This is a genomic window from Actinoplanes missouriensis 431, assembly GCF_000284295.1.
GTDB classification, from domain to species: domain Bacteria; phylum Actinomycetota; class Actinomycetes; order Mycobacteriales; family Micromonosporaceae; genus Actinoplanes; species Actinoplanes missouriensis.
Window position 1 is genome coordinate 4,527,749 of the sequence record NC_017093.1, and the last position, 56,658, is coordinate 4,584,406.

At 70.7% G+C, this 56,658-nt stretch carries 53 protein-coding genes and 3 rRNA genes (1 of these 56 running past the window's edge); 24 read left to right on the plus strand and 32 right to left on the minus strand.

What is annotated here, in order from left to right; translation table 11 throughout:
* Together AMIS_RS21240 and AMIS_RS21245 are read left to right on the plus strand one after the other, a co-directional pair.
* Positions 1-327: the 3' portion of an NAD(P)H-dependent flavin oxidoreductase gene (locus AMIS_RS21240; protein ID WP_014444432.1), read on the plus strand. It extends 663 nt beyond the left edge of the window; 327 of the gene's 990 nt are visible here — the last part of the coding sequence; the start codon falls outside the window, past its left edge; it ends in the stop codon at positions 325-327.
* The gene (locus AMIS_RS21245; protein WP_014444433.1) at positions 324-1,103 is read left to right on the plus strand and encodes an enoyl-CoA hydratase-related protein; all 780 of its coding nucleotides are present in this window, start codon (positions 324-326) and stop codon (positions 1,101-1,103) included. Before AMIS_RS21240 ends, AMIS_RS21245 begins: the two co-directional genes overlap by 4 nt.
* Positions 1,104-1,113: 10 nt before the next feature.
* Here AMIS_RS21245 and AMIS_RS21250 read toward each other — a convergent pair whose 3' ends face one another.
* Complete coding sequence (locus AMIS_RS21250) at positions 1,114-3,069, minus strand: elongation factor G (RefSeq protein ID WP_014444434.1); 1,956 nt, start codon at positions 3,067-3,069, stop codon at positions 1,114-1,116.
* A gap of 199 nt (positions 3,070-3,268) precedes the next feature.
* Between AMIS_RS21250 and AMIS_RS21255 the strand changes: the two genes are divergently transcribed.
* Genes AMIS_RS21255 through AMIS_RS21275 form a run of 5 tightly spaced genes read left to right on the plus strand, consistent with a single transcriptional unit; the run spans position 3,269 to position 7,332 of the window.
* A complete protein-coding gene (locus tag AMIS_RS21255) occupies positions 3,269-3,820 on the plus strand; it encodes an RNA polymerase sigma factor (protein WP_014444435.1) in 552 nt (183 codons plus the stop codon).
* Complete coding sequence (locus AMIS_RS21260) at positions 3,817-4,608, plus strand: cupin domain-containing protein (RefSeq protein WP_014444436.1); 792 nt, start codon at positions 3,817-3,819, stop codon at positions 4,606-4,608. The genes AMIS_RS21255 and AMIS_RS21260 overlap by 4 nt, the downstream gene beginning before the upstream one ends.
* A gap of 14 nt (positions 4,609-4,622) precedes the next feature.
* Positions 4,623-5,423, plus strand: coding sequence for an ABC transporter ATP-binding protein (locus AMIS_RS21265; RefSeq protein WP_014444437.1), 801 nt, complete (start codon positions 4,623-4,625; stop codon positions 5,421-5,423).
* Entirely contained in the window at positions 5,420-6,730 is a 1,311-nt protein-coding gene (locus AMIS_RS21270; RefSeq protein WP_014444438.1) for a hypothetical protein, read from the plus strand. Before AMIS_RS21265 ends, AMIS_RS21270 begins: the two co-directional genes overlap by 4 nt.
* Positions 6,727-7,332 (plus strand): hypothetical protein, encoded by a 606-nt coding sequence (locus AMIS_RS21275; protein WP_014444439.1) that lies wholly within the window; start codon positions 6,727-6,729, stop codon positions 7,330-7,332. Before AMIS_RS21270 ends, AMIS_RS21275 begins: the two co-directional genes overlap by 4 nt.
* Here AMIS_RS21275 and AMIS_RS21280 read toward each other — a convergent pair.
* Positions 7,319-7,906, minus strand: a complete 588-nt coding sequence (locus AMIS_RS21280; RefSeq protein ID WP_041829948.1) for a hypothetical protein — start codon at positions 7,904-7,906, stop codon at positions 7,319-7,321. The genes AMIS_RS21275 and AMIS_RS21280 overlap by 14 nt on opposite strands.
* Positions 7,907-8,124: 218 nt before the next feature.
* On the opposite strand from AMIS_RS21280, the gene AMIS_RS21285 reads away from it, so the two are divergent.
* Complete coding sequence (locus AMIS_RS21285; protein ID WP_041831111.1) at positions 8,125-8,547, plus strand: CAP domain-containing protein; 423 nt, start codon at positions 8,125-8,127, stop codon at positions 8,545-8,547.
* Between the two features lie 104 nt (positions 8,548-8,651).
* Here AMIS_RS21285 and AMIS_RS21290 read toward each other — a convergent pair whose 3' ends face one another.
* From AMIS_RS21290 to AMIS_RS21320, 7 genes are all read right to left on the minus strand, one after another.
* Complete coding sequence (locus AMIS_RS21290) at positions 8,652-9,425, minus strand: ABC transporter ATP-binding protein (RefSeq protein WP_014444442.1); 774 nt, start codon at positions 9,423-9,425, stop codon at positions 8,652-8,654.
* Complete coding sequence (locus AMIS_RS21295) at positions 9,422-10,453, minus strand: FecCD family ABC transporter permease (RefSeq protein ID WP_014444443.1); 1,032 nt, start codon at positions 10,451-10,453, stop codon at positions 9,422-9,424. Before AMIS_RS21295 ends, AMIS_RS21290 begins: the two co-directional genes overlap by 4 nt.
* A gap of 2 nt (positions 10,454-10,455) precedes the next feature.
* Entirely contained in the window at positions 10,456-11,472 is a 1,017-nt protein-coding gene (locus tag AMIS_RS21300) for a FecCD family ABC transporter permease (RefSeq protein ID WP_014444444.1), read from the minus strand.
* Complete coding sequence (locus AMIS_RS21305) at positions 11,453-12,457, minus strand: ABC transporter substrate-binding protein (RefSeq protein WP_014444445.1); 1,005 nt, start codon at positions 12,455-12,457, stop codon at positions 11,453-11,455. The genes AMIS_RS21300 and AMIS_RS21305 overlap by 20 nt, the downstream gene beginning before the upstream one ends.
* A 123-nt stretch (positions 12,458-12,580) precedes the next feature.
* Positions 12,581-12,697 (minus strand): 5S ribosomal RNA (rrf, locus tag AMIS_RS21310).
* 100 nt (positions 12,698-12,797) lie between these two features.
* Positions 12,798-15,913: ribosomal RNA gene (locus AMIS_RS21315) — 23S ribosomal RNA — on the minus strand.
* Between the two features lie 358 nt (positions 15,914-16,271).
* A 16S ribosomal RNA gene (locus AMIS_RS21320) occupies positions 16,272-17,787 on the minus strand.
* Together the 16S, 23S and 5S rRNA genes form the textbook arrangement of a ribosomal RNA operon.
* Positions 17,788-18,202: 415 nt before the next feature.
* Between AMIS_RS21320 and AMIS_RS21325 the strand changes: the two genes are divergently transcribed.
* From AMIS_RS21325 to AMIS_RS21335, 3 genes are all read left to right on the plus strand, one after another.
* Positions 18,203-19,810: a methyl-accepting chemotaxis protein gene (locus AMIS_RS21325; RefSeq protein WP_014444446.1), complete on the plus strand. Its 1,608-nt coding sequence runs from the start codon at positions 18,203-18,205 to the stop codon at positions 19,808-19,810.
* 128 nt (positions 19,811-19,938) lie between these two features.
* Positions 19,939-20,133, plus strand: coding sequence for a hypothetical protein (locus AMIS_RS21330; protein WP_014444447.1), 195 nt, complete (start codon positions 19,939-19,941; stop codon positions 20,131-20,133).
* On the plus strand, positions 20,100-22,838 hold the full coding sequence (locus AMIS_RS21335) for a helix-turn-helix transcriptional regulator (RefSeq protein ID WP_231859047.1): 2,739 nt from the start codon (positions 20,100-20,102) through the stop codon (positions 22,836-22,838). The genes AMIS_RS21330 and AMIS_RS21335 overlap by 34 nt, the downstream gene beginning before the upstream one ends.
* Before the next feature lie 83 nt (positions 22,839-22,921).
* On the opposite strand, the gene AMIS_RS21340 is transcribed toward AMIS_RS21335, so the two are convergent.
* Together AMIS_RS21340 and AMIS_RS21345 are read right to left on the minus strand one after the other, a co-directional pair.
* The gene (locus AMIS_RS21340; protein ID WP_014444449.1) at positions 22,922-23,602 is read right to left on the minus strand and encodes an ANTAR domain-containing protein; all 681 of its coding nucleotides are present in this window, start codon (positions 23,600-23,602) and stop codon (positions 22,922-22,924) included.
* Between the two features lie 107 nt (positions 23,603-23,709).
* Complete coding sequence (locus AMIS_RS21345) at positions 23,710-24,774, minus strand: hypothetical protein (protein WP_014444450.1); 1,065 nt, start codon at positions 24,772-24,774, stop codon at positions 23,710-23,712.
* 92 nt (positions 24,775-24,866) lie between these two features.
* On the opposite strand from AMIS_RS21345, the gene AMIS_RS21350 reads away from it, so the two are divergent.
* Positions 24,867-25,478, plus strand: coding sequence for a TetR/AcrR family transcriptional regulator (locus AMIS_RS21350; protein WP_041831113.1), 612 nt, complete (start codon positions 24,867-24,869; stop codon positions 25,476-25,478).
* A 34-nt stretch (positions 25,479-25,512) separates the two neighbouring features.
* Positions 25,513-26,559: a lysylphosphatidylglycerol synthase transmembrane domain-containing protein gene (locus AMIS_RS21355; protein WP_041829950.1), complete on the plus strand. Its 1,047-nt coding sequence runs from the start codon at positions 25,513-25,515 to the stop codon at positions 26,557-26,559.
* A 63-nt stretch (positions 26,560-26,622) separates the two neighbouring features.
* Here AMIS_RS21355 and AMIS_RS21360 read toward each other — a convergent pair whose 3' ends face one another.
* Together AMIS_RS21360 and AMIS_RS21365 are read right to left on the minus strand one after the other, a co-directional pair.
* On the minus strand, positions 26,623-27,462 hold the full coding sequence (locus tag AMIS_RS21360; RefSeq protein ID WP_014444453.1) for a patatin-like phospholipase family protein: 840 nt from the start codon (positions 27,460-27,462) through the stop codon (positions 26,623-26,625).
* A 34-nt stretch (positions 27,463-27,496) separates the two neighbouring features.
* A complete protein-coding gene (locus tag AMIS_RS21365) occupies positions 27,497-28,567 on the minus strand; it encodes a DUF2855 family protein (protein ID WP_014444454.1) in 1,071 nt (356 codons plus the stop codon).
* Positions 28,568-28,643: 76 nt separating this feature from the next.
* Between AMIS_RS21365 and AMIS_RS21370 the strand changes: the two genes are divergently transcribed.
* Both AMIS_RS21370 and AMIS_RS21375 read left to right on the plus strand, forming a co-directional pair.
* Positions 28,644-29,120, plus strand: coding sequence for a winged helix-turn-helix domain-containing protein (locus AMIS_RS21370; protein WP_014444455.1), 477 nt, complete (start codon positions 28,644-28,646; stop codon positions 29,118-29,120).
* Positions 29,117-29,953, plus strand: a complete 837-nt coding sequence (locus AMIS_RS21375) for a M23 family metallopeptidase (protein ID WP_014444456.1) — start codon at positions 29,117-29,119, stop codon at positions 29,951-29,953. Before AMIS_RS21370 ends, AMIS_RS21375 begins: the two co-directional genes overlap by 4 nt.
* A 64-nt stretch (positions 29,954-30,017) precedes the next feature.
* Here the strand turns inward: AMIS_RS21375 and AMIS_RS21380 are convergent, their stop codons facing one another.
* Positions 30,018-30,545: a hypothetical protein gene (locus tag AMIS_RS21380; RefSeq protein ID WP_014444457.1), complete on the minus strand. Its 528-nt coding sequence runs from the start codon at positions 30,543-30,545 to the stop codon at positions 30,018-30,020.
* A gap of 365 nt (positions 30,546-30,910) precedes the next feature.
* Between AMIS_RS21380 and AMIS_RS21385 the strand changes: the two genes are divergently transcribed.
* Positions 30,911-31,534: a TetR/AcrR family transcriptional regulator gene (locus AMIS_RS21385; protein WP_014444458.1), complete on the plus strand. Its 624-nt coding sequence runs from the start codon at positions 30,911-30,913 to the stop codon at positions 31,532-31,534.
* Between the two features lie 150 nt (positions 31,535-31,684).
* On the opposite strand, the gene AMIS_RS44655 is transcribed toward AMIS_RS21385, so the two are convergent.
* From AMIS_RS44655 to paaA, 6 genes are all read right to left on the minus strand, one after another.
* A complete protein-coding gene (locus tag AMIS_RS44655; protein WP_014444459.1) occupies positions 31,685-31,807 on the minus strand; it encodes a hypothetical protein in 123 nt (40 codons plus the stop codon).
* A gap of 57 nt (positions 31,808-31,864) precedes the next feature.
* Positions 31,865-32,917 (minus strand): 1,2-phenylacetyl-CoA epoxidase subunit PaaE, encoded by a 1,053-nt coding sequence (gene paaE / locus AMIS_RS21390; protein ID WP_014444460.1) that lies wholly within the window; start codon positions 32,915-32,917, stop codon positions 31,865-31,867.
* On the minus strand, positions 32,917-33,423 hold the full coding sequence (gene paaD / locus AMIS_RS21395) for a 1,2-phenylacetyl-CoA epoxidase subunit PaaD (RefSeq protein WP_014444461.1): 507 nt from the start codon (positions 33,421-33,423) through the stop codon (positions 32,917-32,919). The genes paaE and paaD overlap by 1 nt, the downstream gene beginning before the upstream one ends.
* Positions 33,417-34,172 (minus strand): 1,2-phenylacetyl-CoA epoxidase subunit PaaC, encoded by a 756-nt coding sequence (gene paaC / locus AMIS_RS21400; protein WP_231859402.1) that lies wholly within the window; start codon positions 34,170-34,172, stop codon positions 33,417-33,419. The genes paaD and paaC overlap by 7 nt, the downstream gene beginning before the upstream one ends.
* 155 nt (positions 34,173-34,327) lie before the next feature.
* Positions 34,328-34,621 (minus strand): 1,2-phenylacetyl-CoA epoxidase subunit PaaB, encoded by a 294-nt coding sequence (gene paaB, locus AMIS_RS21405; protein ID WP_014444463.1) that lies wholly within the window; start codon positions 34,619-34,621, stop codon positions 34,328-34,330.
* Complete coding sequence (gene paaA, locus AMIS_RS21410) at positions 34,618-35,568, minus strand: 1,2-phenylacetyl-CoA epoxidase subunit PaaA (protein ID WP_041829953.1); 951 nt, start codon at positions 35,566-35,568, stop codon at positions 34,618-34,620. Before paaA ends, paaB begins: the two co-directional genes overlap by 4 nt.
* A gap of 87 nt (positions 35,569-35,655) precedes the next feature.
* Between paaA and paaZ the strand changes: the two genes are divergently transcribed.
* The 5 genes from paaZ to AMIS_RS21435 all read left to right on the plus strand — a co-directional run bounded on the left by paaZ (position 35,656) and on the right by AMIS_RS21435 (position 41,430).
* The gene (gene paaZ, locus AMIS_RS21415; RefSeq protein ID WP_014444465.1) at positions 35,656-37,656 is read left to right on the plus strand and encodes a phenylacetic acid degradation bifunctional protein PaaZ; all 2,001 of its coding nucleotides are present in this window, start codon (positions 35,656-35,658) and stop codon (positions 37,654-37,656) included.
* Positions 37,657-37,685: 29 nt separating this feature from the next.
* The gene (locus AMIS_RS21420; RefSeq protein WP_014444466.1) at positions 37,686-38,609 is read left to right on the plus strand and encodes a phosphotransferase family protein; all 924 of its coding nucleotides are present in this window, start codon (positions 37,686-37,688) and stop codon (positions 38,607-38,609) included.
* 61 nt (positions 38,610-38,670) lie between these two features.
* Positions 38,671-40,761, plus strand: a complete 2,091-nt coding sequence (locus tag AMIS_RS21425; RefSeq protein ID WP_014444467.1) for a HelD family protein — start codon at positions 38,671-38,673, stop codon at positions 40,759-40,761.
* Positions 40,762-40,872: 111 nt separating this feature from the next.
* Entirely contained in the window at positions 40,873-41,178 is a 306-nt protein-coding gene (locus AMIS_RS21430; protein ID WP_014444468.1) for an STAS domain-containing protein, read from the plus strand.
* Between the two features lie 15 nt (positions 41,179-41,193).
* Complete coding sequence (locus AMIS_RS21435) at positions 41,194-41,430, plus strand: hypothetical protein (protein ID WP_157434963.1); 237 nt, start codon at positions 41,194-41,196, stop codon at positions 41,428-41,430.
* 13 nt (positions 41,431-41,443) lie between these two features.
* Here AMIS_RS21435 and AMIS_RS21440 read toward each other — a convergent pair whose 3' ends face one another.
* The 3 genes from AMIS_RS21440 to AMIS_RS21450 all read right to left on the minus strand — a co-directional run bounded on the left by AMIS_RS21440 (position 41,444) and on the right by AMIS_RS21450 (position 44,726).
* On the minus strand, positions 41,444-42,139 hold the full coding sequence (locus tag AMIS_RS21440; protein WP_014444470.1) for a SprT-like domain-containing protein: 696 nt from the start codon (positions 42,137-42,139) through the stop codon (positions 41,444-41,446).
* A gap of 27 nt (positions 42,140-42,166) precedes the next feature.
* Positions 42,167-43,576 (minus strand): GGDEF domain-containing protein, encoded by a 1,410-nt coding sequence (locus AMIS_RS21445; RefSeq protein ID WP_014444471.1) that lies wholly within the window; start codon positions 43,574-43,576, stop codon positions 42,167-42,169.
* 73 nt (positions 43,577-43,649) lie between these two features.
* A complete protein-coding gene (locus AMIS_RS21450) occupies positions 43,650-44,726 on the minus strand; it encodes an alkene reductase (protein WP_014444472.1) in 1,077 nt (358 codons plus the stop codon).
* Between the two features lie 94 nt (positions 44,727-44,820).
* Here AMIS_RS21450 and AMIS_RS21455 point away from each other — a divergent pair, with 94 nt between their 5' ends.
* Positions 44,821-45,420: a TetR family transcriptional regulator gene (locus AMIS_RS21455; RefSeq protein WP_014444473.1), complete on the plus strand. Its 600-nt coding sequence runs from the start codon at positions 44,821-44,823 to the stop codon at positions 45,418-45,420.
* A gap of 8 nt (positions 45,421-45,428) precedes the next feature.
* On the opposite strand, the gene AMIS_RS21460 is transcribed toward AMIS_RS21455, so the two are convergent.
* Positions 45,429-45,992 carry a TetR/AcrR family transcriptional regulator gene (locus AMIS_RS21460; RefSeq protein ID WP_172666609.1) on the minus strand — a complete coding sequence of 188 codons (564 nt, stop codon included), beginning with the start codon at positions 45,990-45,992 and terminating at the stop codon, positions 45,429-45,431.
* A gap of 87 nt (positions 45,993-46,079) precedes the next feature.
* On the opposite strand from AMIS_RS21460, the gene AMIS_RS21465 reads away from it, so the two are divergent.
* Positions 46,080-47,045 (plus strand): oxidoreductase, encoded by a 966-nt coding sequence (locus AMIS_RS21465; RefSeq protein WP_014444475.1) that lies wholly within the window; start codon positions 46,080-46,082, stop codon positions 47,043-47,045.
* An 11-nt stretch (positions 47,046-47,056) separates the two neighbouring features.
* On the opposite strand, the gene AMIS_RS21470 is transcribed toward AMIS_RS21465, so the two are convergent.
* From AMIS_RS21470 to AMIS_RS21485, 4 genes are all read right to left on the minus strand, one after another.
* The gene (locus tag AMIS_RS21470; protein WP_041829955.1) at positions 47,057-48,757 is read right to left on the minus strand and encodes an endo-1,4-beta-xylanase; all 1,701 of its coding nucleotides are present in this window, start codon (positions 48,755-48,757) and stop codon (positions 47,057-47,059) included.
* Between the two features lie 178 nt (positions 48,758-48,935).
* Positions 48,936-50,843: a hypothetical protein gene (locus AMIS_RS21475; RefSeq protein WP_014444477.1), complete on the minus strand. Its 1,908-nt coding sequence runs from the start codon at positions 50,841-50,843 to the stop codon at positions 48,936-48,938.
* Between the two features lie 9 nt (positions 50,844-50,852).
* Positions 50,853-51,485, minus strand: a complete 633-nt coding sequence (locus AMIS_RS21480) for a TetR/AcrR family transcriptional regulator (RefSeq protein ID WP_041831117.1) — start codon at positions 51,483-51,485, stop codon at positions 50,853-50,855.
* A gap of 188 nt (positions 51,486-51,673) precedes the next feature.
* Entirely contained in the window at positions 51,674-52,036 is a 363-nt protein-coding gene (locus AMIS_RS21485) for a hypothetical protein (RefSeq protein WP_041829956.1), read from the minus strand.
* 226 nt (positions 52,037-52,262) lie between these two features.
* Between AMIS_RS21485 and AMIS_RS42805 the strand changes: the two genes are divergently transcribed.
* Positions 52,263-52,409, plus strand: a complete 147-nt coding sequence (locus AMIS_RS42805) for a hypothetical protein (protein WP_014444479.1) — start codon at positions 52,263-52,265, stop codon at positions 52,407-52,409.
* On the opposite strand, the gene AMIS_RS21490 is transcribed toward AMIS_RS42805, so the two are convergent.
* The 4 genes from AMIS_RS21490 to AMIS_RS21505 all read right to left on the minus strand — a co-directional run bounded on the left by AMIS_RS21490 (position 52,396) and on the right by AMIS_RS21505 (position 56,042).
* Positions 52,396-53,445 carry a M15 family metallopeptidase gene (locus AMIS_RS21490; protein ID WP_014444480.1) on the minus strand — a complete coding sequence of 350 codons (1,050 nt, stop codon included), beginning with the start codon at positions 53,443-53,445 and terminating at the stop codon, positions 52,396-52,398. The two genes, AMIS_RS42805 and AMIS_RS21490, sit on opposite strands and share 14 nt — an antisense overlap.
* 355 nt (positions 53,446-53,800) lie before the next feature.
* Positions 53,801-54,472, minus strand: coding sequence for a class I SAM-dependent methyltransferase (locus AMIS_RS40710; protein ID WP_014444481.1), 672 nt, complete (start codon positions 54,470-54,472; stop codon positions 53,801-53,803).
* Positions 54,469-55,287 (minus strand): hypothetical protein, encoded by an 819-nt coding sequence (locus AMIS_RS21500; RefSeq protein ID WP_014444482.1) that lies wholly within the window; start codon positions 55,285-55,287, stop codon positions 54,469-54,471. Before AMIS_RS21500 ends, AMIS_RS40710 begins: the two co-directional genes overlap by 4 nt.
* A 71-nt stretch (positions 55,288-55,358) precedes the next feature.
* The gene (locus tag AMIS_RS21505; protein ID WP_014444483.1) at positions 55,359-56,042 is read right to left on the minus strand and encodes a maleylpyruvate isomerase N-terminal domain-containing protein; all 684 of its coding nucleotides are present in this window, start codon (positions 56,040-56,042) and stop codon (positions 55,359-55,361) included.
* Positions 56,043-56,658: the final 616 nt, after the last annotated feature.

Here is a 56,658-nt window from a genome sequence, read left to right on the forward strand (position 1 = left end):
GTCGACGGCGACGAGCGCGGCACCCAGCTGATCTTCCGGCAGCTGCGCAACACCGCGCGGGTGGCCGGCAACGCGGTGAGCCGCGAGGTCGTGGAGATCCTCCAGGGCGGCGGCACGTTCCCGGACATCAAGTCCCTGGTGGCCGGCGCCCGGGGCCGCAAGGTCTTCGAGGAGGGCGACCTGGACGCCGGCATCTGGACCGTCGGCATGGTGCAGGGCCTGATCCACGACGTGCCCACCTGCGGCGAGCTGATCGACCGCATCGTCACCGAGGCCGCCGAGCTCATCGACAACCGCCTGCGCCGGGTGACGGCGGTGACGGCATGACCGCGGCGGCGCCGGAGATCGGCTGTCGCCGGGACGGGCCGGTCCTGCGGATCACGCTGAACCGGCCGCACGTGCTCAACGCGGTCACCGAGACCGTCCTGCGCGACCTGGCCGACCTGATCACCGAGGCCGGCGAGGACCCGGAGGTGCGGGTCCTCGTCCTGGCCGGGGCGGGCCGGGCGTTCAGTTCCGGCGCCGACCTCACCACGGTCACCGAGATCTCGTCCCCGGCCGGGACCATCCACGCCGCGAACCAGGTGATCCGCAGCATCGGCGCGGTCCCGCAGCCGGTGGTCGCCGCCGTGCAGGGCGCGGCTGCCGGGGTGGGCTGCTCGATCGCGCTCGCCTGCGACCTGGTGCTGGCCTCGTCGGACGCGTACTTCCAGCTGGCGTTCGTCAGGGTCGGCCTGATGCCGGACGGCGGCGCGACCCTGCTGGTCCCGGCCGGCGTCGGCCGGGCCCGGGCCATGTCCCTCGCCCTGCTCGGCGACCGGCTCCCGGCGGCCACGGCGGCCGAGTGGGGGCTGATCCACCGGGTGGTCGACCCGGCCTCGCTCGCCGCCGGCGTCGACGACCTCGCCGGCCGCCTGTCCCGCAGCGCCCCGCTCGCCCTGGCCGCGACGAAGCGGGCCGTCAACGCCGCCACGCTCGGCGGCCTCGAGGACAGCATGGGACGCGAGCTGGAGGGCCAGTCGGCGCTGCTGACCAGCGCCGACTTCCAGACGGCGGTGTCCGCGTTCCGCGAGAAGAAGACACCCGACTTCGCCGGCCGATAACCGCACCCGGTCACCGGGGGACGGCGCGGAACCAGGCCTCCCGGTCGCCGGGGTCGGGGCCGCGCCGGGGCAGCACCGGCGGCTCCTCGCCGGTGACCGGGGCGTAGTGGTCGAACGTCGCGGTCAGCACCGCCTCGCCGCCGGTGAGGTCGGGCAGCACCGCGACGACCTGCGGCACCCGCGACGACGGCAGGACACCGCTCACCTCCAGGTGCCCGCCCGCCTCCACGGTGTCGGAGATGACCGCGCCGAACCGGCCGAGCAGCGCCGTCACGGCGTCGAACACGTGGTGCGGCACGTTCACGTCGAACCGCTCGACCGGCTGGCACACCCGGCTGCCGGCCCGGCGCAGCGCGGCGGTCACCACGACCGGAGCCAGGTGGCGGAAATCCGCGGCCACGCTGGAGATCGACTTGTCGAACTTCTGGTGCGGTCTGCTCTGCCGGGGGTAGTACTGCGACGACGTCATGGTGACCGTGCAGTCGGTGACCGGCCAGCCGGACAAGCCCTGGCGCAGCCCGGCGCGCACACCCTCCTCGGTGGCCGCCACGAACGCCGGTGGCAGCCGGCCGGGTTCGACGCCGGGGCGGAACTCGATGCCGTGCCCGACCGGCGCCGCCTCGATCCGCAGACCCACCCCGGCCAGGTACGGGTTGCCCCGCTCCTTGATCCGATCCTCGGCCGCCCCGGTGCCGGTGACCCGCTCGATGCAGGCGGTCAGCGTGCCGGAGAAGCGCACCCGCACCCCGTACCGGTCCTCCAGCAGCGCGGCGATCACCTCTTTCTGGACCTCGCCGTGCAGCCGGATCACCGCCTCCGCCTGGTGTTCGTCGAGGCGCAGGTCGACCAGCGGGTCCTCGTCGGCGAGTTCGGCCAGACCGGCGAAGAGCGCCAGCCGCTGGCCGGGCTCGACCGGCTCGACCAGGGCCTGCCGGGTCGGTGGCGGGAAGCGGTAGAGGTTGCGCCGGGGCGGGTCGCCGACGTGCTGGCCGATCCGGGCGGACAGGCCGCGGATCGCGGCGATCTGCCCGGCCGACGCGGACGGGCGCACCTGGACGCCGTCGGGCTCGCTGACCGCGATCTGGGTGACCGTCTGCGGGCGGTCGCCGGCGAGCGCCACCCGGTCACGGACGCGCAGGCTGCCCGACCAGAGGCGCACCCAGGCGCGCCGGCCGTGGCGGTCCCGGTCGACGGCGAAGACCGTGCCGGCGAGCGGCCCGTCCCGCTCGTCGCAGCGCGGCAGCAGCTCGGCCAGGATCCGGCGCAGCTGCGGCACCCCGGCGCCGGTGATCGCCGAGCCGCACGTGACCGGGCTCAGCTCGGCGCGGCGGACCGACCGCCGGATCACCCGCCGGACGTCACGCGCGGGCACCGGCTCGCCGGACAGCCACCGGCCGGCGACCGTGTCGTCGGCCTCCGCGACGGCTTCCACGACCGGCTCGCTGTCGAGTGCGATCGGCCGTACCCGGGCATGGGTCTGCCCTTGATCGGTGACCGTGGTGAGCAGGACCGGGCGGGTGGCCAGGCGCTGCCGGAGCTGGGTGACCACGCGGCCGACGTCGGCGCCCCGGCGGTCCACCTTGTTGAGGAAGAAGAGCGTCGGCACGCCGATGCGGCGCAGCGCCCGCCAGATCGCGACGGTCTGCGGCTGGACGCCCTCGACGCTGGAGACCACCAGGACGGCGGCGTCCAGCACGGCGAGGGACCGCTCGACCTCGGCGATGAAATCCGGGTGGCCCGGGGTGTCGAGGAGGTTGACGGTGAGACCGCCGAGGTCGATCGAGGTGACGGCGGCGCGGATGGTGATGCCGCGCCGGCGCTCGAGGTCCATCGAGTCGGTGCGGGTGGTGCCGTCGTCGACGCTCCCCGGACTCCGGACCGCGCCCGCTTCGAAGAGCAGGCGCTCGGTCAGGCTGGTCTTGCCGGCGTCAACATGGGCGACGATTCCGAGATTCAACAATGCCAAGGCAGAACTCCACGGTAGGACGGTCAGGGGTCCGAAGCGTGGAAGCTGCTCGCATGGCACTCTCCTCGTCGTCAGTGACTGGGCGTTGTTCACCCTGGCACCGGCGCGATGCCCCCGCCACCGATTTACCGGAGGCAGAAGTGACCCAGGTCACACGATCTGGTGAACCCATGATGATCGGCGCGTCGTCTTGCCGGATGTGAAACGAAACCTGAGTGCGGCCGACGAGGACGAGCTGGTCCGCCGCACCGCCGCCGGGGACCGGCGCGCGTTCGACGAGCTGTACCGGCGCACCTCGCCGTGGCTGCTCACCCGGCTGCGGCGGCGCTGCGCCGACGACGACGTGGTCGCCGACGTGATGCAGGAGACCTACCTCGCCGTCTGGCGGGCCGCCGGCAGCTTCGCCGGGGCGGCCACGTCGGGCAGCGCCGCCGGCTGGCTCTGGACGATCGCCGCGCACCGCCTGGTCGACGCGTTCCGGCGGCGGGCCCGGCACAACCAGGTGCCCGCGGTGCAGATGTCCGACGCGATCGCCCCGGCCGCCGAGGACGAGGTGATGGCCGGCCGGGTCGCACACGAGCTGGAGCAGGCGCTGCTGGAGCTCCCGTCCGAGGCACGGGAGGTGCTCCGGGCGATGGTCCTCGACGGCTTCTCCGTCCGGGAGACGTCACTGCTGCTGGGCGTACCCGAAAGCACTGTCAAATCGCGGGCCCGCAGGGCTCGCATCGCTCTGCGGGAGGCACTGTCGTGACCACGCATCCGAGCCGGGCGGTGATCGCCCGCTACGCCGACCGCGACACGGACCTCGACGAGGTCACCATGTGGTCCCTGGAGGTGCATCTGGAGGAGTGCGCGGACTGCCGAGCGGTGCTCGCCGGCAGCACCCCCGACGACTCCCGGGCCCTGCTCGACCGGATCGCCGCCGGCCTCGACGCCGGCATCGCCGCCGGTCCGGCGCCCACCCCGGTACGGACGATCCGCCGCCGCTGGATGGTGTGGAGCCTGGCGCCCTGGCTGATCATGACCGTCGCCGTGCTGGCCTGTGCGGTGACCCTGCAGGTGCTGCAGCCGAGTCTGCCGTCGCTGGTCACACTCCTGGCCCCGGTGGCGCCGCTGCCCGGCGTCGCGATCGCCTGGAGCCGCCGCGCCGACCCGGCCTGGGAGCTGATCGCCGGCACCCCGGCGGCCGGGCTGACGATGCTGCTGCGGCGCACCGCCGGGGTGCTCGCCGTGGTGATTCCGGCGCTCGCGCTGGGCAGCAGCCGTACCGGAGGCTCGCTGGCCGTCGCGCTCCTGCCGTGCCTGGCCTTCACCGCCGCGACCATCGCCCTGGGTGGCTTCGTCGGTGTCCGCCGTGCCGCCATCGCGCTCGGCGCCCTCTGGGTGCTCGCCGTGGTGGTGCCGACCGTCGCCACCGCGCGGCTGCCCGTGCTGTTGCAACCGGCCAGCGCCACCGCCTGGGCACTGACCGCCCTCCTCCTCGCCGGCCTGGCGTTCCTGCGGGCCGACAACTTCCGCCGCCTGACCAGTCACCACTGAAAGAAGATCCCCTCATGCGTACGGTGAACGCGGCCGAGACGGCCCCCACCACACATCCCTGGGCAGTGCACGCCGAGAAACTCCAGGTGCGCGCCGGCCGCCATCTGGCCGTCGACGGGCTCGACCTGGCCCTGGGCCGCGGCGTGCACGGGCTGCTCGGCCCGAACGGCGCCGGCAAGACCACCCTGATGCGCGCCCTCGCCACGGTCCTCAAGCCGGCCGGCGGGCGGCTCACCCTGCTCGGCGAGCAGGTGGACGGCCGCGCCGACCTGCGGCTGGTCCGCCGCGGGCTGGGCTATCTGCCGCAGCAGTTCGGGTTCTACCCGCGCTTCACGGTCCGCGAGTTCGTCGAGTACATGGCGTGGCTCAAGGAGATGCCGAAGACCGCGGTGCCGGGCGCCACCCAGCGGGCGATCGAGCGCGTGGGGCTGGCCGGCAAGGCCGACGCGCGGATGAAGACGCTCTCCGGCGGCATGCTGCGCCGTGCCGGGATCGCGCAGGCCATCGTCAACGACCCGGCCGTGCTGCTGCTCGACGAGCCCACGGTCGGCCTCGACCCGGAACAGCGGCTCGACTTCCGGGAGCTGCTGCGCGACATCGGCGTGGACAGCTGCGTGCTGGTCTCCACCCACCTGGTCGAGGATGTGGTGGCGGCCTGCACCGACGTGGTGATGATGAGCGAGGGGCGGCTGGTCTATCAGGGCACCCCGGACGACCTGACCCGGCAGGGCGGGCCGGCCGACGCCGGCGACAGCCCGGCCGAGCGCGGGTACTCGGCGCTGCTGCGCCGGCACCGGGCGGAGGGCAACCGATGACCCGCATTCTCGGCATCGAGCTGCGCCGGTCCGCGGCGCTCGGATCCGCCCTGACCGTGTTCGTGGTCGGCACGCTGCTGCTGTACTTCGCCGAGGGCATCGCGTTCGCCACCGGCTGGATGCAGCTCGCCATGACGCAGCGGCTCTTCCTGGCCCTGCTCTGGCCGATCGCCCTGGCAGCCGGCGCCTGGCAGGCCTCCCGCGAGCACCGGTCGAAGGTGGGCGAGCTGTTCGCCAGCACGCCCCGGCCGATCCACCTGCGGGTGATCCCGATCCTCGCCGCGATGACGCTCGCGGTCACCGCCGGATACCTGGCGATGGGTGTCGCCGGCGGGCTGTGGATCGTCCGCACCGCCGCGTACGTCCCGGCACAGGCGTTCGTCGTCACGGCGGTCGGCGTGCTGTCGCTCGTCGCCGCGGTCTGGCTGGGCCTGGCGGTCGGCCGGCTGCTGCCGTGGCGGGCCACCGCACCGGTCCTCGCCGTGGCCGGTCTGGGGCTGCTGCTGGGCATCCCGGCCGCGACCAGGCCGCGCGGCTGGCTGGCGCTGGTCTTCTCGCCGATCACCGAGATGAACATGCCGGACGCCTACACCACCGTCCCCGCCCGGGCCAGCGCCGCGCAGGCGCTCTGGATGGCCGCCCTCGCGGTCACCGCCCTGCTGCTGTTCGCGTCCCGGAGCTGGCGCGGCCGGGTGGCGGCGCTGCTGCCCGTGGTGGTCGGCGCCGCGCTGGCGATCACGGTGATGCCGCACCAGAACCGGTACGTCATCGACGCGATCGACCCCGTCGCGCGGGAGCTGGTCTGCGAGGACCGGGTCTGTGTCAGCCGGGTCCACTCCGGGCTGCTGCCGGAGATCGCCGGACCGGCCCGGGAGGCTCTGACGATCATGGCGAAGCTGCCGGGCGCGCCGACCCGGGTGCACGAGGACACCACCACGTACCGGCCGGACGTGCACCCGGAGCCGGACCCGGCCGTGGCGCTGCTGCGCGTCGAGGTCGGCACGGACGGGCACGTGAAGGACCGGGACGGCCTGCTGGCCGAGGTGGTCGCCGGGGCCTTCCGCAACCCGCCGAGCTGTGACGACCCCGGTTTGCAGACGGACCAACTGGCCGCCGCGTACTGGCTGATCGGCCGGGAGCCGGTGATCTCGGCGGAGTACCCCGCCGACGTCGGCGCCGAGATCGTGGCCCTGTGGAGCCGCCTGCGGGAGCTGCCGCAGGACGAGGCGCAGTCCCGGGTGGTGGCCCTGCGCGCCGCCGGGCAGCGCTGCGCGGGCGTCAGTCTCTTCGGAGAGAGCACGTCGTGAGGCTGCTGACGCTCTACCTGCGCTCGCGGCGGGTGCCGGCCGCACTGCTCGGCGCCGCCGGTGTCATGGCGCTGATGTGGGTGCTCGCCCGGACGCTCTCCAAGAGCCCCGCCGCCGACGTGCAGCTGGTCATGCTGACGGTCCTGCTGCTGGTCGTCGCCCTGACCGCCACGCTCGGCGGCCCGGACGACGCGCTGGAGTCGACGGCGGCGTTCTCCTGGGTGCCACGCCGGGCGGTCCACCTGCTGGCGGCGCTCCTGGTCGTGGTGGCGCTGATGCTCGCCACCCAGCTGACCGGCGCCCGGTTCGGCCCGGCCGGGCTGGTGATCCGGGACGCGGCCGGCCTGCTGGGGCTGACCGCCCTGGGAGCGGCCACGGCCGGGGTGTCCCGGTCGTGGTTCCTGCCGCTCGGCTGGACCCTGGGGGCGACGCTGTTCCCGCAGGGCGAGTCACTGGTCGGGCGGGTGCTGACCTGGCAGGCGCAGGAGCCGTCCAGCACCGCCGCGGCGGTGACGGCCGGGGTGTTCGCGGTGAGTGGGCTCATCGCGTACGCGATGAGCGGCCCGGCCCACGGCGCCCCCGCCGAGGCTACGCAGCGGTGACCGGTGGTTTCCCGTTCGCGGCCAGGAAGCCGCCGAATCCTCCGACCAGCGCGACCAGGCCGACCACCAGCACGACAAGACCGGCGGACCGGCTGTCGTCGCCGAGCATCAGCAGGCCGCCGAGCACGGTGACCGGGAACCCGAAGGTGAGGGCGAGGACCGCCAGCTCGCCCGCCCGGTGGATGCGTTTGCCCTCCTCGCGGGCCCGGCGGCGGTTGGCGGTGGCCTGCGCGACGCGCAGGGCGACCAGCCCGAGGTAGACGACGGCGACCGCGAGGGCCGCCCAGATCACCAGCGGGAAACCACCGTCGTCGACGGCGACATGACCGATGTCGCCGACCGGGTACACCTCGACCGACTGACCGACCGCAAGGCCGTCAGCGCCGTCCACCATGGCGCTGACGGCCTTGCCGTTGTCGGCCCAGGTCACGAAGCACTCGTCCCGGCAGCTCTCCACCACGGCCTGCGCGCGGGGTGAGAAGAGGTAGCGGTATCCGTTCTGCATCCAGAGGAAGAGGATCCCGAGCGCCAGGATCGACATCATCGGCCATTTGGGCCATTTGTTGAAAACCACGGCGACAGCCAATCAGGGAAGTCGATCTGCCGCAATCCTGACCCGGCAACCGAGTGGTGACCGTTGCGCACCGCTTCCCTAATCCGGCCCGCCGGGACTGGGCCGAACAGAACAGCGCAACCGCGAAACACCTACGAAAGGGACCGCTCTTGCGCACCGTTCTTCGCCGCTTCGCCCTGGCCGTCGTCCTCACCCCGGCCGCCATCGGCGCCGCCACGATGATCGCCGGACCCGCCGAAGCCGCACCGGCGAAGACGTCCGAGACCGCCCTGCAAACCGAAATCAACCGCCTCATCAACATCGAGCGCACCGACCACGGCTGCGACGCCCTCACCGTCGACGCCAAACTCACCACCGCCGCCCGCGCCCACAGCGCCTGGATGGCCCGCACCGGCAGCTTCTCGCACACCGGCCGCAGCGGCTCCAACTTCGTCGCCCGCACCAAGGCCGCCGGCTACACCAAACCCTCCGCCGAGAACATCGCCTACGGCTACCGCACCGCCGCCCAGGTCGTCAACGGCTGGATGAACTCCCCCGGCCACCGCACCAACATCCTCAACTGCACGTCCAAGACCGTCGGCGTCGGCGCCGTCTACAGCGACAACGGCACCCCCTACTACACCCAGGACTTCGGTTACTGAGGACCAACTGAAACGAACAGACCAGCGATGTCCCAGCCGCTCCCCCTGCGGCTGGGGCATCGCCGTTTTCCGGCCGTTGAAACCTGCCCCGGTGGCGACGGCCCTCAGGCGGGCACCACGATCGGCGTCCCGGCGACCGGATCGGTCACGATGACGCAGCTCAGCCCGAACACCTTCGCCACCAGCTCCGCGGTGATCACCTCGGCCGGCGGCCCCTCGGCGACGATGGCGCCGCCGGCCATCGCGATGACGTGGTCGCAGAAACGGCTGGCCAGGTTGAGATCGTGCAGCACCGCGACGATCGTCTTGCCGGCGTCCTCGTTCAGCGTGCGCAGCAGCCGGAGCAGCTCCACCTGATGGTTGATGTCGAGGAACGTGGTCGGCTCGTCGAGCAGCAGCAGGTCGGTGTCCTGCGCGAGCGCCATCGCCACCCACACCCGCTGCCGCTGCCCGCCGGAGAGCTGCTGCAACGGCCGGTCGGCGAGATCAGCGGTGCCGGTCGCCTCGAGCGCCCGGGCCACCGCCTCGTGATCGCCGTCGGTCCACCGGCGGAACCAGCCCTGATGCGGGTAGCGTCCCCGCGCGACCAGGTCGGCGACGGTCACCCCGGCCGGCGCGACCGGTGACTGCGGCAGCAGGCCGAGCACCTTCGCCACCTCGACCGTGCTCATCCCGCTCATCACCGCGCCGTCCAGCCGTACCTCGCCGGCCCGGGGTTTGAGCAGCCGGGCCAGGCCGCGCAGCAGCGTCGACTTGCCGCAGGCGTTGGCGCCGACGATCGCCGTCACCTTCCCGTCGAGGATGTCGGCGTCCAGATCGGTCACGACCGCCCGGTCGTCGTATCCGAGGGTCAGTCCTCGGGCGTTGAGCCGTGTCACCCGCCCACTCCTTTCCGGTTCGTCGTGGCCAGCAGCCACAACAGGTACGGGGCGCCGACCGCCCCGGTGACCACACCCGTCGGCAGCGGTGCCGGCAGCAGGTGCACGGCGACGAGGTCGGCGGTGAGCATCAGCGCGGCGCCGGTGAGCGCGGCCGCGGCGATGCCACCGGTCGCCGGGCCGAGCAGCCGGTTCGCGACCGGGCCGGCCACCAGCGCCACGAAGATGATCGGCCCGGCCACCGCCACCGCGAGCGCGACCAGCAGGACCGCGACCGCGAGCAGGGCGGCACGGCTCGATTCGGTACGGGTGCCCAGCGCCCGTGCCGTGTCGTCACCCAGTTCCAGCGCCCGCAGGTGCCGTTGCAGTCCGATCGCGATCAGCAGCAGCGGGGGTAGCGCGTACAGCAGAACCCGCAGCTCACTGTCGCTGGCCTGCCCGACCGAGCCGGTGAGCCAGTGCATCGCCTGGCGCGCCTCGGTCAGTTTGGCGCGGCTCAGCACGTACCCGACGAGGCCGTCGAAGAACGCCGCGATGCCGATGCCGATCAGGATGAAGCGATATCCGCTGACCCCGTCGCGCCAGGCCAGCACATACATGAGCAGGGCCGCCAGCAGCGCGCCGCCGAGCGCGTACGCGCACACCACCAGCCCCGCGGCCTGCAGGAACACGATGCTCCCGGCGGCGGCGAGGCTCGCGCCCGAGGTGATGCCGACGAAGTCCGGTGACGCGAGCGGGTTCCGCAGCAACTGCTGGAAGATCGTCCCGGAGGCGCCGAGAGCGAGGCCCACGGCCAGCGCCGTGGTGGCGGTCGGCAGGCGCAGGCCACGCACCACGAAGTCGACGCCGGCGTTGGACTCCAGATGCAGCACCGACGTGATGACCTGCCACGCGGTCAGCCGGAAACTGCCGACCATCATGGTCAGCACGAACAGCGCGACGACGAAGCAGGCGAGCCCGGTGGTGACGACCAGGGACCGGGTGGCCCGGCGGCGATGGGTCGCCTTGATCACGGTGAGAGTGGTCATTCTCAGACCTCCGCCAGCCGCGCGTACCGCACGATGCCGATGAACACCGGCGCGCAGAGCACCGCGAGCACCACACCGACCTGCAGCTCACCGGGCGCCCCGGCGATCCGTCCGAGCACGTCGGCGAGGAGCAGCAGGACCGGGGCGAGCAGCATCGAGTACGGCAGGATCCACCTGTAGTCCGGCCCACAGAGGAACCGCGCCAGGTGCGGCACCACCAGGCCGATGAACACGATCGGTCCACACGCGGCGGTGGCCGCCCCGGCCAGGATCGCCACCACACCGAACGCGGCGGTCCGGGTCAGCCCGACACGCTGGCCGAGGCCGCGCGCCACGTCCTCGCCGAGCGCCAGCCCGTTCAGCATCCGCCCCAGCGCGAGGCTGGCCAGCAGCCCGAGGATCAGAAACGGCGCCACCCCGGTCAGGATCGGCAGGTACCGCCCGGCGAGCGACCCGACCTGCCAGAACCGCAGCTCGTTGAGCGCGTCGATGTTCGTCATCACGATCGCCGAGGTGAGCGAGCCGAGCCCGGCCGTGACGGCGGCGCCGGCCAGCGCGAGTTTCACCGGCGTGGCGCCCTCCCGGCCCATCGACGCGATCGCGTAGACCAGCACCGTCGCGAGGATCGCGCCGGCGAACGCGAACCAGACGTAGACTCCCGCGCCGCGCACCCCGAGCACCGTGATCGCGAAGACCACGAACGCGGCGGCGCCGGAGTTGATGCCCATGATCCCGGCGTCGGCGAGCGGGTTCCGGGTCACCCCTTGCAGGATGGCGCCGGCGACGCCGAGGGCCGCGCCCACCAGAACCCCCAACAGGGTACGGGGGACGCGCAGCTCCAGCGTGACCGTGCTGGTGACCGTCCCGTCGTCGCCCGCGCCCAGGTTCCCCAGCGCCCGCAGGACGTCGGCCAGATCGATCGACCGGGAGCCCTGCGTGACGCTGAGGAACGCGACGACCGCGAGCAGGGCGCCCAGGACGACGAGCCCGGCGACCCGATTAGTTGCCGACGTTCTCATCAGCGCCGTTGATCACGGTGGTCAGCTTCTCCAGCTCGGTCGCGAAGTCCTCGTAGGTGTGCAGCCAGTAGGCCGGCCACGCGGTCACGGCGCCCGCCTTGGCCGCCTTGATCTCGAACCAGGTGGGCTGCTTCTTGCCGAACTCGGCGTTCAGCGTGTCCTTGTAGGCGCGGCCGTCCCAGAGGATCAGGTCGGGCTGGTACTTGTCGGCGTTCTCCCAGCTCAGCGTCTCCCAGTACGGGAAGTCCTTGTCCGGGGCGGCCGGGTCCAGCACCTTGAGGCCCCAGCGCTGGAAGTCGAGCAGCTCCGGCGCGTACTTCGGGTTGGCGACGTAGACCTTCTCGTCGGTCGGCGACATCCCGGCGGCGGTGAGGTTCGGCTTCGCCGCGGTCGCCGCCTTGAACGCCTCGACCGCCTTCTCGTACCGCTGCTTGTGCGCGGCGATCTGCGGGTCGTCCACCTTCGCGCCGAGGCTCTTCGCCAGCTGCTCGTAGCCTTCCGCGAGGTCGGCGATCGACTCACCCTGGGCGACACCGGCGATGGGCGCGAGCTCGGCGAGTTTCTTGCTCTTCTCGTCAACACCCTCTTCCAGGCCGGAGTACGCCTTTTCGGCCGGCCACCAATCGCCGACGATCAGGTCCGGGGCCAGGGAGGCCGCCTTCTCGACGTCGATCTTGCCCCACTCCTCGCCGAGGATGGTGATCCCGGTCAGGTCGAGGTCCTTGAGGTTCAGGTCGGTCTTCACCGGCTCGTCGGCGTAGATGCCGACCGGCTTGATCCCGAACGACATCAGCGCCGCTGCCTCGCCGGCGTGCGCGATGATCCGGGACGGAACCTTCTCCGCCGTGACCACCTGACCGTTGCCGCTGGTGAACGACCAGGGGCCGGCGGCCGCGGCGGGTTCCTCGGTGGACGCGTTACCGCCGCAGCCGGCGAGCAGAGCGCCCAGAGTCGCGACTGTCAGAACTGAACGCCAGGTATGCATTTATGGCCTGCCCTATCAACTGTCTCGTCGGTTAGGGGAGGCTAACCTAATCTCACAGGTTTTGCATAGCCTGAAATGCAGAAAGGCCCACCCGTTATCCGGGTGGGCCTTTCTATAAGTTGAGTCCGGCGGCGTCCTACTCTCCCACACCCTCCCGAGTGCAGTACCATCGGCGCTGGAGGGCTTAGCTACCGGGTTCGGAATGTAACCGGGCGTTTCCCCACCGCTATGACCACCGAAACAACTGCCAACAAACCGCAACCAGCAACCCGATGAAATCAACCGGGGTGGTTGTTCGTTTGCTGTGAATCACACAGTGGACGCAAGCGCAATGTTTAGAGTGGTTAAGCCCTCGGCCTATTAGTACCGGTCAACTCAACACGTTACCGTGCTTACATCTCCGGCCTATCAACCCAGTAGTCTCCTGGGAGCCTTACCCACTCAAGGTGGTGGGATACCTCATCTCGAAGCAGGCTTCCCGCTTAGATGCTTTCAGCGGTTATCCCTTCCGAACGTAGCCAACCAGCCGTGCCCTTGGCAGAACAACTGGCACACCAGAGGTTCGTCCGTCCCGGTCCTCTCGTACTAGGGACAGCCCTTCTCAAGTATCCAACGCGCACGGCGGATAGGGACCGAACTGTCTCACGACGTTCTAAACCCAGCTCGCGTACCGCTTTAATGGGCGAACAGCCCAACCCTTGGGACCTGCTACAGCCCCAGGATGCGACGAGCCGACATCGAGGTGCCAAACCATCCCGTCGATATGGACTCTTGGGGAAGATCAGCCTGTTATCCCCGGGGTACCTTTTATCCGTTGAGCGACACCGCTTCCACACGCAAGTGCCGGATCACTAGTCCCGACTTTCGTCCCTGCTCGACCCGTCAGTCTCACAGTCAAGCTCCCTTATGCACTTACACTCAACACCTGATTGCCAACCAGGCTGAGGGAACCTTTGGGCGCCTCCGTTACCCTTTAGGAGGCAACCGCCCCAGTTAAACTACCCACCAGACACTGTCCCTCGACCCGATCAGGGCCGCAAGTTAGATACCCAAACCCAACAGAGTGGTATTTCAACAATGCCTCCACCCGAACTGGCGTCCGAGCTTCACCGGCTCCCACCTATCCTACACAATTAAATTCGGATACCAATGTCAAGCTATAGTAAAGGTCCCGGGGTCTTTCCGTCCTGCCGCGCGTAACGAGCATCTTTACTCGTACTGCAATTTCGCCGGGCCTGTGGTTGAGACAGTGGGGAAGTCGTTACGCCATTCGTGCAGGTCGGAACTTACCCGACAAGGAATTTCGCTACCTTAGGATGGTTATAGTTACCACCGCCGTTTACTGGCGCTTAAGTTCTCCGCTTCGCCCTCACGGGCTAACAGGTCCCCTTAACGTTCCAGCACCGGGCAGGCGTCAGTCCATATACATCGTCTTACGACTTCGCATGGACCTGTGTTTTTAGTAAACAGTCGCTTCCCCCTGCTCTCTGCGGCCATACCACGCTCCACCCGCAAGGGGCTTCACGCGTCCGGCCCCCCTTCTCCCTAAGTTACGGGGGCAATTTGCCGAGTTCCTTAACCACAGTTCACCCGTCGCCTCGGTATTCTCTACCTGACCACCTGTGTCGGTTTAGGGTACGGGCCGCTCGAAGCTCGCTAGAGGCTTTTCTCGGCAGCATAGGATCAATGACTTCACCAGAACGGCTCGGCATCACGTCTCAGCCTGTATGGTGTGCGGATTTGCCTACACACCGGCCTACACGCTTACCCCGGCACAACCACCGGCCGGGCTCATCTACCTTCCTGCGTCACCCCATCGCTAAACTACTACCCACAGAGGTCCTAGTCTCCCGCATCGCCGGCCGAAGCCATTGAATTGATCAAGTAGTTAGTACTATGAGGTTCGTCTTGGGCGCTTCTACGCGGGTACGGGAATATCAACCCGTTATCCATCGACTACGCCTCTCGGCCTCGCCTTAGGCCCCGACTCACCCAGGGCGGATTAGCCTGCCCCTGGAACCCTTGGTCATCCGGCGGAAGGGGTTCTCACCCTTCATTCGCTACTCATGCCTGCATTCTCACTCGTGTAGCGTCCACGGCTGGATCACTCCGCCGCTTCACCCGCAACACGACGCTCCCCTACCCATCCACACACCTGCACACCAAGACGAATCTTGGAGCGAAGTTAATGTGTGAATGCCACAGCTTCGGCGGTGTGCTTGAGCCCCGCTACATTGTCGGCGCGGAACCACTTGACCAGTGAGCTATTACGCACTCTTTAAAGGGTGGCTGCTTCTAAGCCAACCTCCTGGTTGTCCATGCGATCCCACATCCTTTTCCACTTAGCACACGCTTAGGGGCCTTAGCTGGCGATCTGGGCTGTTTCCCTCTCGACTACGAAGCTTATCCCCCGCAGTCTCACTGCCGCGCTCTCACTTACCGGCATTCGGAGTTTGGCTGATTTCAGTAAGCTTGTGGGCCCCCTAGACCATCCAGTGCTCTACCTCCGGCAAGAAACACGCGACGCTGCACCTAAATGCATTTCGGGGAGAACCAGCTATCACGGAGTTTGATTGGCCTTTCACCCCTAACCACAGGTCATCCCCCAACTTTTCAACGTTGGTGGGTTCGGTCCTCCACGTAGTCTTACCCACGCTTCAACCTGCCCATGGCTAGATCACCCCGCTTCGGGTCTAGAACATGCGACTAAAAACGCCCTATTCAGACTCGCTTTCGCTACGGCTACCCCACACGGGTTAACCTCGCCACATGCCACTAACTCGCAGGCTCATTCTTCAAAAGGCACGCCGTCACCCCGCTATAAAGCTAAGGCTCCGACGGATTGTAGGCGAACGGTTTCAGGTACTATTTCACTCCCCTCCCGGGGTACTTTTCACCATTCCCTCACGGTACTTGTCCGCTATCGGTCACCAGGAAGTATTCAGCCTTACCAGGTGGTCCTGGCAGATTCACAGCAGATTCTAGGAGTCCGCTGCTACTCGGGAACACTGCAAAGAGGTCATAGATTTTCGCTTACGGGGCTCTCACCCTCTACGGCCGGCTTTCCCACACCGTTCAACTAACCTATAACTTTGTAACTCTTCATCAGAATGTCAGTCCTGATAAGCAGGTCCCACAACCCCGGAAATGCAACGCCTGACAGCTATGACACATATCCGGTTTAGGCTACGTCCGCTTTCGCTCGCCACTACTCACGGAATCACGGTTGTTTTCTCTTCCTACGGGTACTGAGATGTTTCACTTCCCCGCGTTCCCCTCACACACCCTATGAATTCAGGTGCGGATGACACGACATGACTCGTGCCAGGTTTCCCCATTCGGACACCCTGGGATCACAGCTAGGTTGGCAGCTCCCCCAGGCCTATCGCGGCCTCCCACGTCCTTCATCGGCTCCTGGTGCCAAGGCATCCACCGTTCGCCCTTGACAACTTAACCACAGAAAACAAGATGCTCGCGTCCACTGTGCAATTCTCAACCAACGACCAACCCACAACCATCAAGGCGTCCCATCAGCACCGCAATCCGCGGCCGTTTTGAGGCGCCAGGTCATGCCTGGCATTGAAAAACAACCACCGGCCTCGCCGGCAAGGTTGTTCTTTCAGATACCCAACAGGGTGCTCATCGTTCTTACCAGCCGCATCAGAGCTCGTTCCTTCGCCACGAGGGCGTGTACTAGAGGATTCCGACCGTTGCCGGCTTGAACTAGCCAGTGTCTCCGCCTATGAGCTCCTCGATTCGTCATTCGCGAACCGCAGGATTTCTGTCCACCTTTCGGCAGAAGAATGCTCCTTAGAAAGGAGGTGATCCAGCCGCACCTTCCGGTACGGCTACCTTGTTACGACTTCGTCCCAATCGCCAGCCCCACCTTCGACGGCTCCCTCCCACAAGGGGTTAGGCCACCGGCTTCGGGTGTTGCCGACTTTCGTGACGTGACGGGCGGTGTGTACAAGGCCCGGGAACGTATTCACCGCAGCGTTGCTGATCTGCGATTACTAGCGACTCCGACTTCACGGGGTCGAGTTGCAGACCCCGATCCGAACTGAGACCGGCTTTTTGGGATTCGCTCCACCTCACGGTATCGCAGCCCTTTGTACCGGCCATTGTAGCATGCGTGAAGCCCTGGACATAAGGGGCATGATGACTTGACGTCATCCCCACCTTCCTCCGAGTTGACCCCGGCAGTCTCCCATGAGTCCCCAACTGAATGCTGGCAACATGGGACGAGGGTTGCGCTCGTTGCGGGACTTAACCCAACATCTCACGACACGAGCTGACGACAGCCATGCACCACCTGTCACCGGCCCCGAAGGACCCCACATCTCTGCGAGTTTTCCGGCGATGTCAAACCCAGGTAAGGTTCTTCGCGTTGCATCGAATTAATCCGCATGCTCCGCCGCTTGTGCGGGCCCCCGTCAATTCCTTTGAGTTTTAGCCTTGCGGCCGTACTCCCCAGGCGGGGCGCTTAATGCGTTAGCTGCGGCGCAGAAACCCGGAGAGGGTCCCCACACCTAGCGCCCAACGTTTACAGCGTGGACTACCAGGGTATCTAATCCTGTTCGCTCCCCACGCTTTCGCTCCTCAGCGTCAGTATCGGCCCAGAGACCCGCCTTCGCCACCGGTGTTCCTCCTGATATCTGCGCATTTCACCGCTACACCAGGAATTCCAGTCTCCCCTACCGAACTCTAGCCTGCCCGTATCGAATGCAAGCTCGGAGTTGAGCCCCGAGATTTCACATTCGACGCGACAAGCCGCCTACGAGCTCTTTACGCCCAATAAATCCGGACAACGCTCGCGCCCTACGTCTTACCGCGGCTGCTGGCACGTAGTTGGCCGGCGCTTCTTCTGCAGGTACCGTCACTTGCGCTTCGTCCCTGCTGAAAGAGGTTTACAACCCGAAGGCCGTCATCCCTCACGCGGCGTCGCTGCATCAGGCTTCCGCCCATTGTGCAATATTCCCCACTGCTGCCTCCCGTAGGAGTCTGGGCCGTGTCTCAGTCCCAGTGTGGCCGGTCGCCCTCTCAGGCCGGCTACCCGTCGTCGCCTTGGTAGGCCATTACCCCACCAACAAGCTGATAGGCCGCGAGTCCATCCCGAACCGAAAAACTTTCCACACGCACCCCATGCGAAGGCGTGTCGTATTCGGTATTAGCCCCCGTTTCCGAGGGTTATCCCAAAGTTCGGGGCAGGTTACTCACGTGTTACTCACCCGTTCGCCGCTCGAGTACCCCGAAGGGCCTTTCCGCTCGACTTGCATGTGTTAAGCACGCCGCCAGCGTTCGTCCTGAGCCAGGATCAAACTCTCCAACAAAATCTGTGGAAAATCTGATTCCCAGCAACATGATATGTTGCCAAAGGAATCTCCAACCCATCCGAAGACAGGCCGGGGTATTGCCATAATTGGCACTGGCTTATCAAGCACCCTGTTGAGTTCTCAAAGAACAACCGCACACCATCATCGTGACTGGGGCTTTTGTTCGACCCGCAGAACATTACACGATCCGAGAACCGTGATCATTTCCGGGATTCCTCCAGGACGGCCGCTCCGGGCCTCTTTCGAGTCCCGCTCGCTCGCCCGTCTCCCTGGCGGCTCGGAAAACATTACAGGCCACTCGGCCCGCTGGCAAACCGGGGTCCCGGCGACCTGGGTCACAGCTGCCGTTCAGCCATCGGACACACCTGCCGATCTCTCTCATGCGGGGGCACCGACGGCGAAGGAGCGCGGAGTGCGGAAGTCGAACACGGCTGGCGGATGGCTGGGCAACCTCAGCGTCAGCACCAAGTTCCTCGGCACCGTCGCCCTCGCCGCGGCGGTGGCCGTGATCGTGACGGTCCTGAGCGTCAACGCGCTCCGCCACGCCAACAAGACGTCGCAGGAGATCTACAGCGGCAACCTGGCGAGCGTCGACGCGCTCGGCAACCTCCGGGCGTCGATCCTGGCCACCCGGCTGACGATCGCCAACCACGCCATCTCGCAGGACGCGACGACCAAGGCGAAGTACCTCCGGACGCTCGACAGCGATCGGGAGACCGTCGAAGCGGCGTTCGCGACGTACCGGAGCAGTGAGCCGGCGGTGGAGGCGGCCGCGACCGACGAGCTCCACGCGGACTTCGAGGAGCTGTCGCGGCTCGCCGAGGAGAAGCTGATCCCGGCCAGCAACCGCAACGACATCGAGGCGTGGCAGCAGATCCGCGACTCGGAGATCACCCCGCTGATGAGCGAGGCGATGCAGGACATCACCGACATGACGGCGATCGAGGCCGCGGACGCCGCCGCGACGGCCGCCTCGGCGAACTCCGCCTACGAGTCCAGCCGTACCACGTCGATCGTGATGCTCGTGGTCGGTCTGCTCGTCGCCCTGGCGCTGGCGGTCTTCATCTCCCGGGGCATCGTCGGCTCCCTGCGCACGGTCAAGTCGGTGTGCGAGAGCCTCGCCGCCGGGGACCTGACCCGCACCACCGAGCTCACCGGCGGCGACGAGCCGGGCCAGATGGGCCGGGCGCTGGACGCCGCGGTCGCCAGCTTCCGGGACACGGTGACCACGATCGGCTCGTCGGCGGCCACGCTCGCCGGCGCCTCCCAGGAGCTGACCACGGTCAGTTCCCAGTTGCAGACCGGCGCGGCCGACGCCGCCGCGCAGGCGAGCGCGGCCTCGCACGGCTCGGAGCAGGTCAACGCGGGCGTGCAGTCGATCGCCGCCGGCACCGAGGAGATGAGCGCCTCGATCACCGAGATCGCGAGCAACGCGGGACAAGCCGCCCAGGTCGCGCAGCAGGCCATGGCGGTCGCCCGGCGCACCACCGACCAGGTCGCCCAGCTCGGCGCCGCGAGCGCGGAGATCGGCGACGTGGTCAAGCTGATCACGACGATCGCCGAGCAGACCAACCTGCTGGCGCTCAACGCGACGATCGAGGCCGCCCGGGCCGGTGAGCTCGGCAAGGGTTTCGCGGTCGTGGCCGGCGAGGTGAAGGAGCTGGCCCAGCAGACCGCGCGGGCCACCGATGAGATCACCACCCGGATCGCGGCGATCCAGAACTCCAGTGGCACCGCCGCCGACGCGATCGGCGAGATCACCGGTGTCATCCAGCAGATCAGCGACTACACCACCACGATCGCCTCGGCGGTCGAGGAGCAGACGGCGACCACGGCGGAGATGAGCCGATCGGTGGCCGACACCGCCGCCACCAGTGGCGAGGTCGCCGGTACCGTCTCCGGGGTTGCCGCCGTCGCCACCGCGACCGCGGCCGGCGCCAGCACCACCCAGCAGGCGGCCGCCGGTCTGACCCGCCTCTCCGACGACTTGACCACCCTGGTGAATCACTTCCGGCACTAGGTATACCTAGGCGACAGGCAAACCCTTCCTAGGTACGGGTGAACAGCCGAGATACGCAGTCCCTCCCGATGTGACGCCACCCCTGCCCGGCCGACGATCGATGCATCGGTCGACGAGAGGACAGGGCGATGACGATGCACCCGGAGATGATGCTGGCGCTGGCGCACGACAGGCACCGGGAACTGGTCGCGGAAGCCGACCGGGGGCGGCTGCTGGCCCGTGCGCTGCGGACCCGGTTCCGCCGGAACGAGAAGGCGGTTCGCGGACAGCCCGCCGGTACCCTGACGTCGTGCGAACCATCCGTGGCGGTGCCGGCCCGGTGATGATCGGCAGGGAGAGCGAGCTGCGCCGGTTGACGCAGCTCGCTTCCGCGTCCGAGCCCGCTGTCGCGATCATCGCGGGTGAGCCGGGCATCGGGAAGACCCGGCTGGTGCAGGAACTGCTGCGGACGCTGCCGGCCGAGACCGTGGTGCTGGTCGGGCAGGCCGAGCCGGGGTCGCTCTCCCGGCCGTACGAAGTGCTGCTGGACGCGATCGACGGCCGTGCCGGGGTCGACGAGCAGCAGCTGGCGGCCCTCGCGGATCCGCGGCACAGCCCGGTCGAGCGTCTGCACACCGGGATCGCCATCCTGGCCGGGCTGATCGGCGACTCCCCCGCGGTGATCGTCTTCGAGGACCTGCACTGGGCGGACTCGGAGAGCGCGGCGCTGTTCGAGCGGATCGCCGACCAGCGTGGCCCGCGGCTGCTGATCGGCACCTACCGGCCCGAGGAGGTGACCCGCCGTCAGCCGGTGGCGGGTCTGCTGGCGCAGATGGAACGGCGGCACGCGGTCACCCACGTACACCTGGATCGTCTGACTCCCGCGCAGACCGCGGCGTTGCTGGCGGCAGCGACCGGCGCGCCGGCGCCGCTGCGCGCCGCGACGGCGTTGCATCACCGGGCCGGCGGCAATCCGTTCTTCCTGGAGGAGCTTTTACGAGCCCTTCCCGGGTACGACGTGGAGGCACTCGTCGAGCAGCCACTCCCGTGGAGTCTCGCCGACGTGCTGCGCCGCCAGGTCGACGACCTGGAGCCGGTCAGCCATCGCGTCGTCGAGGCGGCGAGCGTGCTCGGCCGGCGCATCCCGTTCGACCTGCTCGCGGCCGTGACCGCCACGGGTGAGGACGAGCTGATCGCGGTCCTGCGCGATCTGGTGACCCGCGGTGTGCTGGTGGAGTCCGGTGAGGACGAGTTCGCGTTCCGGCACGCGCTGGTCCGGGAGGCGATCGCCGGGCAGATGCTGGGCCGGCAGCGCCGCCGGTTGCACGAGGCGGCGCTGGACGTGCTGCTCTCCGGCGGCGCTTCCGACCCGGCTCTGGTGGCTCATCACGCCCGTGGCGCCGGCCGGTACGACGACATGATCGCCGCGGCTCGCCGGGGCGCCGTGCTCTACCTCTCGATCGGATCGGCCTATCAGGCGTTGCAGCTGGCCGAGATGGGTCTGGAGGAGGCGCCCGACGACCCGGAGCTGCTGGCGTCGGCGGCCCGGTCGGCGTGGCTGGCCGGCCTGCTGGACGACGCGCTGCGCCACGCCCGGCACTGGCGGGACTCGGGCAGCAGCACCACCGACCGGGCCGAGTCGCTCTACCTGCTCGTCCGTCTCGCCTGGGAGTCCCGCGAGACCGAGGAGATGCGCGCCGCGACCCGCGACATCGAGACGCTCATCGCGCAACTCCCGCCGGGCGCGGACCAGGCGTGGGCGATGACCGCGATCGCACAGTCGGCGTACCTGCGTGACGAGCTGGACGCCGCGCTGCTCTGGGCGGACCGCGCGCTGGCCCTCGCCGACGAGTTCGGCCTGCCGTCCGTGCGCCGCGCCGCCCTGGTGGAGAAGGGTTCGACGCTCTGCGAACGCCCGCAGACCGCCGCCGACGGCCGCAAGATCCTCTCCGGGCTGGTGGACGAGGCCGAGGAGGCGGGTGAGTGGGTCCTCGCCGCCCAGGCCCTCAAGGTGCTGGTGCACGGTGAGCCGCCGACGTCGCCGGTGGAGCACGCCGAGACCCTGGAGCGGATGCGGGTCGACGCCGAGCGGGCCGGTTTCGAGTCGCTCGCGGTCGCCACCCACTTCCAGGGCCTGGCCCGGCTGGCGCTGCGCGCCGGGGACCTGCGCGCCGCGATCGCCGCGCTGGAGGAGGGCCGCGAGCAGGACCGGAGCCTGCGGCGCCGAGGCCGCTGGGCCGACTATCACGCGGTCTTCCTGGCCGGCCTCTACCTCGAGGCGGGCGAGCTGGATCGGGTGGACCGGCTGATCGCGGACCTGGCGGCGCTGCCGAACAACCCGCCGGCGGTGCTTCCCGGCCTGGCGTTCCACCTGGCCTGCCGGCGCGGCGATCTCGCGGGCGCCGAGGCGAGCCTGGCGGAGCTTCTCGCCTTCGTCGTGGATCAGACGTGGCGCAGCGGCGAGCAGGCCCACGACCTGATCTCCGCGGCGCTGGAGCTCGGCCTGCCGGCGGACCGGCTCGACGCGATGGCCACCGAGCTGATCGACGCCGACGTGTGGGACGCCTACCGGACGCTCGTGGACTGCCAGGTCGCGGAGGCTTACGGCCGGCACGCCGAGGCGCTGACCGGGTACCTGTCGATCGTCGACGCGCACATCCTGGGGCCGGCGACACGGGGCACGGTCCGGGTCGGCGCGGCCCGCTGCCTGCTCGCCGCCGGCCGGCGGGAGGAGGCGACCGCGCAGGCCGAGGCGGCGGCCGGGCTGCTCGCCGGGTGGGCCGGCTGGCGGGTGGCTCAGCTCGACCGGGTCCGGGCGCGGCTGGGGCTGACGCCCACCGGCGCGGAACCGGCGGTGACCGGCGCGGCGGCGCTGACACCGCGCGAGCGGGAGGTGGCCGTGCTGATCAGCGACGGGATGACGAACGCGGAGCTGGCGCGGCGGCTCTACATCTCGCCGAAGACCGCGGCGGTTCACGTCTCGAGCATCCTGCGCAAGCTCGGGGTGTCCTCGCGTACCGAGGTGGCGGCCGGTCTTCGCCGAGGCTGACCGCATCAGCCCGGACCGTCTTCACGAGGCTGACCGCTTCCACGCGGTCCGGCGGGCGGGAACGGCGCCCGCCGGACCGGCCGCTATGCCGGCAGCAGTCTGCTGGAAATGACCGCGGACGCGGCATCGGACAACGAAATACCCTGCTGCGCGGCATCCAGTCGCAGCGTGAGGTAGGCGTCCTCCTCCGGTCCCCCGATCAGCGCGAGAGCGAGCTGAATGGTGGCCCGCACCGACAGCGCCTCGGCGAATCCCGCTATCAGTTCCTCACCGCCGTCGTCGAGCGGCCGCAATTCCGCCTTGTCGACGGGTGACGGCAGATCGGGGTCGTAGGCGGCGCAGATACCGACCGTCAGCGGCGCCATCGCGGCGGCGTCGTGGCCGTACAGATCCAGCGTGGCCCGCGCCGCGCCGCTGCCGGTGAAGAGCGGCACGGATACGATGCTCAGCCCCATGCCGGCCGCCTCGTGGCGGAAGTTCGGCCAGGTCATCGTGGTGGCGACGGGTTGCTCATCAGGCGTCCCGGGCGCTGCCGAGGCGCCCGAGACCGCTGCGGCGAGCTCGCCGCTCATGGCCACCGTGCAGCTGCCGTCGCCGGGCCGCTCCGACACCGCGGCGTAATCCACCGCGCCGATCCGATCGGCGGCGAATTGCGATACCCGCTCGAGTCTCTCGTGCACATCGGGCACGTCATCCGGCGTTTCGGCGAGCGCGACTATTGCTTCGGCCAATGGCTGACGCGTACCCACGGAACGCGATGTCATCACCCTGCTCCCTCCCCTTGCCGGTCAATGCGGCGACATCGGTCCCGTACCCGGGGAAAGGTCTTTCACACGAATTCGTCAGTTCTTCAGAAATCCGGCCACGGTCCTCACCCCCGTGCGGGTACGACCTCGTGCACGTCACCGCCGGCGACGGGTCCCGTGACGGCGGCCCGGCGGGCGCGCTGCGCGCCGGCCAGGCAGAGCACCAGCCCGGCCGCGAGCCAGGCCGTCAGCACGATCACCGCGTGCGTCGCGCCGTCGCCGCCGAAGAACGCGGTCGAGCGCAGCAGCTGTCCTCCGGCGCCGGGCGGCATCAGCTGGCCGAGCGTGCCGGACCAGCCGGGCAGCATCTCGGGCGCGGTCGCGGTGCCGGAGAACGGGTTGCCGACGAGCATCATGGTGACCGCGCCGAGCCCGAAGCCCACGTAGCCGAGCAGGGACTCCAGACCGAGAATGGTCAACGAGGTGGCGGCCACGGTCAGGGCGATCGCGCCGGCGTTGGCGAGGTAGGCGCCGTCCAGCGAGCCGAGCCAGAACTGCAGGATCGCGGCCATCGCGAGTCCGCCGGTGACGGCGAAGGCGAGCGCTCCGGTGATCCGCCGGCCGGCGCCGCGCACCAGACGGGTGAGCAGGACGGCTGCCAGCATGCCGCCCATCACCAGCGGCAGCGCTCCGGCGGCCAGGCCGGCGCCGCGCGGGTCGTCGGCGGGAAGGCTGACGATGTCCCGGACGGCGACGCCCGCGCCGCTGGCCGTGGCCGCGCCATTCGCCGTGGCCGCGCCGGCGCCGGTGGCTTGGGCTTGTGCCTGGCCGAGGGCGGTGGCGACGCCCTGCAACGTCTGCGCGACCGTGGCGCTCGCGGCGGTCGCGGTCATCACCTGCGGGCTTCCGGAGCTGACGTCGATCGCGCCGTAGACCTCCCGGTCGCGGATCAGCTGCTCGGCCTCGGCCGTCCCGGCGACCGCGGTGATCTCGAAAGCGCCCGGCAGTCGCTCGTCGAGGGCCGCGCTGATCCGCTGGACGGCGGTGGGCGGGCCGGCGACGGCGATCGGCACGTCGTGCACCGAAGACCGCACCGACGGCCAGGCGAACGCGGTGAGCAGCACGCTGACGATGACGGTGAGCAGGAGGACCGCCCGGGTCACGACCGGCCAGGGGCTTCGGGTTTCCATCGGAACTCCTCAAGGAGAATGACTGTTCGTTTTCATGGTGGGCACGGACGGCTCGGGTTGTCAAGAATGAACGTTCGCTTTACTGTCGGATGATGCCCCGCGTCACCGAGCAGCACCGAGCCACCCGCCGGGCCGAGATCATCAACGCCGCCGCCCGGCTCTTCGCCACCAACGGGTTCCACGCCACCGCGATGGCGGACATCATCAGCGACGCCGGCCTCTCCGCCGGCGCGGTGTACCGCTACTTCCGCAGCAAGGAAGAGCTGATCGCGGCCGTCGCCGAGGAGGCGCTCACCGCCGCCGACGAGACCTTCCGGGACCTGCTCGCCGACGGTGCCGCGCCCGCGCCCGAGCACGCCCTGGCGATCATCATCACGACGATCGACACCCGGATCGGCCGCCACCCGGGCACCGGGCTGGACCTCACCCGGATCGGCGTCCAGGTCTGGGCCGAGGCCCTGCGCAGCCCCGACGTCGCCCTCCGCGTCAATCAGGTCTACCGGCGGCTGCGCGGCAACTTCGCCGAGATCGCCCGGCGCCGGCCCGGGCTCGCCGGCGCCGACCCGGAACAGGTCGGCGCGGCCATGCTCGCCCTGGTCCAGGGATATGTCCTGCAGCGCCTGCTGATGACCGGCACCGACACCACCGGCTACCTCGCCGGCGTCACCGCGCTGCTCGCCACCGAAGACGGCCGCCGTGAATGATCAAGCCGTCGTCCCGCGCGCCGAAACAGATGACATGCCCGTGCCCCGCGACCCCGCCGCCCCGGACCCCGGGCGCCGCCGCCGCTGGATCACGCGCATCGCGGTACCGGCGCTGATCGTCCTGTTCGCCGTCGAGCTGTACCTGGGCTGGCCGTCCCTGACCTCCGCCCTGGGCCAGCTCAAGGCCCCCGCCCCCGGCTGGCTGGCCGCCGCGGTGATCGCCGAGCTCGCCGCCATGGGCACCTACGCCCGCATGCAGCACACCCTGCTGCGCTCCGCCGGGCTGCGCGTGCCGCTGTACCGCAACGTCGCCCTCGCCTACGCCGCGCACTCCCTCAACGAGACGCTGCCGGGCGGACCCGCGTTCTCCACCAGCTTCAACTACCAGCAGCTGCGCCGGTTCGGCGCCACGCCCGCGGTCGCGTCCTGGACGATCGCGCTCTCCGGCATCCTGTCCACCACCGCGCTCGCCGTGGTCACCGCCGCCGGCGCGCTGGTCTCCGACGGGAGCCCGGACTGGTACAGCCTCGCCGGCCTGGCCGTGGTCATCGTCCTGCTGGTCGCCGGGGTGCGGCGGGTCAGCGCGAACCCGGCGATCGCCGACCGGCCGGCCCGCGCGGCCCTGGCCCGGATCAACCGGTTGCGCAACCGCCCCGCCGCTCACGGGCTCGACGCGGTGCGCGGCTTCGTCGCCCAGCTCGGCGCGGCCCGGCTGACGCCGGGGCGCGGGCTCGCGGCGGCGCTGTTCGCCGTGCTGAACTGGGGACTCGACGCGGTCTGCCTCTGGATGTGCGTGCGGGCCGTCAGCGACGAGCCGATCAACGCGACGCAGTTGCTGCTCGCGTTCTGCGCCGGAATGGCGGCGGGAACCATCACGATCGTCCCGGGCGGGCTGGGCATCATCGACAGTGCCCTGATCCTGGGGCTGATGGCGGGCGGGATCAGCGCGTCGACGGCGATCGCGGCGGTGGTGCTCTACCGGATCATCAGCTTCGGCTTCATCATCGGCGTCGGCTGGATCTCCTGGCTGATCATGCGCCGCCGTCACCGCCGCTACCTGGAAGCCGGCGTGCCGGCATAGGCCGCACCCCGCTTCCCGCGGGTGGAGTCCGGGCGCGCTCCGCACCCGACATCAACACGCGGGTCAGGTCCAGAGGGGGCGCAGCCGGCCGGCCTCCCGGGCGGCCTGGGCGTAACCAGCCTCCGCGGCGGGACGCCGGCGTGCCGGGTCGAGCACGTTCCGGCCGATCGCCGCCCGCGCCGCCCGATCCGGTGACACCAGGGCGCCACGCACGTCCGGCCCGAGCGCCGCCAGCTGCGCCGCCGGACGGCCGGACCGCCGCGCCGCCGCCGTCACCGGGGCGATCACCACCACCCGATCGTTGCCGGCGGCCAGATCCACGTTCGCCACCGACCGCACCCCGCCGTCGATGTGCCGCACACCGCCGATGGTCACCGGCGGCCACGTCAGGGGCACCGCGCAGCTCGCCGCGACGGCGTCGATCAGCGGGACGCCACTGGAGGCGTCGAATACCCGTACCCTCCCGGTCGGGGCCTCGACCGCGACGATGCGCAAGTCGGTCGCCGGCCAGGCGCCCTCGGAGATCCGCCGCGCGATCACCTCCCGGCGTTGCGCCTCCGGCATCGTGCGGGCGCGCAGCGCTCGCCGCCCGAGCCAGGCACGGCCGCGCGCCGGATCGCCGGGCCAGAGCCCGGCCACCGCGAACGCGAGAAGACCACCGAGACCCATGCGGGCGGCGACCTCCGTGCCCGGGCCGGCGAGCTGTGCCTCGAAAAGATCATTGAGGGGTACGCCGGAGAGCACCTGCGCCGCGACCGAGGACCCGGCCGACGTGCCGACGAAGAGTCCCGCGTCGGTCAGATCGACACCACGCTCGGCCAGTCCGTGCAGCAACCCGATCTCCCAGGCGACGCCGGTCACCCCGCCGCCACCGAGAACCAGCGCCTTGCCCGCCACCGCCATGCATCGATCCTAGTCAGCGCGCTTGGCTCGGCGCCTACCGGAACTCGACCACGTGTCCCACCCTCGGCGGGGTGCGGCCCTGGAACACGTCCAGCCAGGCCCGCCGCAGATCCTCCGGGCCCTTGCCGGCGCGCACGTCGACCCAGCCGGCCGCCGCGCCGGCGAACCGCTGCCAGGCCTCGGCGAAACGCTGATCCAGCCCGTCGCGGCCCCAGTCCTGGCGGCGCTTGCGCATCTGTACCGGGGCGAAGAACACCTCACCGGCTGCTTCGGCGTTCGGGATCTGGTTGGTCAGCCCGACCGCGATGTCGCGGACCAGGCGGTCGCCGAGCCGGGCGCGCAGGGCGGCACGGGTGTCCGGCGAACCGGAGAGATCGAGGTAGACGGACGGCACGGCGCCGAGGGTGTCCACCTCGTCGTAGGTGAGCACCTCGTCGTAGCAGCCGAGCTCCCGGGTGAAGGCGACGTTGCCGGGTGAGGTGAGACCGATCAGGCGAGGGCCGCGACCGTGCAGCTCGAACGCGGCGGCGTACCCGGTCTTGCTCGACGCCGACGACAGGATCAGCTGGTCGGCGCCGTAGAACGCGTTGTCGGCGACCTGGTCGGCGAGCATGAACGAGGTGAAGAACAGCGGCCGGAACAGAACCAGCAGATCCTCCTGGTCGCGGCGGTAGGCCGCGTCCCCGGCCGTCGAGCGGTAGGCGTTGTACGGCGACGGCAGCTCCGCCCGGTGCGCCGTCGCGTCCCGGAAGCCGGTGCCGTCCACCCGCTCGGGGCGCACCACCAGATGCCCGGCCGGCGGCAGGTATCCGTAGACCCGCTGCCCGGCCTCCACGCCGGGAACCGTGGACGCGGCCACCTCGGCGAATCCCCAGACCGGCGGGAGCCCCCACTCGGGCCCGAGCCCGGACCGGGCCGCGGGGAAGAACTCCCAGTAGCGCATCGCGTCGCCGAGCACCGCGTAGGTCACGTTGTTGGCAGTCATCCCGACGCGGTCGACCCGCAGCAGCGCCTCCCCCTCGGCGAGTTCCGGGGTGGCCGTGTCGATCAGCGTGGTGCGGCCGAGGTCGTCGCGGGCGACGGCGAATGTCCAGGACTCAGGCATGGCGCCGACGTTATTGCACCCACCGTGCAGAATTCTAGGCCTCTACGGATTTACGTAATTACGATATGGTCGCGGAGTGAGTGACGACGACCGTCTCGCGGCGCTCGAAGCGCGCGTCGCCAGGCTGGAGAAGAAGAGCAGCCCGGACACGGACACGTTCTGGGCGCTGGACGGCCTGTCCGCCCGCGCCGAGGACCCCGGCGCCGTGCTGATCACCGGCCAGGTGACGCTCCCCGACGACCGCGCCGCCCGGTGGCAGGAAAGTGCCGGGGCCGAGGAGCTTCTCGACGCCGACTGGTCACCGCAGGTGACCGCGCTCGCCGCGCTCGCGCATCCGGCCCGGATCCGGCTGCTCCAGCAGGTGCTCCGCGGGGCGAGCACGGCCAACGACCTGATCCGGATCGAGGGCATGGGCACCAGCGGGCAGGTCTACCACCACCTGCGCCAGCTCGTCGCCGCCGGCTGGCTGCGCACGGTCGGCGGCGGACGGTACGAAGTGCCCGTCGCCCGCGTGATCCCCCTGCTCACCACGATCCTTGGAGCCCGTCGATGAAACGTGCGATCGCCCGCTGGCAGACCTGGTGGCTGCGACTGTTCGTACTGCTCGTACTCGCCCTGCTGGTCGTCCCCATCCCCAAGCCGTTCGACATAGCCATGATGGCGGCGGCGTTCGGCCTGTTCCTGATCCGGCCGCCGCAATCCACCCGTCCCGCCGTCGAGCTGGCCCCGCCGATCCGCGGGCATTGGGTGGCCCTCAACAGCCCGGGAAACGCGGTTCCCAGCCACGGGGTCAAGGCCTACGGGCAGATGTACGCCGTCGACCTGCTCCAGCCGTCCGCGGACGCCGCGACGTCGATCGGGTGGTCGATCCGGACCCGCGCGCCCGAGACCTACCCGTGCTTCGGGGAGCCGGTGCAGGCGATGGCGGCGGGCACGGTGGTCCGCGCCGCCGACCGGCAACGGGACCACCGCAGCCGGGACACCTGGCCCACGCTGATCTGGATGATGACCGTCGAGGCGTTCGCGCGGGAGCTGGCCGGGGCGTCCCGGATCCTCGGGAACCACGTCATCGTGGACCAGGGGGACGGGGCGTTCGCCGTCTACGCCCATCTGCGCCGCGGGTCGGCACGGGTGCGCGCCGGTGAGCGGGTGGAGGCCGGTCAGCAGCTGGCGGAGGTGGGGAACACCGGCAACACGTCAGAGCCGCATCTGCACGTGCAGGTGATGGACCGGGCCGAGCCGACGGCGGCCGCGGGGATTCCGATGCGGTGGACCGGGGTGATCGCCGGGGAGGTGGATCCGCGGTGGTCGACCGGGGAGCCCAAGCCGAGCGGGATGGCCGGGTTTCCCCGGAACGGGCAGGTGTTCGAGGCGAGCGCCGACTGATGTCACCGGGCGGCGTCAGAGCGTGACAGGGCTGAGGCTCTCCGAGCGTCACGCCCTGACGTTCTCAGAGCGTCACGGCGACGGAGAACAGCGCTCCGGCCAGCAGCACCGCCCCGGTCGCCACGCCGATCACCGCGCTCACCGGCAGCGACCGGGACCGGGCCACCGGAACCGCAACCAGCGACGCCAGGGTGATCAGCGCGGCGGTGACGTGAACCGCCGGGTAGTGGATGATCACGGCGACCGGGAACAGGTGCACGCCGACCACGAACGCGATCCAGACCGGGATCAGCTCGCGGCGCCGCAGCACCGCCAGGATCACGGCGCCCACACCGGCGGCCGCGAACTCGATGCCGACCACGATGCCGAACGTCCGGCTCGTCGCGTCGTCGAACACCGTGCCCGCGGACGCGTGCCGCCACGCCAGCAGCCCACCCGCGACCGCGGTCAGCAGGGACACGACCGTCGCGGCGATCAGCGGTTTGCGCCACGACGGCGGCGGCGCCTCCTGCGCCCAGCCGAACCAGCTGGAGGCGAAGAACCCGAACACCGCCGCGGTGACCGCGGCGTCGCGTAGATGGTCCGCAAGCATGTCATCCCCCGGTGATCGTCCACGGTGGACGATAGCAGCGCGGGGAGGCCGCCCGGTTGAGCCGTCCCGGAGCGATCCGGTCGCCGCGATGGTGGTCACCGCCGTGAGCCGTCGCCGGCGCCGGCGCCGGCTATGGGACCTTGATCACCGGTCCGGGCTACGGCCGGGTGGCGCGAGCCGCAGGTCAGGCCGGTTATCCGGGCTTGATCACATGTGCGGGCTACGGCTGGGACGGCATTTTCCAAGATCGGCGTGAGGCGGGGGCGCGAGGCGGGGCGAGGCGCGGGCGCGGGCGCGAGGCGCGAGACGGACGGGGAATGACCGGCAGGGAAGGAACGGCGGGGCGGCATGAGAGGCTTCCGGGCGTGACGTCACCGGAATCCCCGCCCGCCGTGCCCGCCCGCCGCGGGCGTGGGCGGCCCGGGCACGACCAGGCGACGGTGCTGCGGACGGCGGTGGGGCTGTTCAACCGCCGGGGGTACGACGCGACGAGCATCGGTGATCTCGCCGCGGAGCTGGGTGTCACGAAGTCGGCGATCTATCACCACGTCGCCGGCAAGGAGGATCTGCTCCGGCTGGCGCTGGACGACGCCCTGGACGAGCTGACCGCGGTGGTGTCGGCGGCGGTCAGCGACGAGCGCGCGAGCGCGTACGACCGGCTGCGCGGCGTCGTGCGGCGGTCGGTGGAGGTGCTCGCCGCGCACCAGCCGGCGGTGACGCTGCTGCTGCGGGTGCGCGGGAACACGCCGGTCGAGGTGGAGGCGCTGAAGCGGCGCCGCTGGCTGGACGACCAGCTGGCCGCCCTGGTGCGCGCGGCGATCGCCGAGGGCGCGCTGCGCGAGGACGTCGCGCCGGACCTGGTGAGCCGCCTGCTGTTCGGCATGGTGAACTCGCTGGTCGAGTGGTACCGGCCGGAGGGCACGCACGACACGGCCACGATCGCGGACGCCATCGCGTCGATAGCCTTTGACGGCCTCGCGCCGCGGTGAAGCCGCCGAGATGAAGCCGCCGCGGTGAAGCCCTCGCGGTGAAGCCGCCGAGATGAAACCGGGGAGGTGAAACCGCGGAGGTGAAACCGGGGAGGTGAAACCGGGGAGGTGAAACCGGGGAGCCGAGAGCCGGCCCCCGATTCCCGGTGATCAGACGCCGGCCACCGCGTGGATCTCGCCCGAGCACCCCGACCCGGTGACGCTGGCGGACGCCGGAACCGGCACCGCCAGGGCGAGGACGATCGCGGACATGACGCACAGAGCTTTTCGCATTTTTCCCCCGTTGTCGCGAAACGAGCGCTCCGAGGAGTCTAAAACGCCGATCAGCCGTCAGGCGTCGTAATCGACGGTCACCACATCGCTGACCGGAAAACTCTGACATGTCAGTACGAATCCCGCCGCCACCTCGGACTCCTCCAGCGCGTAGTTACGGCGCATGTCCACCTCACCCTCGCGCACCAGCGCCCGGCACGTCCCGCACACGCCACCCTTGCAGGCGAACGGCAGGTCGGCCCGGCTGGCCTGCGCGCCGTCCAGGATCGTGGTGCTCTGCGCGACGGTCGCGGTCGCCTTGCGCCCGTCCAGGATCGTGGTGAGCGCGGTGACCGCCCCGGTCATCTCGGCGGCGGCCCGGCGGGGCTGCGGCGGCGGCTCATCGACGTAGAACAGTTCCACGTGCACGCGGGAGACGCCCATCGAGGCGAGCACCGCACGTGCGTCCTCGATCATCTTCAGCGGGCCGCAGAGCCACACGTGATCGAACGTCTCCACCGGGATCACGTCGGTCAGCAACCGCCGCAACCGTTCCGCGTCGAGCCTTCCGGAGAACAGCTCGACGTCCCGGGGCTCGCGGGACAGCACGTGGGTGACCTGCAGCCGCGGACCGTACCGGTTCTTCAGATCGCCGAGCTCCTCGGCGAACATCACGGTGTTGCTGGCCCGGTTGCCGTAGAGCAGCGACACCTGCGCGTCCGGGTGGGTCAGCACGGTCGCGGCGATCGACAGCAGCGGCGTGATGCCGGATCCGGCGGCGATCAGCAGGTGCCGTTCGCCGCCTTCCGGGTCGGCGTCCCACGCGCCGGTCGGCGTCTGCACCTCGATGGCGGTTCCCGGGGTGACGTCGTGGACCAGCCAGCTCGAGAAGACGCCGTCCGGGATCTCCCGCACGCCGATCCGGGGGGCGGCGCCGACCGGCGCGCAGATCGAGTAGGACCGGCGTTCCTCCCGGCCGTCGATCGTCCGGCGCAGGGTGAGCGACTGCCCGGCCCGGAACGCGTAGGCGTCGCTCAGCTCGCCGGGCACCGCGAACGTCACCGCTACCGCGTCGTCGCAGAGTCGCTCGACCGCCGCGACCCGCAGCGTGTGGAAGGCGGACCGGGTCACTAGATCTCCTTGACGTGGTCGAACGGTTCCAGGCAGTCCCCGCATCGATAGAGCGCCTTGCAGGCGGTCGATCCGAATTCAGAGACCGATCGGGTACGGCCTGAGCCGCACCGCGGACACCGCACCTCGCGACGCGGCGGCCCGAGCGTGAGCGGCACCGGCCCGGGCGTGGAAAGGCGTGCCGCAGGACCGGGCGGGGACAGTCCCGCCGCACGCAGCGCCGCCCGCCCGGACTCGGTGATCCAGTCGCTGGACCAGGCCGGCTCCAGAACCACCCGCACCTCGACCCGCCCGAACCCGGCGTCGGTGAGCCGGTGCACCAGGTCGTCGCGCATGGTCGCCATGGCGGGGCAGCCCGAGTACGTCGGGGTGATCGACGCGACCACCACGTCACCATCGACCCGCACGTCGCGCAGCACCCCGAGGTCGGCGAGGGTCAGCATCGGCATCTCCGGGTCGCGCACCTCGGCGGCGACGGCGGCAGCCCGCTCCCGGACGCTCACCATCGGCCCATCGGGTGCGCGCGGGCGACCACCTGCATCTCGGCGAGCATCCGGCTGAGCGCCTCGGTGTGCAGGCCGTCGCGCCCGGTGCGCCCGCGCAGGCCGGGCGTCTCGGGGCGGGGCACGCCGGCGACCGCGAACACCTGGTCCAGGACGACGTCGGCCTCGGCGCGGACGGCGGCCGGGTCGACGCCGGCGCCCCGTGCGGCCAGCGACTGCTCGACCGGGTGCGGCGTGAACAGCTCGTCGTGCAGCGGCCAGAGCCGGTCGAGCGCGGCGAGCAGCCGCCGGCGGGACTCGTCGGTGCCCTGCGCGCAGGTGACGAACCAGCGGCCGGCCCAGTCCCGGTGGTAGGTGAGTTCCTTGACCCCCTTGGCGGCGACCGCGGCGAGCACCGCGTCGGCGCTGTCGCACAGCCGCGACAGGATCGCCAGCCGGGCGTTGGCGAACAGCAGCAGCCGCACCACGACGTGCGCGAAGTCGCCGTTGGGGACCTCGGCCATCCGGACGTTGCGGAACTGCTGCGCCTCGCGGAAGAACGCCAGCGCGTCCTCCGCCGGGACCGGCGAGCCCTCCGGCAGCGGTGGCACGCACGCCGGGTCGGCGGCCGCCGCCCGGGCCAGCAGCAGCCGGGCCTGGCCGAGCAGGTCGAGGGCCATGTTCGCCAGGGCGATGTCCTCCTCGAGCTCGGGCCCGCGGCTGCACCACTCGGCGAGTCGCTGGGACAGCACGAGCGTGTCGTCGCCGAGCATCAGGCAGTAGGTGGCGAGCTCGGTGGCGTCGATGCCGGCCGGGACGCTGGTGTCGACGCCGGCGAGGGGATCCTCGAAGTCGGTGCCGAACGCCCACTGCGACGAGTCGCCGCCGAGCAGGCCGTCGTAGACGCTGTCGTTCATCGCGGGCTCTCTCACATGTGGGGGACGTCGGCGGGGATCTCGTAGAACGTGGGGTGGCGGTAGACCTTGTCGCCGTTCGGGGCGAAGAGCGGGTCCTTCTCGTCCGGGCTGGACGCGGTGATCGCGTCGGCGCGGACCACCCAGATGCTCACGCCCTCGTTGCGCCGGGTGTAGACGTCCCGGGCGTGCCGCAGGGCGAACGCGTCGTCGGGCGCGTGCAGCGAGCCGACGTGCACGTGGTTGAGGCCGCGCTTGCCCCGGACGAACACCTCGTAGAGCGGCCAGTCCCGCCGGTCCGTGGTCATCGGGCAGCCTCCTCGGTGTCACCGGCGGCGGTCCGCGCGGCGAACGCGGTGGCCGCCTCCCGTACCCATGCGCCGTTGTCGTGGGCGGCCCGGCGGTGGGCCATGCGCTCGGCGTTGCAGGGGCCGTTGCCGCGGATCACCGCGGTCAGCTCGTCCCAGTCGGGTTCGCCGAAGTCGTAGTGGCCGCGCTCGTCGTTCCAGCGCAGCGCCGGGTCGGGCAGGGTCACGCCGAGCGCCTCGGCCTGCGGCACCGTCATGTCGACGAACTTCTGCCGCAGCTCGTCGTTGGAGTTGCGCTTCACGCCCCAGGCCATCGACTGCTCGCTGTTGGGCGACTTGTCGTCGGGCGGGCCGAACATCATCAGCGACGGCCACCAGAACCTGTCGACGGACTCCTGCACCATCGCGCGCTGCTCGCCGGTGCCGCTCATCATGGTCATCAGCAGTTCGTAGCCCTGCCGCTGGTGGAAGGACTCCTCCTTGCAGATCCGGATCATGGCTCGGCCGTACGGGCCGTAGGAGGTCCGGCAGAGCGGCACCTGGTTGCAGATCGCGGCGCCGTCGACGAGCCAGCCGATCGTGCCGACGTCGGCGTAGGAGAGCGTCGGATAGTTGAAGATCGAGGAGTACTTCTGCTTCCCGGCGAGCAGCAGGTCGACCAGCTCGGCCCGGGAGACGCCCAGGGTCTCGGCGGCGGAGTAGAGGTAGAGCCCGTGACCGGCCTCGTCCTGCACCTTCGCGAGCAGGATCGCCTTGCGGCGCAGCGACGGCGCCCGGCTGATCCAGTTGCCCTCCGGCTGCATGCCGATGATCTCGGAGTGCGCGTGCTGGGCGATCTGCCGGATCAGCGTCTTGCGGTACGCCTCCGGCATCCAGTCACGCGGTTCTATCCGGTCGTGGCGCGCGATCGTGGCATCGAAGGCCGCCTGCAAGGGCGTTGTCGTCATGGCGTCTCCGGATTTACTTAACGATCGGTCTGTAATACCGTGACACGGACTCCCCTTCCCACGCAACCGCCCAGTTAAGGAGTAGCCGTGCTGGAGAGCTACGCCGCCGGACGCTGGTTCCGCGCCGCCGACGAGGGCGAACCCCTGCGGGACGCCACCACCGGTGAGGAGGTCGCGCGGATCTCGAGCCGCGGCCTGGATGTCACTGCGATGGTCCAGCACGCCCGGCAGACCGGCGGCCCCGCGCTGCGGGCGCTCACCTTCCACGAGCGGGCGGCCGCCCTGAAGGCGGTGGCCAAGCTGCTGATGGCCGGCAAGGACGAGTTCTACGCGCTCTCCGTGCGGACCGGCGCCACCACCCGGGACACCGCGGTGGACGTCGACGGCGGCATCGGCACGCTGTTCAGCTTCGCCGGCAAGGGCACCCGCGAGCTGCCCAACGACACGATCGTCCTGGACGGCGCGGTGGAGCGTCTCGGCAAGGGCGGCACCTTCGTCGGGCAGCACATCTACACGTCACGGCCGGGTGTGGCCGTGCAGATCAACGCCTTCAACTTCCCGGTCTGGGGGATGCTGGAGAAACTCGCGCCGGCGTTCCTGGCCGGTCTGCCGACGATCGTGAAACCGGCCAGCCAGACCGCCTATCTGACCGAGCTGGTGGTCCGCCGGATCATCGAGTCCGGGCTGCTGCCGGAGGGCAGCCTGCAGCTGATCGCGGGCAGCGCCGGGAGCCTGCTCGACGAGCTGGACCTGCAGGACTCGGTGGCCTTCACCGGTTCCGCGCACACCGCCGGCATCCTGCGCCGCCACCCGAACGTGATCGACGGCGGCGTGCGGCTCGGCGTCGAGGCGGACTCGCTGAACTGCTCGATCCTCGGCCCCGACGTGCGCGCCGACGACCCGGAGTTCGACCTGTTCATCAAGGGCGTGGTCACCGAGATGACGGTCAAGGCCGGTCAGAAGTGCACCGCGATCCGCCGCGTCATCGTGCCGTCGCAGATCGCCGGCCAGGTCGAGGACGCGCTCGCCGCCCGCCTCGCGAAGATCACCGTGGGCGATCCGCGCGACCCGGAGGTCCGGATGGGCCCCCTCGCCAGCGTCGGCCAGCGCGACGAGGTGGTCAAGGCCGTCGAAGCGCTACGGGCCGGCTCCGAGATCGTCATAGGCTCCCTCGAGGAGCGCGGCGCCTTCGTCAACCCGCTCGTGCTGCGAGCCGCTCCGGGCGCCGTCGAGCCGCACAACGTCGAGCCGTTCGGGCCGGTCAGCACCGTGCTGACCTACGACGGGCTGAACGAGGCGGTCACCCTGGCCGCCCGCGGCAGGGGCAGCCTGGTCGCCTCGGTCGCCACCCACGACCCGGAGGTCGCCCGCACGGTCGTCCTCGGTCTCGCCCCCTGGCACGGCCGGGTCCTGGTGCTCGACCGCGACGACGCGAAGGAGTCCACCGGCCACGGCTCCCCGCTGCCCATGCTGGTCCACGGCGGTCCGGGCCGGGCCGGCGGCGGCGAGGAGCTCGGTGGCATCCGCGCGGTCCTGCACCACCTGCAGCGCACCGCGATCCAGGCCTCCCCCGATCTGCTCACCGCGGTCACCGGGCAGTGGACGACCGGCGCCCAGCAGCGCGCCGAGGACGTCCACCCGTTCCGCAAGAGCCTCGCCGACCTGCGGATCGGCGACACCATCCGGTCGGGGACACGCGTCGTCAGCCTCGCCGACATCGACCACTTCGCCGAGTTCACCGGCGACACCTTCTACGCGCACACCGACCCCGAGGCGGCGGCCCGCAACCCGCTGTTCGGGGGCATCGTGGCCCACGGATACCTGGTCGTGTCGCTGGCCGCCGGCCTCTTCGTCGAGCCGTCACCGGGCCCGGTCCTCGCCAACTACGGCGTCGACAACCTGCGTTTCCTCACGCCGGTGAAGGCCGGCGACGCGATCGCGGTGACGCTGACCGTCAAGCAGATCAAGCCGCGTAACAGCGCCGATTACGGCGAGGTCCGCTGGGACGCGGTGGTGACCAACCAGAACGGCGAGGCGGTCGCCACCTACGACGTGCTCACCCTGGTCGCCAAGACCTGGGAGTCCTGATCCGCCGACCGGCCTGATTGACTGGCCGGATGTCGATCCAGGAACTTGAGTCCATCGCGGCGGCGCTCGGCAGCCGGGTGGTGGGCACCTCGACGCTGGCCGGCGGGTTCTCGCACGAGACGCTGCTGGTCACGCTCACCGACCGGCGGGTGGTGGTGGTGCGCTTCGGCGGCACGGATCCGGCGGTCGAGGCCGGGGTGATGGCCGCCGCGCGCGAGCACGTGCCGGTCCCGGACGTCCTGCTCGTCACGCCGTCGGCCACGGTGATCGGGTTCGTGGAGGGCGTCGTGCTGAGCGACGTCCTGGCGGGCGAGCTGAGCGCGCGGGAGGCGGCGAGCCTGGGCGCCGAGGTGGGCCGGACCGTCGCCCGGATCGGACGCGTCGGCTTCGACCGGCGCGGGTTCTTCACCGGCCCGGACCTGACCGTGGCCGGGGAGCGGCCCTGGTCGCGGCAGCTCGCCGAGGTGGCCGAGCACTGCATGAGCGCGGCACCCGCCGGGCGGCTCGACGCCGCGACCCGGCGCGCCTGGGCGGACCTGTGCGCCGCGCACGCCCCGGCGCTGACAGAGATCGACGGACATGCCCGGCTGGTGCACTCCGACATCAATCCGAAAAACATTCTGGTGGCGCGGCTTGACAATGGCTGGGAAGTGCGTTCTCTGCTCGACTGGGAGTTCAGTTATTCCGGCAGTCCGTATGCCGATGCCGCGAACATGGCGCGGTTCGGCGCGGAATATCCGGACGGATTCCTGGACGGGTTCCGGCAGGGCTTCGCCGAGGACCCGCCGCTGCCGATCGTCCCGAACTGGGCGTATCTGGGCGAGGTCCTGGACATGTTCGCGCTCAGCGACCTGGTCACCCGCCCGCAGGGGCACCTCGTCGCCGAACAGGCGGCCGCACGCATCCGGGAACTCGTGGGACACGGTTCCGGCCGTACCGTCAAGAATGAATGAGAAATTGGAGAGAGGTCTCTTCCATTGGCATTTCCCGCGCTGAAGGTTCTAGCCTTCCCGGATGCTCAGGGAATACGACACGTCCGCCATCGCCGAGGAGCAGGAATTCCTCGATCGGGCCACTGACCGGCGCGACCGGCTCGCCGGACGTCTGCTGGCGGAACTGGCGGAGGAGGCCGGCGACGCGGTGGAGCGGGCCCGGCAGCGGATGCTGCGCGCGCAGCACGAGGAGCTGCGGCGGGCGAGCGAAGGACTGGTCTTCGGCCGGATCGACGCCACCGACGGCACGGTGCGGCACATCGGCCGGGTCGGGCTGCGGGCCGAGGAGGAGGGCGCGGAGCCGGTGCTGCTGGACTGGCGTGCCGCGGCCGCCCGGCCGTTCTACACCGCGACCCCCGTCGACCCGCAGGGGCAGGCCCGGCGCCGGCACATCCGCACCACCGGGTCGGTCGTCCTCGGTGTCGACGACGAGCCGCTGGACGGCGCCGCGGGCTCCGGCCTGGTCGGCGAGGGCGCCCTGCTCGCCGCGCTCGGCCAGCGGCGCACCGGCCGGATGTCCACGGCGATCGCCACGCTGCAGCGCGAACAGGACGACATCATCCGGGCCGGGGCGAGCGGCCCGCTGATCGTGCAGGGCGGTCCGGGCACCGGCAAGACCGTGGTGGCGCTGCACCGGGTCGCCTACCTGCTCTTCACCCACCAGCAGATGGCCGACCAGGCGGTTCTGGTGCTCGGTCCGTCCGGCCGGTTCCTCGACTACATCGCGCAGGTGCTGCCCGCGCTCGGCGAGACCGCGGTGGTGTCGGCGACCTGCGACACGCTGCTGCCCGGCGTCCTCGTGGAGCGTCCCGAGAGCCGGCGGCTCGCCGAGATCAAGGGGCGGGCGGTGTGGCAGCAGGCCCTCGAACGGTACGTCGCCGCGCTGCTCCCCCGCCCCCGTGACCTGCGACTGCGCTGGGAGGGCGAGTTCACCGTCATCCCGGAGCCGGCAGTCGCGCAGGCGCTCACCTCGGCGGTGCAGGGCCGGCCGTACCATCGGGCTCGTTCGGTCTTCGCCGACCAGCTGCATCGCCTGCTCGCCGAGGCGATCGCGGAGCAGCGCGAGGCGCTGCTGGAGGAGATGGAGCAGGGGTACGAGGACATCCTCGCCCGCTTCGACCGGAGCAACGGCGTCGACGGCAGCGGCGCCGTGGACGGGCAGCTCTCCGAGGAGGACATCGAGGAGCTCGCCGATCGCATCGCCGCCGATCCGGCCATCGGCCGGTTCGTGGAGGCGTTCTGGCCCACCCGGGAGCCCGGGCGGCTGCTGCGTGACCTGCTCTGTGACCCGGCGCTGCTGGCCGCGTTCGTCCCGTCGCTGTCGCCGGACGAGATCGCCGCCGTCGCCGCCGAGCCCGGCGGCTGGTCGTCCGGTGACATCGCGCTGCTCGACGCGGCAGCCGACCTGCTGGGCGATCACGCGGACGCGCCGGACCGCGGCCGGGCCGCCGCGCCGGGCGGCGAGCTGGTCGCCGACCGTGCCCGGCGGCAGCGCGACTGGGTCTACGGCCACGTCGTCATCGACGAGGCCCAGGAGCTCTCCGAGATGCAGTGGCAGATGGTCCTGCGGCGCTGCCCGAGCCGATCCGTCACCGCGGTCGGCGACATCGACCAGGCGGAGGCGGCGCACCGGCACACCAGCTGGGCGCAGGCGGTGCGGGCAGCGTTCGGCGACAGGTGGACCGCCGCCGAGCTGACCATCTGCTACCGCACGCCGCGCGAGGTCATGGACCTCACCGGCCCGGTGCTCGCGAAAGCCGGCAGCGGCAACGCGCCGCCGCGGGCCGTTCGCGCGTCCGGCATCGAGCCGTGGCAGCTCACGGTGACCCCGGGCGAGCTGGCCGGCGCGGCGCAGCGGGCGGTCCGGGAGCTGCGGGACCGCTGGGCCGGCGGCACGGTCGGCGTGGTCGCGCCCGCCGCCCGCGCCGACGGCTTGCGGGAGGTCCTGGCCGGCGTACCGGTGCTGACCGCCGCCCAGGCGAAGGGCCTGGAGTGGGACGCCACGCTGCTCGTCGACCCGGACGGCATCGCCGCCGAGCCGCGCGGCTGGAACGGGCTCTACGTGGCGCTGACCCGGTGCACCCAGGAGCTCGGCCAGGTGATCCTCACCTGAGATCCGCCCGGGGACGGTGCGCCGATACGCGTACTGACCACCGTGTACGGTCGACCGGCTGGGGGTACCCCGGTAAGGACAGTTGCCGCCGCGATTCACCGGACGGGATCCATGATCGAACTCAGCGCGGGGCCGGCCGGCGTCACGCGCGTCAGCGTCACCGGCGAGATCGACATGGACTCCTCCGACGAGCTGGCGGCGGCGCTGCGGGACGCCGCGGAGCGGGCCGGTACCCGTACCGTCGTGGTGGATTTCGCCGGCGTCACGTTCTGCGACTCGTCGGGGATCCGGGTGCTCGACGAGGCCTACGCGCTGACCGCCCGCCGCCGGATCGCGCTGCAGCTGGTGCGGGTGCAGCCCCAGGTCCGCCGGGTGCTGGAGATCGTCGGCATGACCGCGCTGCTCACCCACGCGTGAATGATGATCCATCGAGTGGGTAGAGAACCGGACGTGACCCGGCATGACGACGACACCGCACACCGGCATCGGACCTCCTCGACGATGCACGACACCGCCGCCCAGCTGGAACGGACCGAGGCCCTGATGCACGCGGCCGCCGAACGGTCCCCGGACCCGGAGACGAAGGCGCGGCAGCACGCGCTCGCCGACCGGATAACCGCACAGGCCAAGGCGATCGACCGCCGCGCGGACGACCTCGACGACGCCTGACCGGCGCCCGGCCTCACGCGTCGGGCAGCGGCTCCACCAGGGCGAACGGAGCTCCGAGCACGCCCGACGGGGTCTGCACGTGGTACCGGGTGCGGCCGCGTTTCACGATCGTGCCGATCAGGCCGTCGTAGCGGCCGCCGCCGGTCAGCCGTACCGTCTCCCCCACCCGCAGGGGCCGGCCGGCCGTCGCCGGCGCCGCGTGGCCGTCGCGCTGCCGGATCCGGGTCAGCTCGGTCGTGTAGGACGGCAGCATCGGCGCCGGACTGCCCCGGTGTGTCCAGGTGAAGATCGCCGACTCGTCGAACCGGGGCGAACAGTCCAGGCAGGAGCGCACCCGGGACGGGCGGCGGTGGGCGGTCGTGCGGTGCCCGGCCGGGCAGGTGCCCACCCAGTCCCCGTCCACGCGCGGCGCGTCCTCGGCGACGCACCGGGTGCCGGAGCAGCCGATCCGCAGCGCCGTCGCCCGCCACACCCGGTCGTGGCCGTGCCGCGCGCCGGCCAGCGCGTGCGCGATCTCGTGCAGCACGGTGTCGGTGACCTGCTCGGCGGTGTAGAGCCGGACCAGCGGCCGGGACAGGCCGATCTCCTTGCGGTCGTGGCGGCACACCCCGGCGCGGGTCTTGGCGTCGTCGAACACGAGTTTCCAGCCGGTGAGCCGGTGCCGGCGCATCAGGCCGGTGGCGAGTTCGCGGGCGTCGGTCACGTTCACGCGGCACAACCTATCCGGCCTGCCCTGCTATCCGGCCATCACCCAGCGGCCGCGGCCGAGCCGTTTCGCCTCGTACATCGCCATGTCGGCGCTGCGCAGCACGTCGGCGCCGTCGAGGTGACGGTAGGCCGCGATGCCGACGCTCACCCCGACGTCGAGCAGCTCGCCGCGGAACGGGATCGGCTGCGCCACGTCGGCCAGCACCCGTTCGGCGAGGCGGACGGCCTCCTCCTCGGGCAGGTTCGGGCAGAACAGCACGAACTCGTCGCCGCCGAGGCGCACCACCAGATCGGTGCCACGGACGGCGTTCGACAGCCGGTCCGCCACGGTGGCCAGCACGACATCGCCGGCGTGGTGCCCGTACCCGTCGTTGACCTGCTTGAAGCCGTCCAGGTCGAGGTAGAGGACCGCGACCGGGCCGGAGCGGGCCCGTTCCATCTCGGTGGTGAGCACGGCGCGGTTCGCGAGCCCGGTGAGCGGGTCGTGGCGGGCCCGGAACGCCAACTCTGCCTGGGCCTTCTCCTGCTCGCGGACCGCCGTGGTGAATCGGGTGAGCACGAAGCCGGTGCTCAGCGCGGTGGCGATCAGCGCCGCCATCGCCTTGCTGGCGAGTCCGTTCTCCATCAGGGCCAGCGTCGGTGCGGTGAGCAGCGCCAGGCCCAGGAAGAGCACCCGCGACGGGTGCAGGAGGTTCAGCTGTTCACCGGTGCGCGTCAGCTCCGCCCGCTGCGGGTGCACGCACGCCCCGACGATCAGCGCGTTGCCGAAAATGATCAGTGGCCCGATGCGTTCCACGAGTCCGTAGTCGATGAAGTACGGCAGCACGTTGGAACCGATGTCCACGGTCAGGTACAGCATCACCGCCCCGAGCATCAGCCGGGTCGGAGCGCCACGGTCGCCGGGTGAGAACGCGATGAAAAGGACGCCGGCGAGCAGCACGACGTCGGCGATCGGGTAGAGCGGCGGGATGATCGTCTCGGCCAGGCTCAGCCCGGTGGCGAGGTTCGGCAGGATCAGGAACTGCCAGCTCGCCAGCCCGGCGGCCACGGTGAGGGTCAGGCCGTCGAGCACGGCGCTGCGCAACCGGCCCGGCGCGCGGTGCCGGGCCATCAGCGTCAGGGCCACCGCGAGCAGCGGATATCCGGCCAGCCAGCAGGCGTCGGACAGACCGACCGGCGGCACGCTGGACCGGTAGTAGTAGACCAGCTCGATCAGGTCACCGGTCATCCAGAGCGTCTGGGACGCGGCGATCAGCGCCCACGGCAGGCGCTGCGGGCCCGGTTCCATCCGGGCGACCGCGCGCCAGGCGATCGAGCACAGCGCCAGGTAGGTGGCGACGTAGAGGACGTTTCCGGGAGTGGTGTTGTACGTGACGATCGACCCGGCGACGGCCACCGCCGCGACGCCGATCAGAAGCCAGGTCCTGCGAGCTGCCATGGACCGACTGTCGGCAGGCGGTGGCCGTTCCTTTGGGGTAGCCGTGGTGCGCTACGCCACGTCGAGCGTCGTGCTAGCCGAGGGTGGGGTAGTCGATGTAGCCGCGGCCGTCGGGCGCGTAGAACGTGCTCGGGTCCGGCGCGTTCTCCCCGGCCTCGGTCTCCCAGCGCAGGGCCAGGTCGGGGTTGGCGATGGCCGGCCGGCCGATCGCCACCGCGTCGCCGATCCCCTCGTCGACGAGGCGGGTCGCCTCCTCGCGGGTGGTCTGCACGCCGAACCCGCTGTTGACGATCGCCGGCGCGCCCGCTGCGTGCCGGAACTTCTGGACCAGCTCGCCGGCCGGGTCGGCGTGCAGGATGTCGACGAATGCCAGCCCCAGCGGCGCGAGGCCCTCGGCCAGCGCGGTGTAGGTGGCGGTGACGTCGGACGGGTCGGTCTCCAGCGCGCCCTGGATGTTGTGCTCCGGGGAGACCCGCAGGCCGGTGCGGTCCGCGCCGATCGCCTCGGCCACCGCGGTGACGACCTCGATGGTCAGGCGGGCGCGGTTGGCGGGCGTACCGCCGTACTCGTCGGTGCGGGTGTTCGCGGCCGGCGAGAGGAACTGGTGCAGCAGGTACCCGTTGGCGCTGTGCAGTTCCACGCCGTCCATGCCCGCCGCGATCGCGTTGCGCGCCGCCGACACGAAACCAGCGATGATCACCGGGAGCTCATCACGATCCAAGGCCTCCGGTACGGGGTGATCGGCCTTGCTGCCGTCCGGAAGCCGGACCTCGCCCGGGGCGGCGATGGCGCTGGGCGCGACGATCCGGCCGGTGCCGCCGATCTCGGGGTGGGAGATCCGCCCGCCGTGCATGATCTGCATGACGATCGTGCCGCCGGCCTCGTGCACGGCGTCGGTGACCCGGCGCCAGCCGGCGACCTGCTCGGCGGTCTCGATGCCGGGCTGGCCGATCCAGGTGCGGCCCTCGCGCACCGGCCAGGTGCCCTCGGTGACGATCATGCCCAGCGAGGCGCGCTGCCGGTAGTGCTCGACCAGCAGGTCGCCGGGGACGCCCTCGACGCCGGCGCGCAGCCGGGTGAGCGGCGCCATCACCATGCGGTTGCGCAGGCGCAGGGCGCCCAGCTCCAGGGGCGTGAACAGCTTCGACATGTGGTCCTCGTTCTCGTTGCCGGACGAATCTCTCCGAGGAACCGTAACGCCAAGTGGTACTGAGTCCCACTTGAGGACCGAGTACGATGCTGTTGTGAACGACACAGCGAAGAAGCCGACCCTGCGGCAGCGGACCCGGCAGGCGATGCGTGCCGAGGTCAGCGCCATCGCGACGCGGCTCTTCGCCGAGCAGGGCTGCGACAACACCACCGTGGAGCAGATCGCCGCCGAGGCCGGCCTGTCCCGCACCACGTTCTTCCGCTATTTCGGCACCAAGGAGGACGTGGTGCTGACCTGGCTCGAGGAGCTCGGTCCGGCGCTGGTGGCGGCGTTCCGCGCGCGACCCGGCGACGAGCATCCGTGGACCTCGCTGCGCCGCACGCTCGACGTGTTCACCGCGATGAACGCCGACGCGCCGGAGCGGTCGCTGGCGTTCATGCGGATGCTCCAGGAGAGCCCGACGATGACCGCGCGCTACGCGGAGAGGCAGCAGAGCTGGGAGGACCTGCTCGTTCCGCTGGTCGCCGAGCGGCTGGCCGGCGATAGGCCCGCCGACCGGGACCCGGCGCCCCGGGCGCTCGTCGCGTCCGCGCTGGCCTGCTACAACGCGGCCATGCAGGCGTGGGGCGCGGCGGACGGCGCGGGCTCGCGGGACGACCTGCTCGACCGGGCCATGACCGCCCTGCACGCCTGACCCTCAAGTCACCCGGCGCGGATGCCGCGCAGCAGCACCTGCAGGTAGCGATCGACGCGCTCCTCGAGGCTGTCGCCGATCCGCAGCGCGAACACGACGCCGCAGACCAGGTGCTGCAGGTCGTCGTCGGCGAGGCCGGGGCGTAACAGATCCGCCGCGCGGGCCCGCTCCAGCACGCCCCGGGCCAGTGTCGTGAACTCGTCGCGGTGGCCGGTGGTGCGCTCGGTGGCATCCTGATCCGGCCCGGTGGAGAGGATCTCGGTCAGCGCCGGATCGGCGAGCTGCCGCAGGAGCAGCGCCCGCAGCAGCATCGCGACGCCGGTCCACGCGTCGTCGTGCCGATTCGCCTCGCGGGCCTCGCCGAGCAGGGCGGTGAAGGCGTCGTCGGCCAGGGCCTCGACCAGGGCCCGGCGGGTCGGGAAGTGCCGATAGGCCGTGCCGACGCCCACTCCGGCTCGCCGGGCGATGTCGTTGAGCTGCAGCGTGGGGCCCTCTGCGGCCAGCACGGCACGAGCCGTCGCCAGGAGCAGGTCACGGTTGCGGGCGGCGTCGGCGCGCAGGGGCGAGGTCACCACGCCAGCCTACCTAACCGGATTGACAATCCGCTTCCCTGCGGCTTCAATCGGATAAGTCATCCGCTTAGAGTTCAGGAGAAGCACATGGATCACGCCGACTGGGGCATCGCCGACCTTCCCGATCAGACCGGGCGCACGTTCGTCATCACCGGCGCCAGCAGCGGCCTCGGCAGCGCCATGACCCGTCACCTGGCCCGGCGTGGCGGCCGCGTCATCATGGCGGTCCGCAACACGGCTAAAGGCGACCAGGTTCGCCGGGCGCTGCTCGCCGAACACCCCGGCGCCGATCTCCTCGTCCGGCGCCTGGACCTGCTCGACCTCGACACCGTGCACGCCTTCGCCGCACGCCTGCGCGACGAGGACGTCACCGTCGATGCCCTGATCAACAACGGCGGCATCGGCACCGTGCCGCGACGGCTCAGCGCCCAGGGCGTGGAGAGCCAGATGGCCACCAACCACCTCGGCCACTTCGCCCTCACCGGCCTGCTCCTCGACCGGCTGGCCGCCGGGCGCCACCCGGTCGTGGTGACCGTCGGGTCCGACCTCTACCGCATCGGGCGGGTGGACCCGGACGACCTCGCCGCCGAGCACGGTTACTCCCCCGGCCGCGCGTACGCCGCGTCCAAGCTCGCCACCGTGCTGTTCGCCCTGGAGCTCGACCGCCGGCTGCGCGCCGCCGGATCGCCGGTGCGCAGCGTCCTCACCCATCCCGGCATGGCGAAGACCGACCTGGCCCGCGACGCGCCGCCCGTAGCCCGCGCCGCCGAGGCGGTGATGGGACTTGTCTTCCGGCGACCGGTCGACGACGCCGTGACCCCGATGCTCTACGCCGCCACCAACCCCGAGGCGCCCACCGGACGCCACATCGGTCCCGGCAAACCGCTGCGCCGGGCCCGCCCGACCTTCGAGAAGCTCTCCCGGCCCGCCACCGATCGCGACCTCGCGCAACGCCTGTGGACCCGCTCGGCCGAGATCACCGGCGTCGACGTGGCCGGCCGACTCGCCGAGCCCACGACGACGGACTGGATGCCCGGCAGATCCAACCGGTGACCCGCCGCAACTCAGCCGCGCAGCACCCGGGTCAGGGCGGTGAACGCGGCCTTGGGCGCCAGGTTCCGGTCGAAGAGCAGGTCGTCACCGGGCTGCGGCGGATAGGTGTCGGACTCGGTGGTGGACCCGTACCGGTCGGTGACCCCCCAGGTGGTGTACGAGGTGCAGTTCGGGGCGGCCAGGCAGGCGGTCAACACGGTGGCGTACTGCTCGGCCTGCCCGGCGGCCGGATCGCCGTACACATCGATCTCGGACACTCGGGCCGACAGCCCGAGCCGGGCCAGTTCCGCGAAGTGATCCTGAAGGACGGCCGCGGTGACCCGGTCGCCCGCCTCGTGGATGTGCGCCTCGAACCCGACCCCGTCGATCGGCACCCCCCGCTGCTTGAGGCGGCCGACCAGGCCGAGCAGCGCGTCCCAGCGCTCACCGTCGGCTTCCAGGCCGAAATCGTTGAGGTACAGCTTGGCGCCGGGGTCGGCGGTCCGGGCCGCCGCGAACGCCGTGTCGATGTACGCCTCCCCCATCGCCTGCTGCCACAGGTGCCGCCGCAGCCCCGTTCCCCCGTCCTCGTAGTCCTCGCTCTCGGTGGACAGCGGTTCGTTGACGACGTCCCATTCGGCGACCCGGCCGCGGTAGTGACCGACCACGGTGCTGATGTGATCGAGCATGATCCGCTCGCGCCGGTCGGCCGGGGCGTCCTGCATCCAGCGCGGGTTGGCCTCGCCGAAGACCAGGGTGTGGGCGTGCACCGCCATGTCGTTGGCCGCCGCGAAGTCGACCAGCAGGTCGCCCCCGGTGAAGTCGTAGCGGTCCGGCTGCGGGTGGACGAACTGTGGCTTCAGCGCGTTCTCCGTGGTCAGCATGGAGAACTGGGCGGCGGTCAGACGGCGGTATCCGTCGTCGGCCAGCAGCGGCTCGGCGGCCACGGCGGCGCCGATGGGCAGCGCCCGGCGGGCCGCGGCGAGCGCCCGCAGCGACCCGGGCGGGGGCGCCGACTGGTCGAGCGCCGGGGCGTCGACGACGGTGGCGCTGCCGCCGTCCAGCCCGGCGGCCCGCAACGAGGTCAACGTCCAGCCGTCCGGCCCGCTGTCATCGGCGTCGGCGCCGAAGAACACCCGTCCGGAGCTGAACACCCCGGGGTCGGTGACGGACAGGCGGGCGTCACCGAGCCGGACCGTGAGCCGCCCACCGGCCCGGGTGACGGTCACCGTGGCCGCAGCGGGTGCGGCCAGCGTGGCCCGGCGGCGGACCGCCGGATCGTTGCCCCGCCCGTCCCAGACCTCCAGGCGCAGCTCCCCGTCGGTGACGGTGACGGCCAGCCCGGGCGGATTGTGCCGCCACTCGTCGTAAACCACCGGCACATCGCCGTACAGGGTGAGCACGGCCGACCGGCCGGCCGGCCGATCCACCCCGGCGGTGATCTCCACCGGGCCGCGCACCGCGAGCCGCGGCCCGCGCAGATTGACCGGCGGGTTCGGCTGGCCGCCGGAGCCGTCCTGCTGCACGATCCGCCTTCCCAGCCCGACGATCCGCACCCCGCCGGAGCCGGCGGTGCCTCCGGCGACATGCGTCCAGTCGTGGCCGGTGAGAACATCGGCGGCGGTACGGTCGTCGGGCGACGCGTCGTCGCCGGTGCTGACCGCCGCCCACGCGCCGGTCGCCACCGCCACGGCGACCGCGGCCGCCAGCCAGGCCCGGGGATGTATCCGCATGCCATTTCCTACCATTGGAGAGTGTGCGGTCACCCCCCATGGGCGCCGGCATGAGCGCTCGACAGCCAAGCCGAGTGATCGGTGCGGACCAGGACGTGACCCGAAGCGCCCAGCGAGGAGCTGCTACCGCCCTCGAGGCCGGGAACGGCGACAGCTGACCAGTAGCGTCTCAGCGCCGTCAGACGCGCACCCGGGCGAGGTTGTCGATGCGGCCGAACGGCGTGTCCGGGTCGCCGTCGCGCTGGGCGGACACCCGGGCGGTGACGTAGCGGGCGCCGGGTTTCACCTGCCGCGTCAACTCGATGCGGGCGGCGGGCTCGACGGCCTCGTCCACGTCGAACGTGCCGTCGCCGTCCAGGTCCCACGCGACGCGTACCAGATCCGGCGCGCCCTCAGGCGCCTCCGCGACCAGCCGGACCACAGCGGGGTCCTGCGCCGACACACTCAGGGTGACCACCGGCTGCACGCCGCCACGGTGCGTGGCGGAGGCGGGAACGACAACCTGGCCGTCTTCGATCACGTGCTGGGTGTCCACGGCCGGTTCGACGCCCACTTCCACCCAGGCGGCCAGGCTGCGCAGCGCCTCGTGCAGCACGCCGAGGTAGCTCACCGAGTACGTCGGGTACTCCTGGATCTCGTCGTCGCCGTGCAGGGCGTTGTCGACGAACCACAGCCGCACGTCGCCCGGGGCGTGCTCGGCTACCTTCGCGCGATACCAGGCCGCCTGCCAGGGGAAAGCCTCGCGGTCGAGGAGGGTGGCGACCAGGATCATCTTGCCGCTGATCTTCCCGCTCTGCACGGTGCCGGCCGCCCCGGCGGCGAACATCGGCGCGAGCAGGAACGGCCGCTGCGGGTGCACGGGACGGCCCTCGTCGTCGCGGAACTGGTCCCAGACCGTGAACTCGGGCTCCGGCACCTGGTGGCGGTGGTAGGTCTGCGCGGCCAGGAAGTTACTGTTGTCGATCGTCACGGTGTCACCGACGGCGATTCCTGGCGGGAAGTGATCAGGCATGTCGATCACCGCGAGATCTCCGTGCAACCCCTTCACGGGTACGCGTGAACCGTCACTCAGGACCAGTTCGGCGCCCTGTGGCACGACGCCGGGCGTACGCGCGAGCCGCACCGCGACCACCGCGGTGCCCGCCGCCGTGCCACCTTTGAACGCCTCGTCGACGCCGCCCTGCTGCCCGTGGCTCTCCTCGGCGAACGGGCCGAGGTCCGCCTTGTCGGCGCGGGTGACCAGACCGGCGATCGGCGTGCTGTGCCGGACCCGGTCGTGGTGCACCGAGGAGTCCGGGTCGGCGCCGAGGTGGCCCGGCACGGTCCAGAAGTCCTCGAAGTACTGCGGGTCGACGGCGACGACGCCCGGGTAGACCGCGGTGAAGGCGTGCGAGCCCATGGTGCGGTGCCCGAACCAGGACCGCACCGGGAAACCCATCTTCGTGACCTCGGTGAACGCCTCGTGTTCCTCGGGCGTCAGGAACGACAGGTCACCGTCGCCGCCGGCGTCGAACGCCTCGACGATGCGCTCGAGCTTGTCACGCAGCACCCGCTGGGCGTGCATGCGGACCGCGAAGACGTTCGGCGCGGCCATCGGGCTGCCCGGCACGTACGGCACGAACCCGTCCCAGACTCCGGTGGTGTTCTCGGCGCCGCCGATCGTGCGGTACGCGCCGCCGCTGCCGCCGTAGGCGTACCCATGGGTGCGGTGTTGACCGTAGACCTGCCGGGCGATGACCTTGGAGTGCTCGGCGCAGGCGGCGTTGGCTCGGTAACCGGCGATCGTGGGGTCGGCACCCAAGCCCGGACCGCCGGACTGTCCTCCCCCGTTGGTCTCCAGGAAGTAGCCGCCGGCGCTGAACGCGAACCCGATCTTGTCGTCCTGGCCGGTCGCGGTCTGCGCGAGGTGTTCGTGCTGCGGGACCGGGGTGATGTGCTGGAAGAACCGACCCTGGTAGGCGGCCTCCGGTGGGAAGTAGATCGAGAAGCGGGTCTCGGTGCCGGTGAAGCCGCCATGCACGTACCGGTGCGGATGCGGCGTTTCGCGCCACTCGTCGACGTCGACGTAGGGATGTTCGAAAGTCATGGTGGTCCCTCAGATAGCGGTGGTGAGTGCGCTCATCACGTTCTCGCCGGACAGCCGGCGCACGCCGTCGACGAGCAACTGGCCGATGTCGAAGCCGGGGTCGGTGAGCCGCATGAACGTGAGGCCCTCCCAGAGCGCGACGACCTGCCGGGCCACCAGGTCGGCGTCGAGGCCGGGATGGGCGAGACCGGCGCGCTGCCGGCCGGCGATCAGGCGGCTGAAGATCGCGACGGAGTGCCGGGTGCGCCCGGCGAAGTAGTCGGCGGCCGGGTGCCCGGGCGTGGCGGCCTGGCCCTTGAGCATGACGAACAGCCGCAGCCGGTTCTCGGATGAGGTGCGGAACGGGTCGGCGACCGACCGCAGCACCTCGAGGTCGAGGATCGCCTCGTCACTGTCGGCCTGCGACAGCTCCGCCTCGTTGTCGTCGATGCGCTCCAGCGCCGCGACCAGCAGGTGATCCTTGCTCGGGTAGTGGTAGAGCACCGTCGGCTCGCTGGAACCCGACCGTGCCGCCACGCCCGCCGTGGTGACCCTGTCATGGCCGAGCTCGTCGACCAGATCGATGACCGCGAGCACGATCTGTTCCCGGCGCTCCCGGGACCGCTGGTAGGGGCCGCGTTTGCGGGGCGGTGCGCTCTTCATCTCAACCTCCGGCACGAAAGTTGAGTGCAAACTAGCAATCACGCGGTACTAACCGCAAGATCCTCAGAAATATCCCTTGACATCTACACGAACCCCGCCTTCACTCAGCTTTCACGTGAGCCAGGTCGCATCACACCGGCTCCGTCTCCCGCCTCCCGGGCCGCTCAAGGGGTTCCCGTGTCACTTGATCAATCCACATCGCTGCGCCGATATCTGCTCTGGTACACCCTCGCGTTCGCCGCCATCACCGCGGTCTGGGGTGGCGTGCTCGGCGTGACCCTGCCCAACCAGGTCCAGCTGATCGAGTCGGGAAGTGGTTCACCGGCGCCGACGCCGGCGTCGACCTGGCCGCGCTCAACGACCTCAAGGCCGCCGTCGACGCCGGCACCACGGTCGCCACCGCCGAACAGCAGCGCCTGCTCGACCGGCTCGCCGACTTCGACGCCGCCCGCGCCCAGGCGCTGTCGCTGGTCACCGCGCTCGCCGTGGCCGCCACCATGATCGTGCAGCCGGTCGTCGGGGTGCTCTCCGACCGTACCCGCAGCTCTCATCGACGTCCTGCCGGACCGGGCGAGCGCCGGCCGTGACCTCGGCGTCGCCGCCCTCGGCTCCAACATCGGCCAGGCTCTCGGTCCCGTCCTCGCCGGGCAGGTCGTGGCTCTCACCGTGGTTACCGGGCGGTGTGGGCGGTAGCGTGCGCGTTGAGCGCGGTCGCCGCCCTCTCCATCCTCAAGGTCCGCGACGCACGATGAGCTGTGCGAGCCGCAACCGGTCCGAGTGCTCGCCTCGCCGTCGAAGGCTGTGGTTCCCGCCGGCGCCTACGCGGACCGGCCGATCGCGCTCGGCAAGACCGGCGACGAAGCGACCGGCCTGTGGCAGCGCCGGGAGGCGGACATGATCGGGCGGCAACCTACGACCCGGTGATACTCCAGTGCCACGGCTCGGACGGCAGGTTCACCAGGCCGTAACGGCCCGCGTTCGCGGCCATCCAGACGAAGGCCGGGTTCTTCCGGCTGTTGATGCCCTTCCCGCCCGACGTCATGTCGATCGCCAGGCCGAGCTCGTGCAGGGACCGGCCGGGAATCGCGGTCGGCACCCGGCACGACGGGGAGGGCGCGGTCCAGACGTCCGGGCAGCCGTTCGACTTGCGCAACGCGATCTGCTGCTCCTTCGTGCGGAACCCACCCCCGGACAGCTTGATGCCGGCCTTCGCGGCGTCGTCGATCATGCGCTGGAACGGGACGGCCATGATCTTGTTGACGGTCACCCCGTACACCCGGGTGGTCTGTGCCGTGGTGAAGGTGGCGCGCGTCTGCGTGACCACCTGCGCGCTGAGGGCCGTCGCCTGTGCGGCCAGGGCGGACCGGGTCTTCGGCCAGGCCGCCACCGAGGCCTCGGCGTTGGCGACCGCGGTGACCGCCGTCCGGTGCGCGGTGACGGCGGCGGTGACCTGGCGCTTCGTCGCGGCGGACGCGGTACGGGCAGCGGACAGCGCCGTAGCGCTGCGCCGGATGGCAGCCGCACGGGACCGCGCCGTCGCGTCGGCGGCCGTCCACGCCTTCTGCGCCTTGGCGACCCGGTTGCCGCTGTAGGGGCGCTGCTTCTTCGCCGCGCTCACCGCCTTGCGCGCCGCCACGGTCACGGTCTTCGCGGCGGCGTGCTTCGCGCGGGCGACCTGGTCCGCGCTCGTCGCGCGGGTCAGGGCCGCCGTCGCGGCGGCGTCGGCCTTGCGGGCCGCGACGACCGTGGCGTTACGGGTGGTCACGGTCGTGCGCATGGCCGGCAGCTGAGTGGTGAGCCTGGCGTGCGCGGTCTCCAGGTTGAGTTTGCGGGTCATCACCGTGGACCAGGTGGCGCCGGCCTGGACTGCTTTCGGCGTGGCGGCTGCCTCCGCCGGTGCCGCGGTTCCGAGGACCGCCAGCGTGGCCAGGACCGGACCCAGAACAAGTCGTCGTCTCACGGTGGTGACCCCTCCCCATCATGCGGACGAGTCGTATCGGCGCTCTCAGCCCCCGGTTGAGGAATCGCCTCCGGCCCAGAAGTTCCATTCCTCGGCGCTGGTGATCATGACACCTTCGGGCAGGACGAACGGCGTACTCGCGGTGCCGCCCGTCTGCGACCGTCGGGCTCATCAGCCGGAGAAAACCGTTGAAATACCGGTCGCCGAACAGCGCGCACAATTCCCGGAAGTCGGACGGAACGGCGACACCCAACTCGGCGTCGACGGGCTCCCACGCGATGTCACGCCGGTCCGGACGCGCCCGGGTCACCTCGGCGATGCGCTCCACCCACGACATGGCCGCCATTCAATACCATCAACGCCCCGCTGTGTCCCCGGCCCGCCCGTGCTCGTACACCGCCAGCCACGCCTGCCCGCTGTAGGTGGTGCGGATCCGCTCGGTGCCGAGCATCGCGCTCAACTCCGCCCGGCTGAGAAAATGGTGTGCCGGGGAATGCAGCAACCGGGCATTGACGACGCCGACGGCCAGAAGCGGCACGATGACCCGCCCCAGCGAGACGATTCCCCGGTCCCGGATGTGCTCGCCGAGAATCGCGCGCATACCCGCCCCGGCCCGCGGAGTCGTCACCACCAGGCGGCCGCCGGGCGACAGGCGGCTTTTCAGCAACGCCACCGTCCGTGCCGGGTCGGCCAGCGCGTACAGCACGTTGCCGCACAGGATCACGTCGAATTCCCCGGTGACGTCCGCGAGATCGCCGTTCAGGTCGGCGCGCAGGTGAACGACCCCGGCATTCTTGCGCCGGGACCGCTCCAGCATCGCCTCCGAAGCGTCCACCGCGACGATTTCCGCGGGTTGTCTCGCGCGCACGGCAGCCGTCAGGTTCCCGGTTCCGCATCCCGCGTCCAGCACCCGGCGCGGCCCGTCCGGGACCTCACCCATCAATTCCCCGACCATTTTCCGGTACGGGGTGAGCGTCGCGACAACGTCGTAGGAACGGGCGTAGACGTCCCAGATCAGCGTGGTCATCCGCCGTTCCGATCGTCGAGGAAATCGGCTGACTCGTGCAAGAAGTGCCGCCGCGCCGGGTCCGGTTCCGCGTCGGCGGCGGCCCGGATCCGGGCGGTGAACCCGTGGACGAGTCCCCAGGCGGGGTAGGCGAGGACGTCCGGCCGTACCTCGGGGTGAAGGTTTGATATCCGGAGCGGATGCGGGCCCACGGTGATCCCGCCGGGGGCGACACGGCGCAGGGTGGTGCGCAGTTCCGGGATGACGCTCATGACCCAGGCGCGGTCGCCGCGGTGTCGACTATCCTGATAAATCGCCTTGTAGGCGTGCATGGTGGCTGCCAGTGGGGCGTGCGGCGCCTTGGCTGCTCCGGAGACCTCGACGACCGGTTCGGGCAGCCCGCTCAGGGCCCCGGCCGACCGGAGATCGCCCATCTGCTCAACGAGTCCGGCAGCGCCCGCCGGTGCGGCCGGCACCGCCGCAGCCGGTCGAGCCGCACTCGCCACGTCGGCCGGTCGAGACGTGCCCAGCCCCTCGGCCGGCGACGTGTCCAGCAGCGCGATGGCCGGCAGCGAGGCGAGCCCACGACCGTCCACCGTGATCTTCTGGGCGACCGCGACGAGCCCACCGGCCTCGTCATGAACCCCGAACCACCGCACCCGATCAGCCGCCACCCGGTCGTGCCACGGCAGCCAGCCGTCCTCGGTCAGCGCCCGCGCCGGCAGATGCCCGTGCCGCACGTAGGCCGCCCCTTGCAGCCGCTTCGCCGCACCGATCGCCGCCGCCCCGGTGAGCAGCCGGCACTCGTAGGAGGCCCGAAACGTATCCACCGGCATGCCCCGAATGAAATCAACCCGTGTCAATCAAACCCTGGCAACCAGCTGGTCCGGCTGGCGCTCAGCGCTCCTCAGCCCAGCGTGAGCCACCGGATGCCGAGACGCTCCATCCGCACCTCGTCCGCCGGCTCCAGTGGCTGCCGCCCGGTGGCTTTACGCAGCAAGGTAGGCCGATCCCAGCCCAGCTCGCGGGTCGCTGCCCTTGCTTCCGGGCCGAGCTGCAACTGGGTCACGACATCGGCGGCGTCCGCGGTCAGCCACGGTGCACGCCCCAGCGCGTCGGCGACGTCGAGGCCGTGGACGGCGACCTCGACCACGCGCGTGAGCAGGAACTCCGACAGCAGCATCGCGTCCCCGTGCCGGGTGCGCACCACGCGGTCCTCCCGCTCAGCACGACACTCCCGATCCACCCGCTGCCAGGTGGCGGTGAGATCTTCGACAAGCGCGGCGCCGCTGCTCATCTCATTGGCGTGACGCTGCGCCAAACCGATCCGGGCCGCGTTCGTATGAGCCGCGAAACGATCGTCCGGCCGGTAGTAGTCGACCGCGGAGACCTCGGCCCTCACCGGCTCAGGCGCGGTCAGCATTCCCGGTAGCCAGGCGATCACCACGCGGACATGACTCACCAGCTCCCGGACCGTCCACGGCGCACACCTCGTCGAGAGGTTCCACTCCTCCTCGGACAGGCCCGTCACCGCCCGGGAAAGGCTCCCCGCTTCCAGGCGAAACACATCGAGCGCGCGGCCAAGCGTCATGTCGATCAAGCTATCAATCGGCTCAGCACACCGGCCGACGGCGAACTACCGCCACCCAGCACGGCCCACACCTGCACCGACAACCATCCGCGGTGCCCCCGAGTCGGCCACCCTTACCGACCGCCAGCGCTCACGACCAGCCGGACCGGCTGGCGCCCAGTGTTGCCACCGCCCTAACGATCATCACTGACAACCAGCCGAGCAAGGCGAGCTGGCGCCCGGCGCGGTGCGGCCCGAGACGCGACGGTGCCAGCGGCGGTGACGGCGTGGATGAGGTCACACGAAACGCCGGCGCCGCGGGGACAAGGCCACACACAACGCTTATGTGGCGATTCATCAACGCCAGGGCAGGGATGAACGCACACGCACCGTTTCCGTGCGACCTCATCGCGGCCGGCGTGAACTTCGGTGCGCCACCACCCCGGCGACAGAGCGGCATCGTGAGCCACCCCGGGCACGAGCCCACCGTGAGCCACCACCCACACACGAGCCCACCGTGAGCCGCCACCCACACACGAGCCCACCGTGAGCCGCCGTCTCGTTCACCACCCGGACTGGAGATCCACTTAGGCTGAGCGGCATTGGGGTGAAGCGAGCCGGCGCTCAGTGCTGCCAC

Coding starts and splice junctions, on each gene's coding strand:
- AMIS_RS21245 (WP_014444433.1), top strand. CDS start 324: ATGACCGCGGCGGCGCCGGAGATCGGCTGTCGCCGGGACGGGCCGGTC.
- AMIS_RS21265 (WP_014444437.1), top strand. CDS start 4,623: ATGCGTACGGTGAACGCGGCCGAGACGGCCCCCACCACACATCCCTGG.
- AMIS_RS21270 (WP_014444438.1), top strand. CDS start 5,420: ATGACCCGCATTCTCGGCATCGAGCTGCGCCGGTCCGCGGCGCTCGGA.
- AMIS_RS21285 (WP_041831111.1), top strand. CDS start 8,125: ATGATCGCCGGACCCGCCGAAGCCGCACCGGCGAAGACGTCCGAGACC.
- AMIS_RS21295 (WP_014444443.1), bottom strand. CDS start 10,453: ATGACCACTCTCACCGTGATCAAGGCGACCCATCGCCGCCGGGCCACC.
- AMIS_RS21300 (WP_014444444.1), bottom strand. CDS start 11,472: ATGAGAACGTCGGCAACTAATCGGGTCGCCGGGCTCGTCGTCCTGGGC.
- AMIS_RS21305 (WP_014444445.1), bottom strand. CDS start 12,457: ATGCATACCTGGCGTTCAGTTCTGACAGTCGCGACTCTGGGCGCTCTG.
- AMIS_RS21330 (WP_014444447.1), top strand. CDS start 19,939: ATGACGATGCACCCGGAGATGATGCTGGCGCTGGCGCACGACAGGCAC.
- AMIS_RS21340 (WP_014444449.1), bottom strand. CDS start 23,602: ATGACATCGCGTTCCGTGGGTACGCGTCAGCCATTGGCCGAAGCAATA.
- AMIS_RS21345 (WP_014444450.1), bottom strand. CDS start 24,774: ATGGAAACCCGAAGCCCCTGGCCGGTCGTGACCCGGGCGGTCCTCCTG.
- AMIS_RS21350 (WP_041831113.1), top strand. CDS start 24,867: ATGCCCCGCGTCACCGAGCAGCACCGAGCCACCCGCCGGGCCGAGATC.
- AMIS_RS21355 (WP_041829950.1), top strand. CDS start 25,513: ATGCCCGTGCCCCGCGACCCCGCCGCCCCGGACCCCGGGCGCCGCCGC.
- AMIS_RS21360 (WP_014444453.1), bottom strand. CDS start 27,462: ATGGCGGTGGCGGGCAAGGCGCTGGTTCTCGGTGGCGGCGGGGTGACC.
- AMIS_RS21365 (WP_014444454.1), bottom strand. CDS start 28,567: ATGCCTGAGTCCTGGACATTCGCCGTCGCCCGCGACGACCTCGGCCGC.
- AMIS_RS21375 (WP_014444456.1), top strand. CDS start 29,117: ATGAAACGTGCGATCGCCCGCTGGCAGACCTGGTGGCTGCGACTGTTC.
- AMIS_RS21380 (WP_014444457.1), bottom strand. CDS start 30,545: ATGCTTGCGGACCATCTACGCGACGCCGCGGTCACCGCGGCGGTGTTC.
- AMIS_RS44655 (WP_014444459.1), bottom strand. CDS start 31,807: ATGCGAAAAGCTCTGTGCGTCATGTCCGCGATCGTCCTCGCCCTGGCG.
- paaD (WP_014444461.1), bottom strand. CDS start 33,423: ATGGTGAGCGTCCGGGAGCGGGCTGCCGCCGTCGCCGCCGAGGTGCGC.
- paaC (WP_231859402.1), bottom strand. CDS start 34,172: ATGCTCGGCGACGACACGCTCGTGCTGTCCCAGCGACTCGCCGAGTGG.
- paaB (WP_014444463.1), bottom strand. CDS start 34,621: ATGACCACGGACCGGCGGGACTGGCCGCTCTACGAGGTGTTCGTCCGG.
- paaA (WP_041829953.1), bottom strand. CDS start 35,568: ATGACGACAACGCCCTTGCAGGCGGCCTTCGATGCCACGATCGCGCGC.
- AMIS_RS21420 (WP_014444466.1), top strand. CDS start 37,686: ATGTCGATCCAGGAACTTGAGTCCATCGCGGCGGCGCTCGGCAGCCGG.
- AMIS_RS21425 (WP_014444467.1), top strand. CDS start 38,671: ATGCTCAGGGAATACGACACGTCCGCCATCGCCGAGGAGCAGGAATTC.
- AMIS_RS21430 (WP_014444468.1), top strand. CDS start 40,873: ATGATCGAACTCAGCGCGGGGCCGGCCGGCGTCACGCGCGTCAGCGTC.
- AMIS_RS21445 (WP_014444471.1), bottom strand. CDS start 43,576: ATGGCAGCTCGCAGGACCTGGCTTCTGATCGGCGTCGCGGCGGTGGCC.
- AMIS_RS21450 (WP_014444472.1), bottom strand. CDS start 44,726: ATGTCGAAGCTGTTCACGCCCCTGGAGCTGGGCGCCCTGCGCCTGCGC.
- AMIS_RS21465 (WP_014444475.1), top strand. CDS start 46,080: ATGGATCACGCCGACTGGGGCATCGCCGACCTTCCCGATCAGACCGGG.
- AMIS_RS21470 (WP_041829955.1), bottom strand. CDS start 48,757: ATGCGGATACATCCCCGGGCCTGGCTGGCGGCCGCGGTCGCCGTGGCG.
- AMIS_RS21475 (WP_014444477.1), bottom strand. CDS start 50,843: ATGACTTTCGAACATCCCTACGTCGACGTCGACGAGTGGCGCGAAACG.
- AMIS_RS21480 (WP_041831117.1), bottom strand. CDS start 51,485: ATGAAGAGCGCACCGCCCCGCAAACGCGGCCCCTACCAGCGGTCCCGG.
- AMIS_RS21485 (WP_041829956.1), bottom strand. CDS start 52,036: ATGAGAGCTGCGGGTACGGTCGGAGAGCACCCCGACGACCGGCTGCAC.
- AMIS_RS40710 (WP_014444481.1), bottom strand. CDS start 54,472: ATGACCACGCTGATCTGGGACGTCTACGCCCGTTCCTACGACGTTGTC.
- AMIS_RS21500 (WP_014444482.1), bottom strand. CDS start 55,287: ATGCCGGTGGATACGTTTCGGGCCTCCTACGAGTGCCGGCTGCTCACC.
- AMIS_RS21505 (WP_014444483.1), bottom strand. CDS start 56,042: ATGACGCTTGGCCGCGCGCTCGATGTGTTTCGCCTGGAAGCGGGGAGC.